This window comes from Macellibacteroides sp., from assembly GCF_050251695.1.
In the GTDB taxonomy this organism is placed as follows: Bacteria; Bacteroidota; Bacteroidia; order Bacteroidales; family Tannerellaceae; genus Macellibacteroides; species Macellibacteroides fermentans.
The window spans coordinates 1-57671 of the sequence record NZ_JBFWMI010000009.1 but is presented as its reverse complement, the minus strand read 5'-3'; the positions used below and the strand labels follow the sequence as shown (position 1 = coordinate 57671).

The 57671-nt window shown below is 43.7% G+C and carries 47 protein-coding genes (1 of these 47 running past the window's edge); 20 read left to right on the top strand and 27 right to left on the bottom strand.

Features of this window, described 5'->3' with window-relative positions; all coding sequences use genetic code 11:
- From AB7E53_RS02785 to AB7E53_RS02770, 4 genes are all read left to right on the top strand, one after another.
- The coding region annotated (locus tag AB7E53_RS02785) for a glycoside hydrolase family 3 C-terminal domain-containing protein (protein ID WP_446774043.1) crosses the window boundary (this coding region is incomplete at its 5' end): on the top strand, positions 1-398 show 398 of its 1574 nt. Its footprint begins 1176 nt before the window's first position.
- Positions 399-560: 162 nt separating this feature from the next.
- Complete coding sequence (gene fsa, locus AB7E53_RS02780) at positions 561-1217, top strand: fructose-6-phosphate aldolase (RefSeq protein ID WP_446774041.1); 657 nt, start codon at positions 561-563, stop codon at positions 1215-1217.
- Between the two features lie 216 nt (positions 1218-1433).
- Complete coding sequence (gene mutS / locus AB7E53_RS02775; RefSeq protein ID WP_446774039.1) at positions 1434-4019, top strand: DNA mismatch repair protein MutS; 2586 nt, start codon at positions 1434-1436, stop codon at positions 4017-4019.
- Positions 4020-4172: 153 nt separating this feature from the next.
- A complete protein-coding gene (locus tag AB7E53_RS02770; RefSeq protein ID WP_446771010.1) occupies positions 4173-5009 on the top strand; it encodes a hypothetical protein in 837 nt (278 codons plus the stop codon).
- A 247-nt stretch (positions 5010-5256) separates the two neighbouring features.
- On the opposite strand, the gene AB7E53_RS02765 is transcribed toward AB7E53_RS02770, so the two are convergent.
- Positions 5257-5715, bottom strand: a complete 459-nt coding sequence (locus AB7E53_RS02765) for a hypothetical protein (protein WP_068181229.1) — start codon at positions 5713-5715, stop codon at positions 5257-5259.
- A gap of 191 nt (positions 5716-5906) precedes the next feature.
- Here AB7E53_RS02765 and AB7E53_RS02760 point away from each other — a divergent pair, with 191 nt between their 5' ends.
- Positions 5907-6296 carry an HU family DNA-binding protein gene (locus AB7E53_RS02760; RefSeq protein ID WP_079682288.1) on the top strand — a complete coding sequence of 130 codons (390 nt, stop codon included), beginning with the start codon at positions 5907-5909 and terminating at the stop codon, positions 6294-6296.
- Between the two features lie 9 nt (positions 6297-6305).
- Here the strand turns inward: AB7E53_RS02760 and AB7E53_RS02755 are convergent, their stop codons facing one another.
- The 5 genes from AB7E53_RS02755 to polA all read right to left on the bottom strand — a co-directional run bounded on the left by AB7E53_RS02755 (position 6306) and on the right by polA (position 13160).
- Positions 6306-7205 (bottom strand): TolB family protein, encoded by a 900-nt coding sequence (locus AB7E53_RS02755; RefSeq protein ID WP_446774045.1) that lies wholly within the window; start codon positions 7203-7205, stop codon positions 6306-6308.
- A 168-nt stretch (positions 7206-7373) separates the two neighbouring features.
- Positions 7374-8378 carry an inorganic phosphate transporter gene (locus AB7E53_RS02750; RefSeq protein WP_079682292.1) on the bottom strand — a complete coding sequence of 335 codons (1005 nt, stop codon included), beginning with the start codon at positions 8376-8378 and terminating at the stop codon, positions 7374-7376.
- 15 nt (positions 8379-8393) lie between these two features.
- Positions 8394-9044, bottom strand: coding sequence for a DUF47 domain-containing protein (locus AB7E53_RS02745; RefSeq protein ID WP_179399909.1), 651 nt, complete (start codon positions 9042-9044; stop codon positions 8394-8396).
- A 161-nt stretch (positions 9045-9205) separates the two neighbouring features.
- Positions 9206-10309: a redox-regulated ATPase YchF gene (ychF, locus tag AB7E53_RS02740; RefSeq protein ID WP_079682294.1), complete on the bottom strand. Its 1104-nt coding sequence runs from the start codon at positions 10307-10309 to the stop codon at positions 9206-9208.
- An 85-nt stretch (positions 10310-10394) separates the two neighbouring features.
- The gene (polA, locus tag AB7E53_RS02735) at positions 10395-13160 is read right to left on the bottom strand and encodes a DNA polymerase I (protein WP_446774036.1); all 2766 of its coding nucleotides are present in this window, start codon (positions 13158-13160) and stop codon (positions 10395-10397) included.
- A gap of 98 nt (positions 13161-13258) precedes the next feature.
- Here polA and AB7E53_RS02730 point away from each other — a divergent pair, with 98 nt between their 5' ends.
- On the top strand, positions 13259-14233 hold the full coding sequence (locus AB7E53_RS02730) for a polyprenyl synthetase family protein (protein ID WP_079682415.1): 975 nt from the start codon (positions 13259-13261) through the stop codon (positions 14231-14233).
- Positions 14234-14411: 178 nt separating this feature from the next.
- Here the strand turns inward: AB7E53_RS02730 and deoC are convergent, their stop codons facing one another.
- The 8 genes from deoC to AB7E53_RS02690 all read right to left on the bottom strand — a co-directional run bounded on the left by deoC (position 14412) and on the right by AB7E53_RS02690 (position 23200).
- Positions 14412-15275, bottom strand: coding sequence for a deoxyribose-phosphate aldolase (gene deoC / locus AB7E53_RS02725; RefSeq protein WP_446774034.1), 864 nt, complete (start codon positions 15273-15275; stop codon positions 14412-14414).
- 2 nt (positions 15276-15277) lie between these two features.
- Positions 15278-15610: a nucleotide pyrophosphohydrolase gene (locus AB7E53_RS02720; RefSeq protein WP_068181251.1), complete on the bottom strand. Its 333-nt coding sequence runs from the start codon at positions 15608-15610 to the stop codon at positions 15278-15280.
- A gap of 2 nt (positions 15611-15612) precedes the next feature.
- Complete coding sequence (gene dtd / locus AB7E53_RS02715; RefSeq protein WP_079682297.1) at positions 15613-16065, bottom strand: D-aminoacyl-tRNA deacylase; 453 nt, start codon at positions 16063-16065, stop codon at positions 15613-15615.
- An 8-nt stretch (positions 16066-16073) separates the two neighbouring features.
- On the bottom strand, positions 16074-17891 hold the full coding sequence (uvrC, locus tag AB7E53_RS02710; protein WP_446774032.1) for an excinuclease ABC subunit UvrC: 1818 nt from the start codon (positions 17889-17891) through the stop codon (positions 16074-16076).
- Positions 17888-19525 carry an adenine deaminase gene (gene ade / locus AB7E53_RS02705; RefSeq protein WP_446774030.1) on the bottom strand — a complete coding sequence of 546 codons (1638 nt, stop codon included), beginning with the start codon at positions 19523-19525 and terminating at the stop codon, positions 17888-17890. Before ade ends, uvrC begins: the two co-directional genes overlap by 4 nt.
- Before the next feature lie 44 nt (positions 19526-19569).
- Positions 19570-21447 carry a tRNA uridine-5-carboxymethylaminomethyl(34) synthesis enzyme MnmG gene (gene mnmG, locus AB7E53_RS02700; protein WP_079682300.1) on the bottom strand — a complete coding sequence of 626 codons (1878 nt, stop codon included), beginning with the start codon at positions 21445-21447 and terminating at the stop codon, positions 19570-19572.
- 74 nt (positions 21448-21521) lie between these two features.
- Positions 21522-21956, bottom strand: a complete 435-nt coding sequence (gene ybeY / locus AB7E53_RS02695) for an rRNA maturation RNase YbeY (protein ID WP_446774028.1) — start codon at positions 21954-21956, stop codon at positions 21522-21524.
- A 5-nt stretch (positions 21957-21961) separates the two neighbouring features.
- Entirely contained in the window at positions 21962-23200 is a 1239-nt protein-coding gene (locus tag AB7E53_RS02690; RefSeq protein ID WP_446772407.1) for a nucleoside recognition domain-containing protein, read from the bottom strand.
- 98 nt (positions 23201-23298) lie between these two features.
- Between AB7E53_RS02690 and AB7E53_RS02685 the strand changes: the two genes are divergently transcribed.
- From AB7E53_RS02685 to AB7E53_RS02665, 5 genes are all read left to right on the top strand, one after another.
- Positions 23299-24261 carry a 2-hydroxyacid dehydrogenase family protein gene (locus AB7E53_RS02685; RefSeq protein ID WP_446771246.1) on the top strand — a complete coding sequence of 321 codons (963 nt, stop codon included), beginning with the start codon at positions 23299-23301 and terminating at the stop codon, positions 24259-24261.
- Positions 24258-24974, top strand: coding sequence for a DNA alkylation repair protein (locus tag AB7E53_RS02680; protein ID WP_446774026.1), 717 nt, complete (start codon positions 24258-24260; stop codon positions 24972-24974). The genes AB7E53_RS02685 and AB7E53_RS02680 overlap by 4 nt, the downstream gene beginning before the upstream one ends.
- Before the next feature lie 591 nt (positions 24975-25565).
- Complete coding sequence (locus AB7E53_RS02675; protein ID WP_446771646.1) at positions 25566-26807, top strand: MFS transporter; 1242 nt, start codon at positions 25566-25568, stop codon at positions 26805-26807.
- 32 nt (positions 26808-26839) lie between these two features.
- Entirely contained in the window at positions 26840-27286 is a 447-nt protein-coding gene (locus AB7E53_RS02670; protein WP_079682306.1) for a YhcH/YjgK/YiaL family protein, read from the top strand.
- A gap of 16 nt (positions 27287-27302) precedes the next feature.
- Complete coding sequence (locus AB7E53_RS02665; protein WP_079682307.1) at positions 27303-28061, top strand: creatininase family protein; 759 nt, start codon at positions 27303-27305, stop codon at positions 28059-28061.
- Between the two features lie 114 nt (positions 28062-28175).
- Here AB7E53_RS02665 and AB7E53_RS02660 read toward each other — a convergent pair whose 3' ends face one another.
- The gene (locus tag AB7E53_RS02660) at positions 28176-30380 is read right to left on the bottom strand and encodes a beta-glucosidase (RefSeq protein ID WP_446774024.1); all 2205 of its coding nucleotides are present in this window, start codon (positions 30378-30380) and stop codon (positions 28176-28178) included.
- A gap of 234 nt (positions 30381-30614) precedes the next feature.
- Here AB7E53_RS02660 and ruvB point away from each other — a divergent pair, with 234 nt between their 5' ends.
- Genes ruvB through AB7E53_RS02640 form a run of 4 tightly spaced genes read left to right on the top strand, consistent with a single transcriptional unit; the run spans position 30615 to position 36698 of the window.
- The gene (gene ruvB / locus AB7E53_RS02655; protein WP_079682417.1) at positions 30615-31643 is read left to right on the top strand and encodes a Holliday junction branch migration DNA helicase RuvB; all 1029 of its coding nucleotides are present in this window, start codon (positions 30615-30617) and stop codon (positions 31641-31643) included.
- Positions 31644-31690: 47 nt separating this feature from the next.
- Positions 31691-33184 (top strand): lipopolysaccharide biosynthesis protein, encoded by a 1494-nt coding sequence (locus tag AB7E53_RS02650; RefSeq protein WP_179399896.1) that lies wholly within the window; start codon positions 31691-31693, stop codon positions 33182-33184.
- A 6-nt stretch (positions 33185-33190) separates the two neighbouring features.
- Positions 33191-34549, top strand: a complete 1359-nt coding sequence (locus AB7E53_RS02645; RefSeq protein WP_446774022.1) for a TIGR00341 family protein — start codon at positions 33191-33193, stop codon at positions 34547-34549.
- Between the two features lie 7 nt (positions 34550-34556).
- Positions 34557-36698, top strand: coding sequence for a S46 family peptidase (locus AB7E53_RS02640; RefSeq protein ID WP_446774020.1), 2142 nt, complete (start codon positions 34557-34559; stop codon positions 36696-36698).
- Between the two features lie 100 nt (positions 36699-36798).
- On the opposite strand, the gene AB7E53_RS02635 is transcribed toward AB7E53_RS02640, so the two are convergent.
- The 4 genes from AB7E53_RS02635 to AB7E53_RS02620 form a co-directional block, all read right to left on the bottom strand.
- On the bottom strand, positions 36799-38577 hold the full coding sequence (locus AB7E53_RS02635; protein ID WP_350456565.1) for a DEAD/DEAH box helicase: 1779 nt from the start codon (positions 38575-38577) through the stop codon (positions 36799-36801).
- A gap of 126 nt (positions 38578-38703) precedes the next feature.
- A complete protein-coding gene (locus AB7E53_RS02630) occupies positions 38704-39759 on the bottom strand; it encodes a tyrosine-protein phosphatase (RefSeq protein WP_446774018.1) in 1056 nt (351 codons plus the stop codon).
- A gap of 65 nt (positions 39760-39824) precedes the next feature.
- The gene (locus AB7E53_RS02625; RefSeq protein WP_179399892.1) at positions 39825-40754 is read right to left on the bottom strand and encodes a carbohydrate kinase family protein; all 930 of its coding nucleotides are present in this window, start codon (positions 40752-40754) and stop codon (positions 39825-39827) included.
- Between the two features lie 24 nt (positions 40755-40778).
- Entirely contained in the window at positions 40779-41390 is a 612-nt protein-coding gene (locus AB7E53_RS02620) for an SIS domain-containing protein (RefSeq protein WP_079682313.1), read from the bottom strand.
- A 96-nt stretch (positions 41391-41486) separates the two neighbouring features.
- Here AB7E53_RS02620 and AB7E53_RS02615 point away from each other — a divergent pair, with 96 nt between their 5' ends.
- The gene (locus AB7E53_RS02615; RefSeq protein ID WP_079682314.1) at positions 41487-42716 is read left to right on the top strand and encodes a M16 family metallopeptidase; all 1230 of its coding nucleotides are present in this window, start codon (positions 41487-41489) and stop codon (positions 42714-42716) included.
- 19 nt (positions 42717-42735) lie between these two features.
- Here AB7E53_RS02615 and AB7E53_RS02610 read toward each other — a convergent pair whose 3' ends face one another.
- The 4 genes from AB7E53_RS02610 to AB7E53_RS02595 all read right to left on the bottom strand — a co-directional run bounded on the left by AB7E53_RS02610 (position 42736) and on the right by AB7E53_RS02595 (position 47526).
- Positions 42736-43452 carry a ComEA family DNA-binding protein gene (locus tag AB7E53_RS02610; protein WP_446774016.1) on the bottom strand — a complete coding sequence of 239 codons (717 nt, stop codon included), beginning with the start codon at positions 43450-43452 and terminating at the stop codon, positions 42736-42738.
- A 44-nt stretch (positions 43453-43496) separates the two neighbouring features.
- Positions 43497-44861, bottom strand: coding sequence for a sodium-dependent transporter (locus AB7E53_RS02605; protein WP_421468487.1), 1365 nt, complete (start codon positions 44859-44861; stop codon positions 43497-43499).
- A gap of 17 nt (positions 44862-44878) precedes the next feature.
- On the bottom strand, positions 44879-45532 hold the full coding sequence (locus AB7E53_RS02600) for an ABC transporter ATP-binding protein (RefSeq protein ID WP_446773947.1): 654 nt from the start codon (positions 45530-45532) through the stop codon (positions 44879-44881).
- Positions 45533-45672: 140 nt separating this feature from the next.
- A complete protein-coding gene (locus AB7E53_RS02595; RefSeq protein ID WP_446774014.1) occupies positions 45673-47526 on the bottom strand; it encodes an endonuclease/exonuclease/phosphatase family protein in 1854 nt (617 codons plus the stop codon).
- 178 nt (positions 47527-47704) lie between these two features.
- Here AB7E53_RS02595 and AB7E53_RS02590 point away from each other — a divergent pair, with 178 nt between their 5' ends.
- Positions 47705-49948, top strand: coding sequence for an anion permease (locus AB7E53_RS02590; RefSeq protein WP_446774012.1), 2244 nt, complete (start codon positions 47705-47707; stop codon positions 49946-49948).
- Between the two features lie 24 nt (positions 49949-49972).
- Here the strand turns inward: AB7E53_RS02590 and AB7E53_RS02585 are convergent, their stop codons facing one another.
- Genes AB7E53_RS02585 through dapB form a run of 4 tightly spaced genes read right to left on the bottom strand, consistent with a single transcriptional unit; the run spans position 49973 to position 53594 of the window.
- Positions 49973-50596, bottom strand: a complete 624-nt coding sequence (locus tag AB7E53_RS02585) for a WbqC family protein (RefSeq protein ID WP_446774010.1) — start codon at positions 50594-50596, stop codon at positions 49973-49975.
- Complete coding sequence (gene lepB, locus AB7E53_RS02580) at positions 50596-51456, bottom strand: signal peptidase I (RefSeq protein WP_446771598.1); 861 nt, start codon at positions 51454-51456, stop codon at positions 50596-50598. The genes AB7E53_RS02585 and lepB (AB7E53_RS02580) overlap by 1 nt, the downstream gene beginning before the upstream one ends.
- Before the next feature lie 5 nt (positions 51457-51461).
- Positions 51462-52862: a signal peptidase I gene (gene lepB, locus AB7E53_RS02575; protein ID WP_371689808.1), complete on the bottom strand. Its 1401-nt coding sequence runs from the start codon at positions 52860-52862 to the stop codon at positions 51462-51464.
- Positions 52863-52877: 15 nt separating this feature from the next.
- Positions 52878-53594, bottom strand: coding sequence for a 4-hydroxy-tetrahydrodipicolinate reductase (dapB, locus tag AB7E53_RS02570; RefSeq protein ID WP_068181333.1), 717 nt, complete (start codon positions 53592-53594; stop codon positions 52878-52880).
- Positions 53595-53701: 107 nt separating this feature from the next.
- On the opposite strand from dapB, the gene AB7E53_RS02565 reads away from it, so the two are divergent.
- The 3 genes from AB7E53_RS02565 to AB7E53_RS02555 all read left to right on the top strand — a co-directional run.
- Positions 53702-54967 (top strand): DUF2851 family protein, encoded by a 1266-nt coding sequence (locus tag AB7E53_RS02565; protein ID WP_446774008.1) that lies wholly within the window; start codon positions 53702-53704, stop codon positions 54965-54967.
- 107 nt (positions 54968-55074) lie between these two features.
- Positions 55075-56982, top strand: a complete 1908-nt coding sequence (locus AB7E53_RS02560; RefSeq protein WP_446771600.1) for an Ig-like domain-containing domain — start codon at positions 55075-55077, stop codon at positions 56980-56982.
- Positions 56927-57671 (top strand): DUF3108 domain-containing protein (locus AB7E53_RS02555; RefSeq protein ID WP_446774006.1); only part of this gene is annotated, 745 nt, incomplete at its 3' end. The genes AB7E53_RS02560 and AB7E53_RS02555, both read left to right, overlap by 56 nt.

The following is a 57671-nucleotide window of genomic DNA, read 5'->3' as shown; positions in this document are numbered from 1 at the left end:
CGGGTAACGATCCGCTGTATCCCTTTGGTTACGGCTTGTCTTACAGCACATTCAAATACGACAACCTGAAGCTATCTTCAGAGAAACTGAAGGAGGGCGACGTACTTACGGTAAGCTTCGATCTGACCAATACGGGTAAATACGATGCAACGGAGGTAGCGCAGCTGTATGTTCAGGACCGTTTTGGTTCAGTAACGCGTCCGGTAAAGGAGCTGAAGCGCTTCGAACGCATCGCTTTGAAGTCGGGCGAAAGCCGCAGTGTAAGCTTCAGTCTGCCGATAGAGGAGCTCGCCTTCTGGAACATCGATATGAAGAAGGTTGTTGAGGCCGGTGATTTCAACCTGTGGGTTGGCGGCGACAGCCGTGCGGCTTTGAAAGGTTCTTTCGTTGTTGAATAAGAAATTTTTATTCTGAATTTAGATTTATCTGATTAACCAGGACTAATGTAAGTGTGTGTGTAGGCCGGTAAGGGATTCAACCTTACCGGCTTTTTTTCATTTTTAACTAACAATCTTTCAAAACTTATCTATCTTTGTTTCAATCACTTTAAATTATATGCTATGAAGTTCTTTCTTGACACAGCTAACTTAGCCCAGATACGCGAGGCTAATGCTTTAGGCGTACTGGATGGCGTAACCACCAACCCCTCGTTAATGGCCAAAGAGGGTGTACAAGGTGCAGAAGGGTGTAAACAACACTACCTGAAGATTTGCGAAATCGTGAACGGCGATGTGAGTGCCGAGGTACTTGCAACTGATTTTGAAGGCATGGTGAAGGAAGGAAAGGAGCTGGCTTCACTGCATCCCAATATTGTGGTAAAGATACCCTGTATTGCCGAAGGCATTAAAGCCATCCGTTACCTTTGTGGCAAGGGCATCCGTACCAACTGCACTCTGGTATTCTCGCCCGGTCAGGCTTTATTGGCCGCCAAAGCCGGAGCAACCTACGTATCTCCCTTTGTAGGCCGGTTGGACGATATTTCCAGTGATGGGATAGACCTGGTACGTAAAATTGTGGAGATGTACTCCATTTACGGCTTCGACACCCAGGTGCTGGCCGCTTCCATCCGCCATACCCAGCACATTATACAGTGCATCGAGGTGGGTGCCCATGTGGCGACCTGTCCGTTGAGTGCCATTGTGGGATTGCTGAAGCATCCGTTGACCGACAGCGGACTGGCTACCTTTCTGGCGGATTCGAAGAAGTACATGGAATAACCTGCCGGACCCTATACCGGACTACGCATATTGAGACGGCAGAACCGGCATGCGGGAAGTACATATCATACAGGATGCACCTTTTTTAGCCAAAGGGTGCATCCTTTTTTAAAAGAGGTTGTATCCATTTTCGGTAAGAAACCCTATCTTTGTCATTTACATAAGAACATTTAAAAGAGATATCCCGTGGCAAAGCAAGTGGTTGAAACCCCTTTGATGAAACAATATTTTGAGATTAAGACAAAGCATCCGGATGCAATTCTGTTGTTCCGGGTGGGCGACTTTTATGAAACCTTTTCGGATGATGCCATTGCTGCGGCAGAGATTCTCGGGATTACCCTGACACGCCGGGCCAACGGAGCCGCTCAGTTTGTAGAACTGGCCGGATTCCCTCACCATGCCCTGGACACCTACCTGCCCAAACTGGTAAGAGCCGGTAAGCGGGTGGCCATCTGCGACCAGCTGGAAGATCCCAAACTAACCAAGAAGCTGGTTAAAAGAGGGATAACCGAACTGGTTACGCCGGGTGTATCCATCAACGACAATATACTGAATCATAAAGAGAATAACTTCCTGGCCTCGGTCCATTTTGCCAAAGAGGCCTGCGGTATCTCTTTCCTGGATATATCCACCGGCGAATTCCTTACGGCGGAAGGGACGGTCGACTATATCGATAAGCTGCTCAACAACTTTTCACCCAAGGAGGTGCTGATCGAACGCACCAACCGCAAACGGTTTGAAGAGTGTTTCGGTCCCCGTTACTTTGTATTCGAGCTCGAAGACTGGATATTCACCTCCGATGCGGCCAACGACCGGCTCACGAAACATTTCGAGACCAACAACCTGAAAGGCTTTGGAGTACAACACCTCAAGCTGGGGGTGATAGCCGCCGGAGCTATTTTGCAATACCTGGATATTACACAGCATACCCAACTATCGCATATCACATCGCTGGCGCGTATTGAAGAAGACCGCTACGTGCGTCTGGATAAGTTTACGGTACGCAGTCTCGAACTGGTGGGAACCATGAACGACGAAGGATGCAGCCTGCTTCAGGTATTGGACAAGACGGTATCGCCCATGGGATCGCGTATGCTAAGACGATGGATTGTGTTTCCGCTGAAGGATGTTAAGCCCATCGAGGAACGCCAGAATGTGGTGGAATACTTTTTCAGGCATCCGGATATCAAGCAGTTATTCGACGAGCAGCTCAACCTGATAGGAGACCTGGAGCGTATTATCTCCAAAGTTGCCGTGGGACGTGTCTCACCCCGTGAAGTGATACAGCTCAAGGTAGCCCTTAAAGCCATCGAACCCATCAAGAAAGCCTGCATGGAAAGCGAGGATGCCAGTCTGCGACGCATCGGCGAACAGCTCAACGCCTGCACCATCATAAGCGAACGGATCGAAAAGGAGATCAACCCCGATGCCCCTTCACAGATCAACCGCGGCGGAGTGATACGCACCGGCGTGAACGAAGAGCTGGATGAGCTTAGAAATCTGGCATTTTCGGGAAAAGATTACCTGCTGCGGGTTCAGCAGCGCGAAATAGAAAATACAGGCATAACAAGCCTTAAAATAGCATTTAACAACGTGTTTGGGTACTACATTGAGGTGCGCAACACGCATAAAGACAAAGTTCCTGCCGGATGGATCCGTAAACAGACCCTTGTCAACGCCGAACGGTACATCACCCAGGAGCTGAAAGAGTACGAAGAAAAGATATTGGGAGCCGAGGAAAAGATCCTTTCCCTGGAAACCCGCCTCTTCAATGAACTGGTACTTTGCCTGATGGAGTACATTCCGCCTATCCAGAGCAATGCCAACCTGATTGGCCGGATAGACTGCCTCCTCTCTTTTGCCAAGGCTGCCGAGAGCAACCGGTACATGCGTCCGGAGGTGAATGATACGGATGTGATAGACATAAAGGCGGGCCGGCACCCTGTAATCGAAAAGCAGCTTCCGCTGGGCGAGACCTACATTGCCAACGATGTGTATCTGGACGACGAGCACCAGCAGGTGATCATGATTACCGGTCCCAATATGTCGGGTAAGTCGGCTTTGCTCCGTCAGACCGCCCTCATCACCCTGATGGCTCAGATCGGATCATTCGTTCCGGCCGAGAGCGCCCGCATCGGACTGGTGGATAAGATCTTCACCCGTGTAGGAGCTTCGGATAATATCTCCGTGGGCGAATCTACCTTCATGGTGGAAATGAACGAGGCGGCCGATATCCTGAACAACCTATCGCCCAAGAGCTTGGTACTGTTCGACGAGCTAGGTAGGGGAACCAGTACCTACGACGGTATCTCCATCGCCTGGGCGATTGTGGAGTACATCCACGAGCACCCCAATGCCAGGGCCAAGACCCTCTTTGCCACCCATTATCACGAGCTGAATGAGATGGAGCGTACCTTCCACCGTATTAAAAACTACAACGTGTCTGTGAAGGAGCTGGGAAACAAGGTTATTTTCCTGCGTAAGCTGGTGCCCGGAGGCAGCGAACACAGCTTCGGTATCCATGTGGCGAAGATGGCCGGTATGCCCAAAAGTATCGTGAAACGTTCCGGAGAGATTCTGAAACAACTGGAGACCGAAAACCGTCAGGGGGGCGTTGTTTCCAAGCCGGTTAAAGGAATTGCAGCCAAGGCCGAAGGTTATCAGCTAAGTTTCTTCCAGCTGGACGATCCCGTACTTTCGCAGGTGCGCGACGAGATACAGAATATCGATGTAAACAACCTCACTCCGCTGGAGGGCCTCAATAAACTGAGCGAGATCAAGCGAATCATTAAAGGGAAATAACCGGAATTGCCTGCGTCAGGGAGTGTTCATGCGATATTAATTAGTATTTAACACTTTTCCTGTAGGTATAATTAAATGAATGTGCTTACTTTGCCCCTTCTTAATTAACAGTGGACATGCACGCATGTGTCCTGTTCTAAAAAACCAGGAAAAATGAAGACAATTACCCGATTCATGGCATCGGCTTTACTTGCCCTTGCAGGCTCAGGAGCTCTTTTGGCTCAAGATGTGATTTACAGAATTAACCCGTCGGACACCATCCCTTGCAAAATTGTCGAGATAGGAGAGGAGCTTGTCAAGTACAAGGCCGATACCTATTCGCAGGATCTCACCTTTACAGTCGACAAAAATAAGATTACCCGTATTGTATTTGGCAATGGCAAGGAGATGACCTTTGCCGATTCCATGTTTGGCAAAGAGAATTACGAGACACAGCGTAAGAATGCCATCAAATTAAGCTTTCTGTCTCCTTTGATGGGAGCCACTCTTCTTTCGTACGAACATAGCGTGAAGCCGGGACAGTCCATGGAGTTCGGTCTGGGAATTATCGGTGCCGGCAGAGATGTTGATGATGTGAATCCTTTTGGAGCCGTTGCCAAGTTCGGATATAAGTTTATAACCTCTCCCGACTGGTACGACCGCCGTCAGCGGTACGCCCATATCCTGAAAGGATCGTATATCAAGCCCGAAGTAACCTTCTTGCATTATACATCCGACTATTATTGGGTGGATTACATCGGAAGCACTGATACTTATAAAATCGTTAAGGATAAGACCGTAACCACCATGTTCTCTGTGATGCTGGTAGGTGGCAAGCAATGGGTCTTCAATGATCTGTTTCTGGTGGATCTGTTTGCCGGAGTAGGCTACGGGTTCGGTCATAATCCACGGAATGAATCCTGGCATTACGGATTTTTGGGAGCTGAAAACGACACACCGCTAACGCTGACTGCCGGAATAAAGATAGGATTCTTATTGGGAAAGAAATGAACCGTAAGGCGCGGATAAGCAGGAACTAAGTTCCAAATAAGGCAGAATACCCCAGCGGGCCCATGGAGACGTTAAATCGCGCCCATGGGCCCGTTTATTTGTCCCCGTGGGCCCGTTGGTGCAATGTGATAACTTTTGTGCTTAAAACAAGCGGAAACGGGGTTAAAACATATCCTTCCTTCGGCTTACTTATAACATAAACCGCAGGAAGGATATACATACTTTCGGGAGGGATGATACGGATAGGTCAGAGGGTGTTCATCTCGTCCATCCGGAAGGTAACCTTTGCCCCTTTGGGGAGTTTCTTTACAATGGAACCGTACATGAAGGTATCCGGACGGATCATACCTCCGGCCACTTCCACGATGTAGGCATAGGTCTTTTTGGCCGTACGTACAAAGCGGTGCTGAATCTCCTTGACCTGACTAAAATAGGTATCGACTCCGATAAGGAGGCTGTATTTGGAAAAGTCGATGTCTTTTAGTTGGGAGAGCGATTCAAGCTCTTCGGCGGTAAACAGCCACTCCAGCTCCTTTCTTGAACGTATCACCTTTTTCTCGCCGGCATTCAGGTCTCCTTTCACATGCATTAGGGGTAGTTCCTGTACGATGCATGCCTCCGGCTCTCTCTGCAGATTGGCCGTTCTCACATATCCCTGTACCGGGAAGAAGGAGGCCAATTTAATCAATAGCTTTATTGTATTCATATGGCATTGGTTTATATGGTTTTCTACGAAATCCGACTTAAATATACAAACTAAGATGCAGTTTCTATCGCAGATGCTGCATGAATTTTCTATTTCAGAATGTTAAATATTTGCCTTATCTTTACAAATAAATGCCTGTTTGAGGTTACCTTAACGGCAGGTAAAGTAATATATAATTAATTATTAAATCTATGGCTATCAACTATCTTATGGAGGAGTGTTCCCGAAACCTTGCAACATCTACACGTAAAGGATTAATACCCAGAGTATACAGGAAAATGAACATCACAATAGGCAAGCTGGTCTCCCGCCTGGCAGGAGGCTCACACATCCGTAAAACAGAGCTTAAGCTGGCAATCGAGCTGGTAAGAGAGCAGATTATATTGGAGCTGCTGGATGGAAACAGCGTAACATTAGACGAGTTCGGTACCTTTTCCGTATCCGCAGCCACCGATAAGGCGGTGACCAATCCCGATGAGATCCGGTCGGCATCCATTTATGTGAAAAACGTAAACTTTATCCCTTCGCCCAGGTTGATGAAGCGGATGGAGACCGCCCGGTTTGAAAGAAAAACGAAGTAGGGGAGTCCCCTACTTCAATCTATAGCTTACAAAGGCAATCTTCTTACTGTCCGGCGACCATGAATTGACATTGATGGTTCCTTGTCCGCCAAAAAGCTTTGCCAGCATACGGGTTTCGCCACCCCCGGCAGGCATGATCCGGAGTTCAACATTCTTATTGGCCAGGTGCTCATTCGGTTTCAGGTCGCCTTTATAGTAGGCTATGTAAACCACCTGCTTGCCATCGGGCGATATATGCGGAAACCAGGCGTTGCGGGTATCATCGAACGTGAGTTGTGTCTGCTCGCTTCCGTCGGCTTTCATACGCCACACCTGCATGAGTCCGCTTCGTACCGAATTAAACCAGATGTAGTTTCCGCAAGGCGAATATTCGGGTCCGTCGTCCAGTCCCTCGGCTGTAGTAAGCCGTACCTCTTCGCCTCCTTCGGCCGGTATTACATACACATCGTAATTACCATTCCGCTCGGCACAATAGGCAAGCTGTTTCCCGTCGGGCGACCAGCCGTGTAGATAACTTGGTCCCATCGGGGTGATAAGACGGGGTGTTCCTCCTTCGATCGGCAAGGTATAGATGCGGGATCTGCCGTCTTCTCTGGTTCCGTGACTGATTGCAATTCCTTTGCCGTCGGCCGACAATACATGGTCGTTATTGCAACGTGTGGCAAATCCTGTGGGGATAACTTCGGGCTCGCTGGGGTTCTGGGGAGACAGGCGGTACAGTTTACCGCCGCTGTTGTAAATAAGCCATGCCCCGTCTACCGTCCAGTTGGGCGCCTCGATCAGATAGGGAAATTCCTTCACTACCGTACGGTTGCCGCTTTGAACATCCAGTATTTCGAGGATGCTGGTAACCTTTTGCTGGGCACTTACAGTCCCTATAACAAGCGAACAAGCCATGGCACAAAGCATTTGTTTCATAAAGCACAAGAATTTAAGAATTTACACAAACATACAAAAAAAGAAATATAAAAAAGGGATAACCTGCCTATTTTCAAGTTATAGAAAAGCGGAGATACGACCATCAGGGTGTATCTCCGCCTATAGATTAGTTGCATGAAGGTTGTCCGGTTACCGGGGTTACTTTATTCCCAGCAGAGTGATCAGTAAATAGATTACTGCCGCCAGAGCCGCACTAACGGGAATGGTAAGAATCCAGGCCCATAGCAGGTTGATGGTAACACCCCAACGTACTGCCGATAGTCTCTTTACAGCTCCAACCCCCATGATTGCTCCGGTAATGGTATGGGTGGTACTTACCGGTATCTTAAGAATCTCAGTGATAAACAGGGTGGTGGCACCGGCTGTTTCGGCACAAACACCTTCCAGCGAGGTTACTTTCGTAATCTTGGTCCCCATTGTCTTAACAATACGCCAGCCCCCAGCCATGGTTCCGATACCGATGGCGGCGAAACAGGTCAATGGAACCCAGTCGGGCATGGTGTTTACCGAGTCGATGTGTCCGGCTGCAATCATAGCCGTGGCAATGATACCCATCACTTTCTGCGAATCGTTCATCCCGTGTCCGAGGCTAAACAGCCCGGAGGATACCAATTGCAGACGCTTAAAGGTAGTTTCCGCCTTGCGGTTGTTCACGTTTTTAAATAACCAAAGAACACCGATGGTTATTATAGAAGAGATAACCATACCAATCAGCGGAGCCAATACGATGAAAGAGGCAATTTTGATGATGGTTGCTCCGTGGATAGCCTGAAATCCGGCACCGGCGATGGCTGCTCCCGCAAATCCTCCGATCAGCGTATGGGAAGAAGAGGAGGGGATACCCAGTCTCCAGGTCAGCAAATTCCAGCTGATAGCAGCTATAAGGCCGGAAAGGATGATGGGAAGCGTGATATATTCCCGTATAACCGTCTTCGCCACAGTATCTGCAATTCCAAATTCGCCAATGATATACTTGGCTACAAAGAAGGCAAGAAAGTTAAACGCTGCCGCCCAGAGCACTGCCTGAAAAGGCGTAAGCACGCGGGTAGTAACAATGGTGGCAATGGAGTTGGCAGCATCGTGAAAACCGTTGATAAAATCAAATATAATTCCCAGAACTATTACAATAATGAGTAGCGTCATATGTATTTTGATTTATCAGGCGTATTTTACTAAGATGGACTTGATTACCTTTCCGGTACTGTTTATTTTGTTCACAGCCTTTTCAAGCTCTTGCGTAATTTCTTTCATTTTAATGAGTTCCACCGAACTTGTCTCTTCTTTGAAAAGACTCATGATGGCTGTTTCGTAGATACCATCGGCCTCTTCCTCCAACCGCTTGATCTCGCGGCAGTGACTGCGTAGCTGTGTATCTGTTTTCTTGAGGTTTTGCAGTTCGGTTACGGCATGTTGAACTTCGATACATCCCTTATAGATGATATCTACCAGCAAAGCCGAATTCTTATTTAACTTTTGCGGCGAATAAAGAAGAACCTTCTGTCCGCATCGGTTAATAACATCAATTACATCGTCCAGAATATCTGCCAGCTCATGGATATCTTCCCTGTCGAATGGCGTAAGGAAAGTATCATTTAACGCCTTGAAAGTCTGTTTCGTGATCTTATCACCCTTCACTTCTTCAGCTTTGATCAGGCGACATAATTCATTTCTGCGTTCCGGGTTTTCTGTAGAGAAGAGTTCTTTCAGCAAAACGGATGATTGTACAAGGATGGATGTTGCTTCGTCGAGCAAAGGAAAAAATTTAACATCTTTCGGAGCGAATACGCTCAACAGAGTATTAATTTTCATCTGTAGTAAATTAATTTTTAATTATGCAAATGTAGAATAATTCTTAAATATTTTGCTATTGAGTCTTTCTTTTTCTAACCATAAAAAAGAAGCTCTGCCAGTAGTTAAACAGGAATAAAAAAAAAGCTGCCGGCACGAGGTTGCCAACAGCTTTTAATTATTTATACGTTGAAACGGAAGTGCATGATGTCGCCATCTGCAACCACATATTCCTTACCTTCCACACTCATCTTGCCGGCCTCTTTCACTGCCGCCTCCGATTTAAGTGCAATAAAGTCGTTGTATTTAATCACTTCGGCCCGGATAAAGCCTTTTTCAAAATCTGTATGAATTACACCGGCACATTGCGGAGCTTTACTGCCCTTTAAGAATGTCCAGGCGCGTACTTCCTGTACACCTACTGTAAAGTAAGTTTCCAGGTTCAGTAATTTGTAGGCCGACTTGATCAGACGTGCTACTCCGGATTCTTCCAGACCGATCTCGGCCAGAAACATGGAGCGTTCGTCGTATGTTTCAAATTCGGCAATCTCCGATTCTATTTTAGCTGCCACCACCAGGATTTCGGCATCCTCATCTTTCACAGCTTCCCGTACCTGTTCTACATACTTATTGCCGCTTACCGCACTTGCTTCGTCTACGTTGCAGACGTACATAACCGGTTTGCTTGTAAGCAGAAACAGTTCTTTAGCCAGCTTTTGTTCGTCTTTTGTATCGAAAGTCACCGTACGTGCACTCTTTCCCTGCTCCAAAGCTTCCTTAAACTTTATAAGCACTTCGTACATCATTTTGGCTTGCTTGTCGCCGCCTGTCTGCGCCTGTTTCTGAACCTTGGCGATGCGCGACTCGATGGTTTCTAGGTCTTTCAACTGTAGTTCGTAGTCGATAATCTCTTTATCGCGTACCGGATTTACAGAACCGTCCACGTGTGTTATATTGTCGTCGTCAAAACAGCGCAGCACATGCAGAATGGCGTCGGTTTCGCGAATGTTTGCAAGAAACTTGTTTCCCAATCCCTCTCCTTTGCTGGCTCCTTTTACCAGACCGGCTATATCTACAATTTCCACCGTGGTAGGAACAATCCGCTGGGGATGTACCAGTTCGGCAAGTATGGTAAGACGTTCGTCCGGAACGGTAATCACACCCACATTGGGCTCGATGGTACAAAAGGGAAAGTTAGCCGATTGCGCTTTTGCATTCGATAAACAGTTGAATAATGTAGACTTGCCAACGTTTGGTAAGCCTACAATGCCACATTGTAATGCCATTTATTAGTCGATTTTTAGTATATACTTCTCTGTTTGAGGGTGCAAAGATACGAAATATTCTTTTTCATGCCACACCGCATACTCCTTAATGTGCTTCAAGCCAGCTGTATCCTTCGCCGCAATCTGCTATTAATGGAACCCGCAGTTTGCAGGCACCCTCCATCTCCTCCAGTACAATCTTTTTTACCTGTTCTTTCTCTTCTTTGTACACATTGAAGTTAAGTTCGTCATGTACCTGCAATATCATTTTACTACGTAGCTTTTCTTCTTCAAACCGTTTGTAGATCCGTATCATGGCAATCTTGATTATGTCGGCCGCACTTCCCTGGATGGGTGCATTGATGGCGTTGCGCTCGGCATAACCACGTACGATGGCATTTCCGGAATTGATATCCGGAAGGTAACGTTTCCGTTTGAAAATGGTCTCTACGTATCCCTTCTCTTTTGCCAGATGGATGCATTCGTCCATGTAAGCCTTGATGCGTGAATAGGTCTTGAAATAACCATCTATCAGTTCTTTGGCCTCCCCGCGTGGAATGTTGAGTCGCTCCGACAATCCAAATACCGAAATTCCGTAAATGATGCCGAAGTTGGCTGTTTTCGCCTTTCGGCGCATGTCGCCGGTAACCATCTCGAGCGGAACATTGTATATCTTGGCTGCCGTTGCCGCATGAATATCAGCACCACTGTTAAAGGCTTCGATCATGTTCGGGTCTTCGCTAAGATGCGCCATGATACGTAACTCGATCTGCGAGTAGTCGGCCGAAAAGAAGACGCATTGGTCGTTATCGGCTGTAAAGGCCCTTCGGATCTCTTTGCCCATTTCGTCTCTGATAGGAATATTCTGCAAGTTGGGGTTACTCGACGATAATCGTCCCGTTGCTGCCACCGTCTGATTGAAGGAGGTATGTATCTTTCCTGTTTGCGGATTAATCAGCTCGGGTAGCGAATCGATGTATGTACTCAACAGCTTTTTTATTCCGCGGTATTCGAGCAGTTTCCCTATTATGGGATGCTTAGACCGGAGTTTTTCCAGCGTTTCCTCGTTGGTGGTATAGTTGCCTGTTTTAGTCTTCTTCGCCTTTTCCATGATTTGCAGGCGATCGAAAAGAATTTCACCTACCTGTTTGGTCGAATTGATATTGAAAGTTGTACCTGCCAATTCGTAGATTTCCTCTTCCAGACGGATCAAGGTTTGGGTAAGTTCCTGCGACGATTGCTTTAATGCTTCGGTATCCAGGGCAATACCCGTAACCTCCATTTCTTCCAACACATGTATAAGAGGCATCTCCATTTCGTAGAATAGCGATTCCAGTCCTGCTTTCTTCAGTTCCGGTGCAAAGAAATTTTTGAGCTGCAGGGTGATGTCCGCATCTTCGGCTGCATATTCCGCAACCTGAGCAACCGGAACCTGACGCATCGTTAATTGATTTTTCCCTTTTGCACCAATCAGCTCCTCTATGGAAACCGGTTTGTACTTTAGGTAGGTCTCCGACAAATAATCCATGTTATGCCTTAATTCCGGATTCAGCAGGTAATGGGCGATCATGGTGTCGAATAGGGGACCCTGTACCTTGATTTGGTATTTGCGTAAGACCACCGTGTCGAATTTAATATTCTGACCGATCTTCTCGATTTTCTCGTTTTCTAACGCCTCTGCAAATTGAGATACAATTTTCTGGGCTTCATCGAAATTTTCGGGAATCGGTACATACCAGGCCTCCTTTTCCTTTACGGCGAAGGACATACCAACCAGTTTTGCTGTAAGGGGATCTATACCGTCTGTCTCGGTGTCAAAAGCAAAAAATTCCTGTGTTGCTAAAAAGGAGCTTAATTCTTTTATTTTATCCTGATTATCAGTAAGATGGTAGGTGTGTTGCGTGTTTTTTATGTCTCTGAGATTTGAATATTTTTCTTCAGCTGCATCCTCGGTCGGAAATATCGCAAAGAGATCGCCTTGAACCGGACCCTGATTTTGGACTTTTACGGGCTCTGCTTCTAATTTGTTAATAAATGCTCTGAATTCTAAATCTGTGTAAATTTCTCTTAATTTATCTATATCCGCTTTTTCACGCAAACAGCTTTCTGCACTGAACTGTATGGGGACATCCGTTTTAATGGTTGCCAGAAAACGGGAGAAGATAATCTGGTCTTTGTTTTCTTCCACCTTTTTTTTCAAGGCTCCCTTTAACTGATCCGTATTTGCCAACAGATTGTCGATACTACCAAATTCGGCCAGTAGTTTCTGTGCCGTTTTTTCACCTACACCCGGGCAACCTGGAATGTTGTCGGATGAATCTCCCATAAGACCCAGCAGATCGATCACTTGTTCGGTCGAAGTGAGTTCGTATTTTTGTAATACCTCCGGAACACCCAATATCTCGTAATCGCCGCCGAATTTAGGACGATACATAAAGATATGCTCGCTAACCAGCTGACCATAGTCTTTATCCGGCGTCATCATGTACACATCGAATCCCTCTTTTTCGGCTTGCTTGGCAATGGTACCTATCACATCGTCGGCTTCGTAACGGGGTACTTCCAATATGGGTATATTGTACGCCTGAATAATCTGCTTGATAACAGGAACGGATGCCCGGATTACTTCGGGAGATTCTTCCCGCTGGGCCTTGTATTGTTCGAATGCTTCGTGACGGAATGTGGGGCCCGACGGATCGAATCCTACGGCGATATGGGTTGGGCTTTCCCGTTTTAATATATCTTCGAGGGTATTTACAAAGCCAAATATGGCGGATGTGTTTACTCCTTTGGAATTTATGCGGGGTGCTTTAATAAAGGCGTAATAGGATCTGTAGATCAGCGCATAGGCATCTATGAGGAAAAGCTTCATTGTTTTACAAGTTTTTGAGACATAAACTTCGGTAAATGTACGAAATTTATCGCTTACTTGTAAGATTTTGCTACTTTTGCATATCTTTGAAGGTAAGTATGAATACACGAAGTAAAATAGAAGAGCCGGTTGCTAAAGAGTTTCAACAGTTCAATGATGAATTTGCCAACTCCCTTAAGAGCGAAACGCGCAGGCTACAGTCGGCTATCATTCAGATACAGCATGCTGTCGGTAAGCATGTGCGTCCTTTATTGGTGCTTTTAACAGCAAAAGCATGCGGTAAGATTACAGAGCATACGATAAATGCGGCCGTGTTACTCGAACTGCTTCATACGGCAACGTTAATTCATGATGATGTAATTGATGAGACCAAAGAGCGCAGGGGGTTGCCTTCCCTGAATGCTATATTTGATAACCGCGTATCGGTGCTGGTTGGAGACTATATTTTGTCTTCTGCTTTGATACGAGCCATTCAAACACGCAATCTTCAGATTATATCCATCGTGTCCAACTTGGGGCGCGACCTGTCCGAAGGCGAGATTAAACAGCTTGAAACGGCAGAAGAGTCCATCGTGGATGAAGAGGCCTATATGCAGGTTATTAAAAAGAAAACAGCTACGTTATTGTCGGCTTGCACCGAAATAGGAGCCATCTGTGCCGATGCACCGGCCGATATCGTGGAGAAAAGCAAGTTGCTGGGAGAGTATCTTGGCTATGCTTTCCAGATAAAAGACGATATATTCGATTACTATAAGAACGAAGACCTGGGTAAACCTACCGGAAACGATATTCGCGAAGGCAAAGTTACCCTTCCTTTGCTTTACGCCCTTCAGCATGCCGGCCCTGCCGAACTCGAAACCTATATGACGTTGTTACGCTCAAAAGTGTTTACTCCTGTTCAGGTAGATCAGTTGATTGATTTTGCAATTCGGAAGGGTGGGATAGAGTATGCAGAAAATCGCATGCGCCATTATCATTCCAAAGCTATTGAACTGGTAGATTCATACCCCGATTCGGATGCAAAAGAGGCATTGATTCTTTTGGCTAACTATATTATCGAACGGAAAAAGTAAGGCTGGAAACGACAAAAGGGGTGTTTTTTGACTTGTGTCCAGTTAAGAATCTGACAAAAAAGTCTACTAATTCGAAAGAATGATTTAAAGGAAGCGCAGTATTAAACAGTACAAAATAGTAGTATTGATAATAAAAGAAAGCGGGAAGTTCTGACTATTGAACTTCCCGCTTTCTTTATTATTTACCTAAACGATTTTCGATATCTTTTACCAGACTGCTGGCTCCGATTCTGAAATAATCTTTTGTCAGCCATTCGTCTCCAAGCTTTTCTTTCACGATAGTGTAGTATTTAACAGCCTCTTCAGCTGTACGCACTCCTCCGGAAATCTTGATGCCGACTTTGTTTCCTGTAAGCAGGTGATAGGCGCGTATCGTTTCGCAGATGGTAAACGCTGCTTCTGGTGTAGCTCCGGGGTATCCTTTTCCTGTAGATGTTTTAACAAAATCTGCTCCGCAATACATGGCAACCAAGGTGGCTCTTTGTATATTATTAGCCGTAGCCAATGCTCCGGTTTCAATGATAACTTTGAGTTTGGCATTTCTGCAGGCTTCTTTAATCTCGGATAGTTCCTCCGTAAGTTCCTCGTAGTTTTCTTCCAACAGATACCCTAGATTCATCACTACATCGATCTCATCGGCTCCATCGGCAACAGCTAATGCCGTCTCAGCAATTTTAATTTCTGTAAATGTCTGTGAGGCCGGAAATCCACCAGCCACCGATGCAATTGATACATCTTGTGCCGTGAGTGCCTGTTTTACAGTATCCACAAATAAAGGAAATGTACAAATGGCTGCTACATTAGGGACATCCGGACGGGTTCCTTCAAAGTCGTTTACCGAATCCACCAGCTTCCAGATACTTTCTTTGCTGTCCAGGCTGGTCAGCGATGTTAAATCGATGCAGCCATGAATGGTCTTCAGCACTTCAGGTGTAAAATTAGCCTGGTATTTCTTTTCCAGCAATGCGTTTACCTGTTCTGCTATTTTAGCATCGGGTAGGGGAGTTGCGTATTTATTGAATACTTCCTGATATTTGTCCATGCTTATAATTTTAAATTGTTTTGATGTCTTTCTTTATCCCTGTTTGTTTTCTTTTCAAGATTTTTGCGGAAGGCATCCGTAAGATCTACGCCGGTTTGGTTTGCCAAACAAAGTAATACCCATAGTACATCTGCCATTTCATCGCCCAAATCTCTGTTTTTATCACTTTCCTTAAACGATTGTTCTCCGTAGGTTCTGGCAATGATTCGTGCCAACTCACCTACCTCTTCCGTAAGAATGGCCATGTTGGTAAGTTCGTTGAAATACCTCACTCCATAGGTTTTTATCCATTGATCTACCTGCTGCTGCGCTTCGCTAATACTTAGTGCATCCATATTTATTCCTTGTTTTGAGAATCAATTAGTATTGTAACCGGACCGTCGTTCAGGATTCCTACCTTCATATCTGCTCCAAACTGACCTGTGCCGATTGTTTTACCCAGTGCAAGGCTCATTTCATCGCAGAACTCGTTGTACAAGGGGATGGCCTTCTCGGGTTTCGATGCTTTTATGTAGGAGGGTCTGTTCCCTTTCTTAGTAGAAGCGTGTAATGTAAACTGACTTACAACTAATGCTTCTCCATTAACCTCGATAATTGAACGATTCATCACTCCGTTTTCATCATCAAATATCCGTAAGTTGACGATCTTCTTTACGAGCCACTCGATGTCTGCTTCACTGTCTTTATCTTCAATTCCCAAAAAGATTAATAACCCTTTTCCAATAGCCGATTTTATTTCGCCGTCTATAGTCACCGAGGCTGATTGTACCCGCTGAATCACAGTTCTCATGTTGTCTTTTAATTTCTTTCTTTGCTACCTAAACCCTCTGTCAGAATTCTTGCTTTAGCGCATCCTATCAGCTTTTCAAGCTCTTCCAGAGAGGCTTCACGTATCCGTTTTACACTTTTATATTGCTTCAAAAGTAATACTTTTGTCTTATCCCCGATTCCTTTTATAGCATCTAATTCGGAGACCGTTTGTTTTTTGCTGCGAAGCGACCGGTGGAATGTTATACCGAAACGGTGTGCCTCGTCTCTTAATTGCTGGATAACCTTCAGCGTTTCCGAATTCTTATCCAGAACCAACGGAATTGAATCGCCGGGAAAGAATATCTCTTCCAATCGCTTGGCTAGTCCCACAATGGTGATCTTTCCGAGAAGGTTCAGACTTCGAAGCACTTCAGTAGCTGCATTTAACTGACCTTTACCCCCATCAATGATGATTAGCTGAGGCAGAGGCTCGTTTTCTTCTACAAGACGCGTGTATCTGCGTGTAACAACTTCAATCATGGATGCAAAGTCATCAGGCCCTTCCACAGTCTTGATATGAAAATGGCGGTAATCCTTCTTAGATGGTTTTGCCTTCTTAAATACTACACAAGCTGCAACAGGATTTGTCCCTTGTATATTGGAGTTATCGAAGCATTCAATATGCATGGGTAATTCATGCATATGAAGATCTTTCTGAATGGTACTCAATATACGTGTGGTACGTTGTTCCGGGTTCAGTTTTTCGGCTTGTTTCAGACGATCTACCTTAAACTGACGAACGTTTTGTAAGGAAAGATCCAACAGCTTTCTCTTATCGCCCTTTTGAGGTATTGTGAACGTATATTGTTCCATCAGCTCAGTGTCCGGGAGGAAAGGTACGATAATCTCCCTGGCAGAACTTTTAAACCGCATACGCATTTCGATGATACCAAGTCCCAGAAGTTCCTCTTTCGATTCATCCAAACGCTTTTTATATTCGAATGTATAGGCCTGCACAATAGCTCCATTACCTATATGAAGATAGTTGATAAACGCAGAACGTTCGTTTTCATCGAAGGAAAAAACATCAATATTATGTAAAGAAGGGGTAACAACAGTCGATTTGGATCGATAATTCTCAATGGCGAGGTAGCGCTCCTTCATCTTTTGTGCCTCTTCAAATTTTAATTCGGAGGCCAGTTGTTGCATTTCATCGTACAGTATTTTACTTACTGTAGCGATATTTCCCTTCAGAATTTCTTTAATTTCTGCAATGTTTCTGTTATAGTTTTCGGTGGATTGGAGTCCTTCGCAAGGTCCCAGACAACGTTTGATATGATACTCCAAACATATTTTGTATCTACCCTGTGCGATGGATTCGGGTGTTAAAGGGTATTTGCAGGTGCGTATGGGATACAATTCCTTAAGAAGTTGAAGCATTACCTTGGCTGTAAAAACAGAAGGGTAAGGTCCAAAGTATATGGATCCGTCGCGCACAATGTTTCTTGTTTGGAACACGCGAGGGAAATACTCGTTCTTTATTACGATGGAAGGGTAGGTTTTGTCGTCTTTAAGCAGAACATTGTATCTAGGTCTGAATTGCTTTATAAGGTTGTTTTCCAATAAAAGTGCATCTTCCTCCGTATCTACTACAACATATTTTATGTCTGCAATGTGCTTAACCAGCACCCGGGTTTTATTATTATCATGTTCTTTATTAAAGTAAGAACCAACCCTCTTTTTTAAATTCTTAGCCTTACCAACGTATATAATTGTTCCCTTTTCATCGAAATATTGGTAACATCCTGGCTTCTCCGGAAGTATAGCCAGCAAGGCAGAGAACCTATTTTCCTTTTCCTTCGTCATACAAACAGGTTTGTAAAACGGAAATTTTTACCATCAAACAGACCTTTATCTCCTAATTTTATTGCTGGAATTACTAGCAAGCTCATAAAAGATAAAGTCATCTGCAGAGACGAAAGGGTGGTTTCCAGCTCCGCCATCTTTGATTCCAGCTTTTTATATTGAATGTCGATTTGATCGAGTGGGAGGGGACTTATCAACCCTGCTACAGGCAACGAAAGAGTTTCTTTCTCTTCTCCGTTCACAACACTTATACCCCCTTTATTTATAATAACTTCATTAATTGCATCGGCTAACTCCCGATCTGTAGTTCCAATTGCAATGATATTATGACTGTCGTGAGTGATGCTTTGAGCCATAGCCCCACGTTTAATCCCAGTCCCTTTTATGAAGCCAATAGCCGGTGCTGCCTTCTGATATCTGTTCAATACAACCATTTTAATAACATCTTTGGTTGTATCAGATACGGCATATCCCTCATTTGTAGTAGGCTCCATAATCTCTTCAAAAGTATCCAGGTTTCCGTCACTGCAAACAATTACCCGCATTTTATCTGATATTGCCTTAATTCCCAAATCGGATACAGTGATTGGATCAATAGCAAAACGGTTGGGGCGACTGGTTTCTTTTGCAGGAAATGATACATTAGAGCCATCATAAATACAAACACCCTTCACGAAAGTCGATTTTACAGTAAAGCTGTAAAGATCTTCTGTGATGATAAAATCGGCATTGTCGCCAACCTGCAAGAATCCGGCCGGAATACTATAATGCTTTGCCTGATTGTAAGACGCTGCGCGCAATACGTCGAAAACATCATACCCAAGTCCGACAGCTCTTTTTACAAGGCCGTTTATGTGTCGTTCCATTAGTGTGTTTGGGTGTATGTCGTCACTGCAAAACATTACCTTCCCCGGAAATTCCTTCAGTAATGGATGAAGTGCATTGAAATTCTTTGCGGCACTACCTTCCCTGATCTGTACAAACATACCATTACGGCATCTGTCCCGACCTTCTTCAATGGTGGCACATTCGTGATCTGTTGTAATTCCATTGGCTATATAGTCTTCCAAAGCCTTCCCGTTTCCGGTAGGAAAATGTCCGTCCACTGGCTTGTTTGCCCTTTTGGCGGCATTTAGTTTCCCAATTACTTCAGGGTCTTTATTTAATACGCCGGGATAGTTCATCATCTCTGCCAGAAAATGAAGGTCCTCGCGTTTCAGTAATTTTTCTGTTGTTGCAGCATCGATAACCGCGCCTGCAGATTCGAAAGGGGTTGCCGGTACACAAGAAGGAACTCCGATCCAATAATAAAACGGAGCCTCTTTTGCATTGTTTACCATAAAATCGATTCCTTCAACTCCTAATACATTCGCAATTTCGTGAGGGTCTGCAACGATCCCTATTGTTCCGTGCTTGCATGCAGCCGCTCCAAAATTAAGAGGTGTGCACATACTGCTTTCAATGTGTACGTGCGCATCAATAAATCCAGGTAAAATATAGTTCGATTCTACGATCCCAGTCCTTTCTATTTTTGATATTTTCCCATCGCTTATGGTAACAACGGCCCCATAGATTTCCCTGCTAATAATATCAACCAGATTTCCTCTTACTAACTTTGTGTCTGTATTATTCATCTTTTTCTTTTTTTGCAATGTGTTTCACGTGGAACAAAACGGCATTATCTACCTAGAAGAACCAGTAATATGTTGATGTCGCTGGGAGAAATGCCAGGAATCCGACTTGCCTGAGCAATGGTGTCCGGATCGATCTTTGTAAGCTTCTGTCTGGCTTCTGTCGAGAGCGATTGAATGTCGTTGTAAACAAACTTCCCTTTAATCTTAATATGTTCCAGTCTGTTTATTTTATCGGCAATCAGTTGTTCTCTTCGAATGTAGCCATCGTATTTAATCCGTATTTCGGCTGCTTCAATAATTTCTTCCTTACGTGATTCCGGAAGCTTATCCAGAACTTGTCTGAAAGAAGGAACCAGCTCGGACAGATTGTTAATGTTTAATTGAGGACGTGTAATAAGGTCGATAAGTTTACATCCTTGTTTCAAGGGAGTAGCCTCTAAAGCTTCTAATCCAGGATTTATGTATTGGGGCTTTATAGAGTAGTTGTTTGCAAAACTTATAATCATATCACACAGGGCCTCTTTATCTTTCAGCAGATCCAGCCGATCCTGTTTGGCAAGTCCGATCTCGGCTGCTTTTTGAGTAAGCCGCACATCGGCATCGTCTTGTCGAAGCAGGATTCTGTATTCGGCCCTGGATGTGAACATGCGATATGGCTCGTCTACCCCCTTGGTTACCAAATCATCTATTAAAACCCCAATGTATGCCTCGTCTCTGCCAAGGATAAACGGATCCCCGCCATGGCATCCGATGTGGGCATTGATCCCCGCAATGATACCCTGTCCCCCTGCTTCTTCGTATCCTGTTGTGCCATTAATCTGACCCGCAAAGAAAAGATTCTTGATGAGTTTGGTCTCCAGCGAATGATGCAGCTGGGTAGGCATAAAGAAGTCATATTCGATGGCATAGCCCGGGCGGTAGATGTGAACATCCCTAAATGCCGGAATTTCTCTGAGTGCACGTAATTGTATGTCGAGAGGCAGCGAAGAAGAGAATCCGTTCAGGTAGTATTCCTGGGTAGTCTCCCCTTCAGGCTCGAGGAAAAGCTGGTGTTGCGTTTTGTCGGCAAACGTTACAATCTTTGTTTCAATACTTGGACAGTAACGCGGACCTATACTCTGGATTTGTCCGTTGTACATCGGAGAATCAGCCAGTCCGCTCCTCAGTACATCATGAACAGATTCGTTTGTATAAAGCGTCCAGCAGCTAAGCTGTTTTAACTTTCGGGGTTTATAGTCGAGGTACGAAAATTTATGGAAATCATTTTCTCCTTTTTGTTCTACTGTTTCTTCAAAATGAACACTGCGTCCGTCAATACGTACAGGTGTTCCGGTTTTCATTCGTCCGGCCTCCATACCTAAGCTAACCAGCTGTTCGGTTAATCCGAATGCAGCAGGTTCCGACATTCGTCCTCCTCCTAATTGTGTGCGACCGATATGGATCAGTCCATTGAGGAAAGTTCCATTGGTAAGCACTACGGCACCTGCCCTGAACTCTACATTCATATATGTTTTTACCCCGCATACCCTGCCATCTTCTACGATTAGCTCACGCACAGTATCCTGCCACATGTAAAGGTTGGGGAGGTTTTCGAGAATACCCCGCCATTCCTGTATAAATTTAGCACGGTCACTTTGGGCACGAGGACTCCACATGGCCGGACCTTTCGATCTGTTAAGCATTCGGAATTGGATAGCTGTATTGTCTGTAACAATACCCATATATCCGCCCAGGGCATCTATTTCGCGAACAATCTGCCCCTTGGCAATACCACCCACAGCCGGATTGCAACTCATCTGTGCGACTTTGTTCATATCCATTGTGATGAGGAGTGTCCTGGATCCCATATTAGCAGCAGCAGCGGCGGCTTCACAGCCGGCATGACCTGCTCCCACAACAATTACGTCATATTTAAAATTCATTGTATAAACTTTTATTGTATCAGTAAACGATTACTGTTTGATGCATATAAGTATCTGTAATACAGAGTTGTAGGTTATGATTCCCTATCTTCCTCAGGGAGAAGTGCCAATGCCTCATTTTCTTTTTGAGTCATTATTTCCCTTTCACCCGGCCCTTTGTCGTTTATGCCGCAAAGATGTAATATGCCGTGAATAATAATACGATGCAACTCTTCAGTGTAATCTGTCCCGAAATTTTCGGAATTGCTTTTTACTGTATCTAAACTAATAAACAAATCACCGGATATTTTAGTTCCCTCAGTATAGTCGAAGGAGATTATATCTGTATAATAATCGTGTTGAAGATACTGTTTGTTAACCTCCAGAATCTTCTCGTCCGAACAGAAGATGTAACTGATATCGCCTGTTCTTTTGCCATAAAGCGAGGCCACTTTTCTGATCCAGTCGCCAACCGCTTTCTTTTTTATAGCGGGAAGCTTTACCTCTTCCGCGTAATAAGCTATTGCCATTTTTGTTAAGTGTGTGAAAAGAATAAATAAGCAAGTACGATGGCTGCAATGGCTCCTGCCAGATCTGCCAATAAAGCACACTGTACGGTGTAACGTGTATGCCGGATACCTACGCTTCCGTAGTATAGGGCAACCACATAAAATGTCGTGTCGCAGGCTCCCTGCGCAGTGCAGGCCAAACGGCCTACAAACGAATCGGCTCCATAGGTATTCATTGCATCCAGCATCATCCCACGGGCCCCGCTTCCGCTTAGCGGTTTCATCAATATGGTAGGCAGTGCTCCAACAAATTCGGTATCGATACCCAAGGATCCTATCCCGAATTTAACACCTTCTATTATGAAGTCCATCGCTCCGGAGGCACGGAATACACCGATACCTACCAGTATCGCTATAAGATACGGAATAATGGTTATCGCTGTTTTAAAACCCTCCTTTGCCCCTTCGATAAACGCATCGTAGACATTTATTTTTTTGCGCACTCCACTTATCAGGAACCCGCAGATAATAGTAAATAAAAGTGTATTGGCGAAGACCGTCGAATAAAGCGATATCTGTTCCTGCTGGAGCGTACTGAAGTACCAGATGATACCTCCGATAAAAAGAGCAAGTCCCCCGAAAAAGAGAACCAGCTCCTTTTGCAACATATTGATCCGTTGTTTCAAACACACCGTAACGATTGCCACAAGGGTGGAGATAAATGTTGCCAACAGGATGGGCAGGAATACATCCGAAGGATTGGCGGCTCCTAATTGCGCCCGGTACATCATGATGGTTATGGGAATGATTGTAAGCCCCGAAGCATTTATGCATAAAAACATGATCATGGCATCGCTGGCCGTATCTTTCGATTTATTGAAAGACTGCATCTCCTGCATCGCTTTTAGTCCCATGGGGGTGGCGGCATTATCCAATCCCAGCAAATTGGCCGAAAAGTTCATGAATATGGCCCCTGTAGCCGGATGTCCGGCAGGAATTCCCGGGAAAAGTTTACTGAACACCGGCGCAGCCATTTTTGCAAAGCGCTGGATAACCCCGCCTTTCTCTCCAACTTTCATAATCCCCAGCCAAAGCGAAAGGATACCGGTTAGTCCTAAAGATATCTCAAACCCGGTTTTGGCTGAATCGAAAGACGCGTTAATTATATCTGTAAATACAGCTACGTCGCCGCCAAATATTAATTTGCCCATTGCCACCACAAAGGCAACAAGAAAAAAGGCGATCCAGATGTAGTTCAATACCATAGTAATCTCTTTTAACCTACAAAAGTAGTAATTCTTCTTTGTATTAAGGATTTGTTTTGTTTAAATTTGGCGCCTGTAAAGAATTTATAACGAACGATATGAAGAAGATACTTGTTACATTCGATATGTTCAGAGAGGGTTTTACCGAATTGGAAAACAAATATGAGGTGACATTCCCCAATGGCCGGGATTTTTCTTACGATGAAATTTCGGAAATGATACCCCAATACGATGTACTTTGTTCCATGTTTGATTTTCCTGTGGACAAGGCTTTGATTGATCGGGGAGTCAACTTGAAATTAATTGCCAATTATGCTGTTGGGTATAACAATATTGATGTTGCCTATGCCCTGTCGAAGGGTCTTACAGTAGCCAACACCCCCGACCCGGTTACAGCTCCTACCGCGAATCTTGCCTTGGGATTGATGCTGGATACGGCCCGCCGGATTACAGAATGTGACAGGAAACTCCGTACGTTGGGAAAGGCTATGAAAGTGGGAGTCCTTGAGAATCTCGGGGTTTCGATAACCGGACAAACTTTAGGAATTATTGGCCTTGGACGTATTGGCAAAGCCCTTTGTAAAAGAGCCCGTGCTTGTGGAATGAATGTGATATATAACAACCGTCGTCCGCTGTATATCGAAGAAGAAACAAAATTGGGAGCTTCTTTTGTGTCAATGGAAGAGTTGCTGGCTCAATCCGATTTCGTATCATTAAATGTTCCGTACAACCAGGATACGTATCACATTATAGGCGAACCGGAATTGAAGCAGATGAAACCTTCGGCCATCCTAATCAATACAGGCAGAGGCCCGCTGGTTGACGAGCATGCTTTGGTGAAGGCTCTGCAAGAAGGAATCATACGTGGAGCCGGACTGGATGTTTTTGAGTTCGGAGATTATCCGCTTCCCGAATTGCTGGAAATGGACAACGTGGTTCTTACACCTCATATAGGAACCCAAACCATGGATGCCCGCATTGCCATGGCCCGTGCAGTGGCCAATAATGTAATAGGCTTTCTTGAAGGCGACCGTGCCGTATCGCGCGTATTACGCCCATGACAGCCACTTTCATACTGCAAGAGCTGCTGTCTGTTGCAAATCCGGAAAAAGCGTCGTTCCTGCAGCGATTCTTCAAGACCGGAGAAGGGCAGTATGCAGAAGGAGATCTCTTTCTGGGCTTGGTGGTTCCGCTTACACGAAGCATCGCGAAGGCAAACAAAAATACACCCCTTTCGGAAATCGAACTGCTGATACAAAGTAAATACCACGAAGCCCGTCTTTGTGCTTTACTTATTCTGGTGGAACAATTTAAAAAAGCCAACGAGCTCCAAAGAGGTGTATTATTCGACTTCTATCTGAATCATATCGATTATATTAACAACTGGGACCTGGTAGATATCAGCTGTCCATACATTGTAGGTAATTACCTTTTGGACAAAGACCGCTCCCGCTTGTATGAGCTGGCAGAGAGTAAGCACTTATGGTCACAACGTATCGCTGTTGTTTCGACCATCGCATTTATACGTAAAGGCGAGTTTCTGGATACGTTCGCTCTTGCCGGGAAGTTACTGAATCACGAACACGATCTTATGCACAAAGCTATTGGATGGATGTTGCGAGAAGTAGGGAAAAAAGACCGGGCTGCGCTTACCGATTTTCTTGAGCGTAATGCAAGTCTGATGCCCCGCACTTCGTTAAGATATGCCATTGAGCACTATCCGGAAACAGAAAGAAAAGCGTTTTTATCTGTTAAGCAGATCAAAAACAAGTGATGTTCTTGTCAGCCGACGCCTCCTGGGTGAAGGATAAAGGGTAAAATGAAACATAAAGTGAAGGAAAATAGCTGAAAAGTGAAGGATATTCATGAAAAAGTGAAGGATAATTAAATCCGTTCGACACCTATGTGCCTTACATATAGCTATTTAGATTGAAAAGTGAAGGAAGTGAAGGATATTATTGCAAATTAATTGTCGGAATTGGGCAGGACAGCAACTGTTTTGTTTCCCTGTTCCGAGATCTGATGCAACCGGGTATCTTAATTTCATTACCCATTATTTGGGCAGTGTAAGCCTTATTCCATGCGAGTCACATGTATCCCTTGTTGTAAAATTTGTTAGTACTTTTTGAATAAAAAGTATATACTTATTCACCAAAAAGTATATACTTTTCTCCGCGAAAGATATAAGGAAAGATGAGACATATAATTGGGTTGCCCAACATTAATCAATAGATGCTCATTTAGCTTGCATTACGATAGTATTGTTATAAACATGGGTTAATATAATAAAAATATTTATTTATTGTTAGTTGTTTATAGAAAAACATTTATAAATTTGTGACTTCTAATTATAAAACACGGTATTATGAAAAACAAAAACATTTATCCATGGCTTGTAGTTGCGATGCTTTGGGGGGTTGCATTACTAAATTACATGGATAGACAAATGTTATCTACAATGAAATCTGCCATGCAGGTTGATATTATAGAATTACAATCGGCTACTAATTTTGGCCGGTTAATGGCTGTATTTCTCTGGATTTACGGATTGATGAGTCCGATTTCAGGAATTATTGCTGACCGTATGAACCGAAAATGGTTAATTGTTGGAAGTTTATTTGTCTGGTCGGTTGTTACATCCCTCATGGGTGAGGCGGAAACGTTTCACCAGATTTATTGGCTCAGGGCACTGATGGGGGTTAGTGAAGCTCTTTATATTCCAGCCGGATTATCGTTGATTGCCGACTATCATACTGGTAAATCACGGTCGCTGGCCGTTGGGATACATATGACCGGTTTGTATACCGGGCAGGCTATCGGAGGATTCGGGGCAACCGTAGCAGCTGCATTCTCATGGAATACCACCTTTCATTGGTTTGGGATTATTGGAATTGTATATGCTCTCCTGTTAATGATTTTTCTGAAGGATAAAAAAAGTTCTTTTGCAGAGACTAAAACAGAATCTTCTGCTTCGCCTAAAGAAAAGAAGTCATTATTTAAAGGACTGGGAATGTTGTTTTCAAACCTTTCTTTCTGGATTATCCTGCTTTACTTTGCAGCTCCAAGTCTGCCGGGATGGGCTACCAAGAACTGGTTGCCTACACTCTTTGCCGACAGTTTGAATATCCCCATGTCGCAGGCTGGACCCATTGCGACTATTACCATCGCCGTATCCTCTTTTATAGGGGTTATTGCCGGAGGAATCTTGTCGGATAAATGGGTACAGAAAAATATACGTGGCAGGGTTTACACCGGAGCCATCGGATTAGGCATGACAATCCCTTCACTGCTTCTGCTGGGATATGGAAGTGGATTGATGAGCGTAGTGGGGGCAGCCCTTTGTTTCGGTATCGGATATGGTTTGTTTGATGCAAATAATATGCCTATTCTCTGCCAGTTTGTATCATCCAAAAATCGTGCTACAGCCTATGGGGTGATGAATATGGTGGGGGTATTTGCCGGAGCATTTATAACCGACCTGCTTGGCCGGTGGGCTGATGGAGGCAATTTAGGTGCCGGATTTGCGATGCTGGCCGGTATCGTTTTTATTGCCCTGGCAGCTCAGCTGTTCTTTTTACGACCCAAAACAGACAATATGCTGGAATAGTATAATACGTAACATTTTATAATAGCAACAAAATGATTGTATCCAATTTATCGAATAGTAGCCGGGTGGAGGCACTTCATCCGCTATTCAAAACGCTTTTTGATTACGTAAAGAACAACGACCTTCTGCATGCCGAACTGGGACGTATTGTGATTGATGGCGACAACTTGTTTATCAACAATGTGAATCCAGAATGTGTGCCGGCAGAGAAACAGGTACTAGAGCTGCACCGCGACTACATCGATGTGCATATCCTGCTTGAAGGAGCCGAAACTATTGGCTGGAAGGTAATTGAAGATTTAAAACAGGAGATAAAACCATACGAAAAAGAGGGCGATTGTGCGCTTTATTCAGATAAACCAAGTACATTTGTACATCTTCAACCTGGTGAATTTATGATTGTGTACCCGGAAGATCCGCATGCTCCCCTAATTGGAGAGGGTAAAATCCGGAAGCTCATCGCCAAGGTGAAGCTATGAAATAAACTTGCTGATTATGAATAAAGAAATTGATTTGTCTGTTTCCTGTTACGGTAGCGTAAAAGATCTTTCTTACGATGTGGCTATTCTTCCCTGGGGAGCTACCGAGCCGCATAATTATCATTTGCCTTATCTTACCGACTGTATCTTGTCTCATCGTACTTCTGTGGATGCAGCCGAAAAGGCATTTAGTGAATCGGGAGTACGGTGTATGGTGCTTCCTCCGGTTACGTATGGTTCCCAGAACCCTGGTCAGAGGGATTATCCGTTTTGTCTGCATGCACGTTACGAAACCCAAAGGGCTATTTTGGGTGATGTTGTTGCCGCATTGCATTTACAAGGTATCCGTAAGCTGATAATTGTAAACGGGCATGGAGGAAACAGTTTCAAAAACATGATCCGCGATTTGTCTGTCGATTTCCCCGATTTTCTGATTGCCATCACCAATTGGTATGGTATAGTGCCCCAGGAGGGTTACTTTGAAAATAAGGATGATCATGCCGGAGAATTGGAAACTTCAGTAATGATGTATTATCATCCCGAGCTTGTAAACCTGGATGAGGCGGGTGAAGGGACTTCTAAGCCTTTTGCTTTGTCTTCGCTGAATGCTCAAATAGCATGGCTGCCTCGTTACTGGAGTAAAGTTTCTGCAGACACTGGTATTGGTGATCCACGTAAATCGACTCCCGAAAAGGGCGAGCGATATGCCAAAGCTGTTATAGAGAAACTGGCTCTTTTATTTACGGAAATAGGATCAAAAGAGGTTTATCTCTGAAAATTTCCGAACAGTTAAAATTGAAAATAGGTGGTAAAGTAATAGAAACGGCTCCCGGAATAATCTCGTAAAGATTGCCGGGAGCCGTTGTTTTATAGTTTCAGACTATATTTTTTACTTAACCTGAATACGTAAAGTTTGCTTGATGTCTTGTGCCGATGTAGCCAGACTAAGGATGAATTCTCCCGGTTCCACAACAAATTTGTTCTCGGCTTCACTCCAGAAGGCAAAACTGCCGACTGGCACTTTCAGGATAACTTCCCTGGTTTCGCCCGGATTGAGGAATACCTTTTCGAATGCCTTCAACTCTTTCGCAGGGCGCATTACCGAGCAAACAGGATCACTTACGTATAGCTGTGCTACTTCAGCCCCTTTACGTATCCCCGTGTTTTTAAGGGTAAAGCTCACCTCAATGGAATCGTTTACAGTATATTCTGTTTTATCCGTATTCATCTGTCCGAATTCGAAGGATGTATAGGATAATCCGTACCCAAATGGATATACTACAGGCAATTTCTTTGTGTCGAACCATCGGTAGCCTACCAGAATATCTTCGTCGTAACGAACTACCAGATTCTGACCCGGAAAGTTGTTATATGCATGGGCGGGGGACTGATCCAACGAAACCGGAACTGAGAAAGGCATTTTGCCGGTCGGAGTTTCCTTTCCTGTCAGAATATCGGTAATGGCATTCCCAGCCTCCATACCGTTAAACCATCCCCAAACTACTGCAGGAGCACAGATGTCTATTGCAGCCATATCAACCGGCGATCCGGCTATAATCACCACGATGGTACGCGGATTCACTTTGCATACCTCCTGGATAAGCTGTACTTGTCCGTAGGGTAGGGCATACCCTTGCTTGTCCGACGATTCTGTATCATAGTCATGGTTCAGTCCGGCATAGATAATAGCAATATCCGATTTCCGAGCAGTCTCAACGGCTTCCTTTAAGACAGCCTTGTCAAGCTCGCCTCCTCCCTTGAAATTTCCGGGATTCTGTCCGTTGTTAGAGCCTTCCACAAAGGTTGAGAGCTTTTCGTATCCCTGCGCATAGTTGATCTTTATTCTATCACCCAGTTTGTTTTGAATTCCCTGTAACGGTGTAATTTCGTATAATGCTTTGATTTCTGAACTTAATCCTCCGTTGGCATGCAATCGGGTCGCATTATCACCCAGAACTGCGATGGAATTGATTTTATTCACATCCAGCGGAAGCAGGTTGTTCTCATTTTTAAGAAGAACAATGGATTCTACGGCCGACTGATAAGCGGCTTGCTGATGTTCGGGGGTATTCATGCTTGCCTTGTTGAAACGCTTCTTCGGATCCAGGACATTGGTCTGTATCATCACACGCAATACATTGGCCACCTTTTCATCTACAATACTTTCCGGAACAGCACCGCTTTTTACAGCCTCAATCAGAGGATCTGCAAAATACCACTGATTGTAATCGTCCACCATGGTACCCATCTCCAGGTCGAGGCCGGCTAAAGCAGCTTTAACTGTGCTGTGTGAGCCACCCCAGTCGGTCATTGTCACCCCCTTGAATCCCATTTCATCACGGAGCAGCGTGCGGTTGATATAGATATTTTCAGAACACCAATCTCCTCTGAACTTATTATATGCATTCATGATGGTGTAACTTCCACCTTCTTCAACTGCTGCTTTAAAAGCCGGAAGATAGATCTCCCGGAGTGCACGTTCACTCATAAGCACATCAACCGTGGTACGGTTGGTTTCCTGGTTGTTTGCCAGGTAATGCTTTACACTGGCTGCCACATCCCGCGACTGCAGTCCCTGAATATAAGGAACAGCAAGACGGGCGTTCAGGTATGGATCCTCGCTCATGTATTCAAAGTTCCTTCCTCCAAGCGGACTCCGGATGATATTTACTCCCGGGCCCAGAAGCACATCTTTTTTACGGAATCGGGCTTCTTCACCCAGAACCTCTCCGCGACGACGGGCCAATTCGGGATTCCAGGCAGCAGCAAAAGCTGTACCCGTAGGAAAATAGGTTGCCGAGTCGGTCGTCCAGTTTGAATACCCCCAGTCGTGACGATTAATTTCGGCACGTACACCGTGGGGGCCGTCCGAAAGACTCCATTCCGGGATACCTAGACGAGATACTCCCGATACAAAAAACTTGGAATTGCCGTGCAACAAGCCGGTTTTTTCCTTCAATGTCATCTTACTGATGAGTTTCTGAATGCGCTTTTCCATTTGTGGATTTTCTTTTTTTGAAACTTGTCCCTGTAAACCTCCATGCATTACAAGGAAAGTGGCTAAAAGAGCCGTCATTAATTTCTTAATTTTCATTCTTCTACTACGTGTTTTTACTCATGTGATTGATATTCGAAATACAAATGTATAGGATAACCTTAAAAAGGAGCTGTTGAATTGCCAAATTCGAACGCCGATGTCTCTCATTGTTTACAAAACATCCCCTTACTCTCCATTATAGTAGATAAAAACACCTCCTTTTTGTTTATTTTTAACGAGTCTTATCGTACATATTTATAACTTTGCAGGTTAATTGGTTAAAAGGAAATGATGGAAGACGATTTTGATATACGCGAACCTCGCATAAACGATAACGAACGGGAGTATGAAAATGCACTTCGTCCGTTAACGTTTGATAGTTTTAGCGGACAAGATAAAGTGGTTGAAAACCTTAAAGTCTTTGTCATGGCTGCACGCATGCGTAAAGAGGCGCTGGATCATGTGTTGTTACACGGTCCTCCCGGCTTAGGAAAAACGACATTAAGTAATATCCTGGCTAATGAATTGGGTGTAGGATTTAAAGTGACCAGTGGTCCTGTGCTTGATAAACCGGGAGATTTAGCGGGCGTGCTTACTTCCCTCGAAAAAAACGACGTTCTTTTTATTGACGAGATACACCGGCTTAGTCCCGTCGTCGAGGAGTATTTGTACTCGGCCATGGAAGATTACCGCATCGATATTATGATAGACAAAGGACCGAGTGCCCGTTCGATTCAGTTGGATTTGTGCCCATTTACATTGGTTGGTGCCACCACCCGAAGCGGATTGCTTACCAGTCCCCTCCGTGCCCGTTTCGGTATTAATATGCATTTGGAATATTATGATATGGATACGCTGACTAAAATTATTTTGCGTAGTGCGGATATTTTGAATGTTAAATGCGAACTGAATGCAGCCCGCGAAATATCATCCAGAAGTAGAGGCACACCCCGTATTGCCAATGCTCTGCTTCGTCGTGTAAGAGATTTCGCCCAGGTTAAAGGTAATGGAAATATTGACAGCGATATTGCTTGTTATTCCCTGGAAGCATTGAATATAGACCGCTATGGGCTCGATCAGATCGACAACAAATTGCTTACTACCATTATCGATAAGTTTGGTGGCGGACCGGTAGGCATAACAACCATCGCAACAGCATTGGGCGAAGATCCGGGAACTTTGGAGGAGGTGTATGAGCCATTTCTTATCAAGGAGGGTTTTATTAAACGGACACCAAGGGGCAGGGAAGTTACAGAACTTGCCTACCGCCATCTTGGACGTAAACCGGGGTCATCGCAGGGATTTCTTTTTGACGAATAACACTAATCTGGTGAAAAAACAATCAGACTGAACGATTTTATAAAATTATGGCAGGAGGAATGAAACGGCTGGCTAAAGACACAGCTGTATATGGATTAAGCAGTATATTAGGCAGGATGCTAAACTGGCTTCTTGTTCCTATGTACAGCCGGGTTCTGGCAGGCACAGGCGAATTTGGTGTTATGACCAATCTTTACGGATGGACAGCCCTTTTACTGGTGCTGCTCACCTATGGAATGGAAACCGGCTTTTTCCGGTTTATCAATAAAAAAGAGATCAAGAATCCGATGCAGGTATACAGTACAACACTTATATCCGTAGGGTTTACATCTGTTTTATTTACAATAGCAGGATTGATCTTTTTACTTCCGATAAGCAATTCCCTTGGGTATGCCGAACATCCCGAATATGTCGCCATGCTTATCCTTATTGTCTCACTGGATGCCTTTACTGCAATTCCGTTTGCCTATTTAAGATATGCAAACCGTCCAATCAAATTCGCCTCTATCCGATTGTTGATTATATTCCTGAACATTGCTTTAAATATCTTTCTTTTAGTGGTATGTCCCTGGATTTATACGAATCATCCATCGTTGATAAGCTGGTTCTATATTCCTGATTATGGCGTTGGCTATGTATTTATTGCAAATTTGATAGGCTCTGTATTGTGTTTACTACTGTTGGTAAAAGAATTGAGAGGTTTTACATATTCTTTTGATGCCAGCTTGTTAAAAAAGATGCTTCGCTATTCGTTACCTATCCTTATTCTGGGATTGGCCGGAGTCTTTAATCAGACAGCCGACAAGATATTGTTTCCATTTCTGTTCGAAGACAAGGTGTACGCTACAGAACAATTGGGAATTTATGGAGCATGTTTTAAAATAGCAGTTATCATGGTTATGTTCACCCAGGCTTTCCGCTTTGCCTATGAACCATTCATTTTTGCAAAAAACAAAAGTGAAGACAACCGAAAGTCCTATGCGGAGGCAATGAAATATTTTATTATTTTTTCGCTGCTTATTTTCCTTGGAGTTATGTTTTATCTGGATATTTTAAAATATTTCGTTGCTCCGGATTATTACCCCGGATTAAAGGTTGTCCCCATTGTTATGCTGGGAGAACTATTCTTCGGAATCTATTTTAATCTGTCTCTTTGGTATAAATTGAGCGATCAGACTCAATGGGGTGCCTATTTTTCAACATTGGGATGTGTGGTTACGGTCTGCATTATCGTGTTTTTTGCCCCTTTGTATGGCTTTATGGCCTGCGCATGGGCCTCTTTCGCCTGCAATTTGTTAATGATGGTTATCTCCTATCTTGTGGGCCAAAAGAAGTTCCCAATTAAGTATGATTTACGGTCTGCTTTTATTTACTTTGTGGCAGCAGGAATTCTATACGCTGTCGGTATGTTGCCGGTGATTAGCTCTGAAGCAATCAGATTACTGTACCGCACGTTACTGTTAGGAGTGTTTATAGCATTTGTTATAAAGCGAGATTTACCCTTGCGTGAACTTCCTTATATTGGTCGTTTTCTAAAATAGAGAGATATGGATAAAAGAGTATTTCGTAGTAAGTTAGCCGATTTTTTTGTTCGGAATTTTGATGTCCGTCAGGATAAGGAAGACGAACTGGAAACAATTGAGACTATTAGCAAAGGAATTGAATTCAAAGGAACAAACCTTTGGGTCCTGATTTTTGCTACGTTTATCGCCTCTTTAGGTCTCAATACGAACTCTACAGCTGTAATAATAGGTGCCATGTTGATTTCTCCTCTTATGGGGCCAATCATGGGTTTTGGAGTTGGATTGGGTATATCTGATTTTGATATGATCAAACGGTCGTTCCGTAATTTTGCCACAGCAACCATTTTCAGTGTAATTACCTCTTCTTTCTATTTTATGATTTCACCCATCAGTGAGGCGCAAAGTGAATTACTGGCACGAACCCAGCCTACGGTATACGATGTTCTGATAGCTTTTTTTGGAGGTTTAGCAGGAATCATTGCCAGCTCTACCAAATCCAAAGGAAATGTTATTCCGGGTGTTGCCATTGCTACTGCGTTGATGCCGCCTCTCTGTACTGCCGGATACGGTATAGCCACCGGGAATTTGTATTACTTTTTTGGCGCTTTTTATCTCTTCTTTATCAATACCGTTTTTATCAGTGTGGCAACCTATCTTGTGGTACGCGTACTGAAATATCCCAAGAAAGTTTTTCTTGACAAGGCCAGAGAGAAAACGGTACACCGCTATGTAGGCATAATCGTATTTTTTACATTGGTCCCCAGTCTGTTTTTAAGCTATAATTTAATTCGTACCAGTTACTTTAACGATCGTGTTACAAGGTATATAAACCAGGAGCTGGTCTTTCCCAACACCCAATTGTTAAGCAAATCGGTTACCCTGACTAGAGATACCCAGGAAATAAAGGTAGTGTTTATTGGTCAGCATGTGCCTCAGGGGCTTATTGATAACGCCCGACTTCGAATGAAAAACTATGGGTTGGATGGAACTTCACTTATTGTTGAACAAGGGTTTGGGGAAAAGGCGACTGATGTAAATGAATTGAAAAGCTTGCTTCTGCAGGATTTATATAAAAATAGTGAAGAGGTGCTTCGTATACAGTCTTTCACTATAGATTCCCTCAAGAAATCGTTAGACCAATATAAAAGTTATGGCTTATTGACATCGCAACTTCTGCCTGAAATGCGGGTATTATTTCCAACCGTTCAGGAGGCTTCCTTCTCTCGTTCCTTTGTAATGAAGACTGATAGTCTTAAACAGGATACCGTGATGCTTGTTTATCTTAAAAGCACAAAACAAATCAGTAAAACCGATCAGGATAAGCTAAGGGAATGGTTGGTCGCCAGAATTAAAATGAAGAATATTAAATTACTAATTGAATAACTAAAGAATGACGTTTATGAGAAGATTGTGGCCTTTATTGCTGCTTCTTATTGCAGTAAGCAGTGTACGGGCCGATGAAGGCATGTGGCTGCTAAATGAGTTGAACAAACAAAACCTGGAACGGATGAAAGAGCTTGGCTTCAATCTTCCGTACGACAGCTTACACAGTGAAGAACAGGCGAGTTTAAGCCAGGCAGTGGTAATTTTTGGTGGTGGCTGTACCGGTATTGCTGTTTCAGAGCAGGGATTGATTTTTACCAACCATCATTGTGGATTTGGTTCTATCCAAAGCCTTAGTAGTGTTGAACATGATTATTTGAAAGATGGATTTGTATCGCAAACCAAGGAGGCAGAACTCCCGGTTCCGGGACTATCCGTTAAATTCCTGAAGAAAACAATCAATGTCACAGACCGCATTATGGCTGTTATTGATACAATTACTGATGAGGTAGCACGTATTCAGGCTGCAGATTCAATCAGCAATGTTTTGTGTGATTCTGTGGGTAATAACGCAACACAGTATGCCGAGGTATATCCCTATTATAATAACAATGTTTATTACATGCAGGTATACGATGTGTTTAATGATGTTCGTCTGGTGTTTACTCCTCCCAGCTCTGTAGGTAAATTTGGAGGAGATACGGATAACTGGATGTGGCCGCGTCATACAGGCGACTTCTCTGTTTTCCGGGTATATGCTTCGGAAAGTAATGAACCGGTCGAATATGCGGCTGGAAATAAGCCATACAAGCCTCGTTACGTACCTGAAGTTTCTTTGCAGGGGTATCAGGATAAGGATTATGCCATGACCATTGGTTTCCCGGGCAGCACCGATCGTTATCTGTGTTCATGGGGCGTACAGCAGCGTGTTGAAAATAGCAATAAACCTCGTATTGAAGTTCGCGAAATCAAGCAGGATATCTGGAAAGAGGCTATGCAGGCAAGTGATGCTGTACGAATCAAGTATGCCTCTAAATATCAGGGAAGTTCCAATTATTGGAAAAATTCAATCGGAATGAACCGTGGATTGGCTAACCTGAATGTTTTCGAGCGTAAACAAGAACAGGAAAAGGAATTTGCTGCCTGGGTTGCGCAGTCTCCTCAACGTCAGGAAAAATATGGAGAAGTGCTGACTCTGCTGGAAAAGGGATATACCGGAAGTAATGAATATCGCCAGATTGCAACCTACTTAAGCGAGGCTTTCGCCGGAGGTGCAGAGATTATTAAGTTAGCCCGGATGGTTCAATCGGTAGATGTACAGAACTCAACACCCGAAGAAATAGACTATATCTTAGAAAATCAGATTAAAGATTTCTTCAAGGATTATGAAGCTTCTTTAGATCAGAAAGTCCTGGGAGCAATGATGGAGGTGGTTAAAAAGCGTGTGCCTGCTCAGTATCTGCCCGATATTTATCCTTCTATCGATAAAAAGTACAAAGGTGACTATGCCCGTTATGCTGCAGATTTATTTAAGAAAACTTCATTTACTTCTATTGATAAGGTAGCCGAAGCTCTTAAAAATCCGGCTAAATATGAAAAGTTAAAGCAAGATCCTGCTTACAAATTAAGCCTTTCGGTACTGATTTCTCTTTTTGAGATGCAGCAGTTCCTGGGTGAGACCCAATTCGATATAGCGAAAGGGGAACGCTTGTATTTTGCCGGACTTAAGGAAATGTATCCCGATAAGGCTCTGTCTTCTGATGCTAATTTTACCATGCGTGTAAGCTATGGTTCAGTGGGAGGCTACCAACCTTACGATGCTGCATGGTATACTTACTATACAACCACCAAAGGTGTTTTTGAAAAAGAAGATCCTAAAAGTGATGAATTCTGGGTACAACCAGAGATTTTAGACTTGCTTAAACGGAAGGATTTTGGCCAGTACGGCAATGGCAATGGGGATATGAATCTCTGCTTTTTGTCCAATAATGATATTACCGGAGGAAACTCAGGTAGTCCGGTTTTTGATAAAAACGCCCGTCTGATAGGACTTGCATTTGATGGAAACTGGGAAGCTATGAGTGGAGATATTGCTTTCGAACCGGAATTACAGCGAACCATTTCGGTAGATATCCGCTATGTGTTGTTTATGATAGATAAGTGGGGTAAGTGTCCTCGACTGATCAACGAACTAAAACTAGTGAAATAGGCTTTATAAAGCTGCCTGTTTAACGTAAAATAGCCACCTGTTCAAATTCTCTGATTGAGAATTAACAGGTGGCTATCTTTATTTTATAGAAAATGTTTTCTTACCGACGGTATCTGCTGTTGCTCGGTTTGCGTGAATTTCTGTCTTCACTGTTCCGTCTCCAGGGTTTGTCGCCACTCTCTTCTCTTCTGTTTCCGTAAGAAGAGCGGCTTCCATACTCTTTGCGGTCGCCAAAATCTTTACGATCCCGTCTGCCTTTGTATTCTCCTCCACCGCGGGGACCTCTGTCACCACCTTCTTTCTTTCCCTGTGCAGGTTCTACAGAGATACGTCTGCCTTCAATTTCAAAACCGCACATGCTTTGAATTACACGGTTTGCTTCGGCCGATTCTACCTCAAAGAAGGAGAAGTTGTCGCGTAAATCTATTTTTCCAATTTGCACTTTACCCGGAACACATTTATTGATTAGTTCGATCAGCTGATTCGGATATAATCCATCTGTTTTTCCGAAATTAAGGAATAATCTTGAATAGCCCTCCTGAGCCAATGATACACGGCGTCCGCCTCGATCTCCTTCGCCAAATTCCTTACGTGAGAAGCGGTCGTCTGTTACATCCTGAATCTCCTGTGCATCCTTATAATAATCGATTAAACGGTTGAATTCGAGTGAAACCATACGCTTGATGATGTCCTCTTTTTCCAACCATTCCAGCTTACGGTAAATGGCAGGCATAAGCGGACTTATCTCCTCTTCATTTACTTTCACTTTTTCAATTTGATCTACCAGGTTAAGCAACTGTTTCTCACAGATAGCCTGACCTGAAGGCATTTCACCCTTGTCAAATTTTTTGTTGATAATCCGTTCGATGTCTCGTATTCTGCCTTTTTCCTTGATATGACAGATTGCAATAGAAATCCCGGTTTTGCCCGCACGACCGGTACGACCGCTACGGTGCGTGTACGATTCCACTTCGTCAGGTAAGCCGTAGTTGATTACGTGAGTAAGATCATCAACATCCAATCCGCGAGCAGCCACGTCTGTCGCAACTAATAACTGGATGTTCTTTACACGAAATTTTTGCATTACGTAGTCACGCTGTGCCTGACTTAATTCTCCATGCAATGAATCGGCATTGTATCCGTCCTGAATGAGCTTATCTGCAATTTCCTGTGTTTCTTTACGGGTACGACAGAAGATTATACCATAGATGTTGGGATAATAATCCGCAATACGTTTCAATGCAAGATATTTGTCACGTGCGTGAACAATGTAAGCTACGTGACGTATATTCTTGTTTCCTTCATTCTTATTCCCAATCACAATCTCTTTTGGGTTATGCATGTATTTTTTAGTAATACTTGCAATTCCCTGAGGCATGGTTGCTGAGAATAAAAGCATGTTTCTTGAGGCCGGAACCTCAGCCAGAATGGCATTGATGCTGTCAGTAAAGCCCATATTGAGCATTTCGTCCGCCTCATCCATGATGACAGAACGGACAGTTCCCAAATCAACCGTTTTACGGTTCATAAGGTCTAATAAACGGCCTGGAGTGGCTACTATGATGTGTACCCCGCGCTTTAAAGCCTTGATCTGACTTTCAATGCTTGATCCTCCGTAAACGGGAAGAACCTTTAAATTGTCAATGTATTTTGAATAGTCATTCAGGTCGCCTGCAATCTGCAGACAAAGCTCACGCGTCGGACATAGAATGAGAGCTTGTGGTTGATATTCGGATACATTAATTTTCTGTAGAATAGGAAGGCCAAATGCTGCCGTTTTACCTGTTCCTGTTTGTGCCAATGCAATTACGTCGTTGTCTTCTCCCAGTAAGAAAGGAATCACTTCCTCCTGTACGGGCATGGGCGATTCGTAGCCCATCTCTTGAATTGCCTTTAAAATCGGTGCGGCAACTCCTAATTCTTCGAATGTTTTCAAAATGTGATAAGTGATTATATATATAATTAATCTGAGCCTGCAAAGGTACGTAAATTATTCGAATTCACGCTAGTATAACATTATTTCTTTGAGTTTTTCCCGTTTCTTTTCATCCATTCCTATTTCCTTTTCAAGGTATTTATCCATCGAACCATAATCTTTTCTGATTTTCTTCAGAGCCAGATCCATGTAGGCTTCATCGGCATTGAGTAATGCTGTAAATGTTTCCTGAGCGTCCGAATTCAGACCGTTGGCCATTTTAGCAATTTTGGTTATATCCATACAGTCGTTACTCGATGTATAGTCTTTAAGAATGGTGCTTTCGGAAGCTCCCAGCGAAGCCAGGATCAATGCAGAAATATAGCCCGATCTGTCTTTGCCAAGTGAGCAGGTAATAAGCACCGGATAATTTTCTTTATTTAGTAATTGCTCCATAACCGAAGCATATTGGCTACTGTTCCCTTCAACAAATTGTAAATACATATCCTGAAGAAAAAGAATGGCATCGCCTTTCCGCATTCTGCCTTCCATTATGAGTCTGCTTATATGATCTTCATCAACTGTAGGAATTGGTATATTAACGACCTTTATCTTCTTGTAGAGTACGGGTGATTTTTGAATTTCATCCGTACCTCTCAGATCGATGATAGTTTTAATTCCCAGGTTGTTAAGCCGGATAGAATCCCATTCGCTTAATCTTGAAAGCTTGCCGCTTCGATATATTTTTCCCCATCGGGTAGTGAGATTCCGGTTATTGGTATAGCCTCCAAGGTCCCGAAGGTTTTGTATGCTGTCCATAACGACACCCCTTGAGCCTACAATCTGATATACTTTATCGTTGAATGAAAGCATAAAGTATTTTCTTGTCATATTGTCGTTGGTAATGTAGGTTGTTACCCCATCGTTGATGTTTACATTTCCAACAGGAGTGTTTATATTGAAATTATCTGGGTTGTCTGATACAAAAAGTTTTACATTCCCTTGCATCGGAGGATTGCTTTCCCATTTGATAACGTAATTACCGATATCATCACGTAAGCAAAGCGCCCGTATTTCGGGTGCATTTGAGGAGCAGGCTGTAAAAGCAGCTGTGCAGATAAATATGGATAAAATTTTTACTAACATCTTTTCCCTAGCTATAAGGCAAAGATAACAAAAAATCAAGCTCATAGTGCTGGGGTTAAAGATATTTAAGACTGTTGGGTATAGCTATGCGCAAATTCCCTCGAAATGTAATTGTTATAACTTTGGCATACCTCGGTCGACAGGTCTATTCCGCAGCCGATTATTTTACTCCAGGTCTCTTTGTCGAGTGTTTTTAAATCCTGATGTCGTATGTCATATTTAAGTAAGCCGTAGATGATTCCAGCATTGAAATTATCCCCGGCACCGATTGTGCTTACCGGCACGACTGGTTTCGAGTCAAAATGATGGCTGAAACGGTCCGTAAACAGATTGACTCCCTGAGGACCATGTGTGGTTATAAAATCATGGCAGTAGAACTTTATATGTTCTTCATAGATATGTGCTGATTCTGTTTTGCTGAATAGGTTGTGAAAGTCTTCGTCAGATCCACGAACAATATCGGCATACTCAAGATTGTCCAGAACGGTTGGTATAAGCCTGATGGCTTCGTGTGCATGTGCTTTGCGAAAGTTAGGATCATAATAGATAATCGCTTTTCTTTCTTTGGCATATTGCAGAAATTCGACCATACGTTCTCTTAGTACCGGATTGAGCGCATAGTAAGATCCGAAAACAAAAATATCATCTTCGTTGATGCGAGGTAGCGGCACGTCCAGACGTTGCTTAGGATAATCTTTGTAAAAGATATAGTTCGCATTGTTGTCATTATCAAGAAAGGCCAGGGAAACCGGACTTTTACCATCGGGAAACCGGTCTACATAATCGGTGGAAATCTTGTTTTCTTTCAGAAAATCAGCAATAATGTCTCCTACATGATCATTCCCAATTTCGCTGATGAATGAAACAGGTATATCCAGACGGCTAAGAGAGATCAACCCATTAAATACAGAACCACCGGGAACGGCTTTGTAGGGTTGATTTTCTTTGAAAATAATATCGAGGATGGTTTCTCCGATTCCAATTACCTTTCTCATAGTGTTACTATATGGATCTGAATACTATTCTTTCAGACTCTGCTCGCGGGATTTAGATCCCAGATACCCTCCATGGTGACGCTTGGCATAGTCCTTGTTGCTGAAATTGATTCTTTTCATTGTATTCACAACCAGAATATCGCCTATAACCGTCATTACCGTAGTTGAAGTTGTGGGTGTAAGTCCCAGAGGACAAACTTCCTTAGGTGCCCCTGTTGGCAGGCAGATGGTGGCTTCTTTCCCAAGAGGACTGTCCGGATCGCTTGTAATAACAATAAATTTCATGTCCGGAGCCAGACCAAGGGTAAGTCTCGTAAGTTCAATCAATTCTCTTGTCTTTCCCGAATTGGATATAAGCAACATAATGTCATTGTCGCGAACAATTCCCAAATCGCCGTGCTGAGCCTCACTTGGATGCAAAAAGAAAGCTGGTGTTCCTGTTGAACTGAAAGTAGTTGCCAAATTGGAGGCGATTTGTCCGGCTTTACCCATTCCGCTGGTTATCAGCTTTCCATTCCGGTTATGTACATACTCCACAATCAGTGTTACAGCTTCATTATATTCGGCTACCACCGGGATGTTAAGCACTGCTTCTGCTTCCTGTCTCAGGATAGACGAAATATCTTCAATTACCATAGTTACTTTCTTATTTTTTACAATATTACCAAAATCAATCGATTTGCAAAAGTATTTATTTTAATTTTGCCTGCTATTATAAAGTGAAGAAAAAATATGAATTACTTGTCTCATGTCCTTTCCAATGGTCTCCGGATCGTCCATCTTCCCGTAGAATCTCCTGTTTCGTATTGTGGCCTTGCCATCAATGCCGGTACAAGGGATGAAAGTGCCGACGAGTTTGGAATGGCCCATTTTGTTGAACATATGCTTTTTAAAGGTACGCTTAAGCGTAAATCCTGGCATATTTTAAACCGGATGGAGAATGTGGGAGGAGAGCTGAATGCTTACACAACGAAGGAGGAGACCTTTGTGTATTCTGTTTTTATGGAAGAGCATTACGGCAGGGCGTTCGAACTTATAACCGATCTTATCCAGCATTCACAATTCCCTAAACAAGAAATAGAGAAGGAGGTAGATGTAATTTTGGATGAAATTAATTCATATAAGGATAATCCGTCTGAATTGATTTTTGATGAGTTTGAGAATCTTTTGTTCGAGAACCATGCCTTGGGGCATAACATACTTGGAGACGAAGCATCACTGACTCGTTTTACCTCTGAAACCGGACGTTCATTTGTGGAACGTTTTTATACGGCAGATTCAATGGTGTTTTTCTCAATGGGCAGGACAAAGTTTTCACGTATCGTTAAAATGGCCGAAGAGGAGCTGGGTAAGCTTACTCATCTATCTTCCGAGAAAAAAAGAATTGCTCCTCAATCGTATCTGCCGGTAAGCAGGCAAATTCATAAAGATACCTATCAGGCACATGTATTAATGGGGGGGAGATCGTACAGTATGTACGACGACCGTCGTACAATCTTGTTTCTGCTAAACAATCTGTTGGGCGGACCGGGAATGAACAGCCGTCTTAATGTGGTGCTGAGGGAAAAGCATGGGTTGGTTTACAATGTTGAATCAAATGTGACCACTTACACCGACACTGGCCTGTATAACATCTATTTTGGGACCGACCCCAAAAATATGGAGAAGAGTATCCGGCTGGTAAACCAGGAAATTCAGCGTTTACGCAATAACAAACTGACTACATCCCAACTTGCTTCGGCTAAGAAGCAGCTGGTGGGACAATTAGGCGTTTCCAGTGATAATAAGGAGGGCACCTTCCTGGGACTTGGGAAAAGTTTTCTTCATTACAACCGATACGACACCTTGCCTGAAGTATTCCAACGGATTGATAAGATTACTGCAGAACAGATGCTGGCAGTAGCCAATGAGGTATTTGATCCGGCCCAGTCGTTCAGCCTTATATATGCTCCCAAAAGTTAAATGTTGGAATAATTGGCATTTAATCGAACGAAAGATAGGGGGTAAGTCTGGACTTGTCGGCTTCTGTAAATTCTTCCAACAACAGTAAATTATCCCAGCCGGATAGCTTCCCGATTTTCTTTCGTAAGCGGACTAATACTTTTGCTTGCCGGTAATCAATATAGGGATGCTTGCGTATCGAGTCTTCCGGGAGTTGATTCACCAACAGTTGTTTAAGTGTATTTTCGTTAACAGTAAACCACTCTTTCAGGGTGTCAAACTTTTCTTCGTTAATGCCATATACTTCTTTAAGCTGTGCTACGGAGTAAAATCCTCCCAGTAAGTTACGAAACTTTACTATACGCGTTGCGTAGGTACTGCCTATGCCTGGAATGCATTTAAGCTCACTTGTGTCTGCCTTGTTTAAATCGACAACTGTGCCCAAGGGATATTTCTGCTGCTTATTTTCATATTTTCCCGGTTTGTCAGCCACATAAGATTTATACTGTTTCGGATAACGGACCTGCGGGGTTGAATTTGGGGAGTCTGCCGCTTTCATTGGGTCAGATAGGTCTGGTTTGTCCTGCTGCTTGCTTGTTTCATAGCTCATCGGCTGCTTCGAATAGGGCGGCTCTTCGATTTCGGTCCCGGGGCTGTCTGTAAAGATCAGCAACCCCAGTGATACGGAGAGCAACCCCACTAAAATAAGCAAGGCTCTCCTTTCTCCTTTAGAAAAATACAAATAGTCTTTCCACATATAAAGTAAATAGATAGGTTTTGATTATTGAATAAAAGGATCCACTATCCCATCAGCCATTGAATGATTCCGAGTTCATTCAGGAAAATCATTCCGATGGCAATCGGGGCAATGTATTTCATAAAAAATGCATACGTATTGAAGAAATAAAAAGGAACTGTGCCTTTGTTGGTTAATTCTTCCTTCAAAATTTTCCTGTCTACCCTGTTCCCTAAATAGATACAAATAAGCATCCCTCCAAAAGGTAGCATTATTTTCGCAGTTAAATAATCCAGTAAATCGAAAAAGGTAAGTCCGAATAAAGTATATTCTTTCCAGATGCCGATCGACAATGAGCTAAGAATCCCTAACACCATTACGCCTCCGGACACAAACCATGCAGCCTTTGTCCGTGTTATCTGGTACTCTTCGTGAACATAGGCAGTGGCCACTTCATGAAGTGATATCGTTGAGGTTAGGGCTGCCAAGGCAAGAAGTAAGAAGAAAACAAGCGACCAGATTGCTCCCATGGGAAGTTGCTGAAATACATTGGGCAAGGTAATAAATACAAGTTCCGGGCCGGCAGTTGGGGCGATCCCAAAGCTAAATACAGCAGGAAAAATCATAATACCAGCCATTACAGCCACTAGTGTATCCAGAATGGTTACCTGTAAAGCTGTAATTTGCATTTTGGTATCTTTCGAGAAATAAGATGAATAGGTAATGAGACACCCCATTCCGATGCTTAATGAAAAGAATGCCTGTCCCATAGCACTTAATACTACAGCCGAAGTTATCTTGCTGAAATCGGGCTTAAACAGGAAATAAAGACCTTCAGAAGCATTGGGTAACGTTACCGAACGGATACATAAAGCTAGTAATATTAAGAAAAGAATGGGCATCATTACTTTGGATGTGCGTTCAATACCCTCCTTAACCCCAGAGACAACAATAAAATGAGTGAGTCCGATAAAAGTTACGGTCCATAAGATTGGTCGGAAAATTTCGGTACTGAACAGCTTGAAGTCCTGTGCAAATGCTTCCGGAGCCTTATCACTTAATGATCCTGTAACAGCCTGCATTATATATTCCAAAGTCCATCCTGCCACGACCGAATAAAAACCGAGAATCAGAAACGAAGCCAGCACACCGTTGTATCCGATTAACGACCATTTGGTCCCGGGAGCAAGCACCTTAAATGCCCCAGCTGCATTTTTTCTTGTGTATCGGCCAATAAAGAACTCCGAGAGCATTACCGGTAATCCAAGCAAAATGATACAAATGATGTAAATGGCAAGAAATGCGGCTCCACCATTTTGTCCTATCATATATGGAAATCGCCATATATTTCCTAAACCTACGGCACAACCAACGGTTGCCATTATAACGCCTAATTTACTGCCAAAAGTAGCTCTGTTTTGTTGGGTCATATCAATGATAGGTCTTATTAATGTTGAATTACTCCGTCAATCAGATGAATCACCCGATCCGTATTAGCTGCCAATTGCTCGTCGTGAGTAACGATCACAAATGTTTGATTAAATTCCTTTCTCAGTTCAAAGAAAAGCTGATGCAGCTCCCCCTTGTTGTGCGAATCCAGGCTTCCCGAAGGTTCATCAGCCAGGATCACTGACGGATGATTGATTAACGCCCTTGCTACGGCAACCCGTTGCTTTTCGCCTCCGGAGAGTTCGGCCGGCTTATGTGTCATCCGATCCGAAAGCTTAAGAAAATCGAGCATCTCTTTGGCCTTTTTCTCTGCATCACCGGCTTTTACCTTTCCAATAAGTGCCGGGATCATTACATTTTCGAGTGCAGTAAACTCGGGTAGCAACTGGTGAAACTGAAAAACAAAACCAATGTTCCGGTTTCGGAAAGCAGCCAACTCCTTTTCTTTCAGTTTGCTGGTCTCTACGCCATTAATGGTCAGTTTCCCCGAGTCGGGAGAATCCAATGTCCCGATAATTTGCAGTAAGGTAGTCTTCCCCGCACCGCTTGGACCTACAATGGAAACGATTTCCCCTGGTTTTATAGAAAGATCGATCCCCTTTAGAACTGTAAGGGGACCGAAGCTCTTAAATATCTGCTCTGTTTGTATCATAGTCTATATAAGCTACCCAATTGAAGCCTCTTATTCCTTTTTAGATTACAAAAGTAAGCATAAATCCAAATAAATCTGTTACATGGATGCTATTATATTCTGTACATTATCATTTGTATATTATGCTTAATACTTTGCAGTTACAGTATCTCTTTTCGTAATACTTTGCCCGCAGCGTCCAGTACTTCAAGCGAAAGCTCACTCCCTTTTTTGCGGAGAATCATAACGGTTCCGGTGGAAGCATTATTACCTCCGCCTACCACTACCGGGAAATTATTGTCGGCCGCACCTTTGGGATACCATGCAAAACGATGCATATGCGCATTGATGGCCACGTTGAATGGAGCTTTGGTCAATGCTTTTCCCCATAATTCAAGACATGGGTTAAAGCGCTCTTCTTTCATTCCATAAATCGGAATATGATGAATCAAGACCCTTTTAGCAGCACTTCGGAATGCCTTACCCGCCAATTCGGTCTGTAGAAACGCCGCCTGGTCTTTTCTAAGTTCGTCAAAATTGTTCAGATTGTAATAAACCGATGTTGAATCTGGCTTATCTTCTCCGCAATCCAGCATTACGAAACGGGTATCCCCCCAGTTGAATGCCCCATAAGTACGGTCACCCACATAGTCAAACAGGTTACGCAGCTGAATGGAGTATGCATTCCGGATTTCGTGATTGCCGCGGAGGAAAAAAACCGGCAACCTGTCGGCTTTAACCTTTCTGTTTATATAGGAGATAAAATCTACAGCCTGTGCTTCATTCTTCGGATCGTCAATGCAGTCGCCGTTAAAGAATACAAAGTCGTAATCAATATCCTTCACCACATTACTCAACTTATCCATTAGATCTTTGTTTTTATGAAGGTCATTAAAGATAAGTGCCGTAAAATCACTTTCTGTATTTCGGGGAAGAGTGAACGATTGAATTTCGGAGTAAGCAGTTTCTCCAAATTCCTTTTTGTAAGCCTCGTATAAAGTAATTTCACGCGAGCAGACACGGTAATAATAGGTAATTCCAGGTTTCAAGTTATTCAGACGAATCTTGTGATGCTTATTATTTGCAATCACCTGTCCGTCAACAACAGTCTGCTGCGTCAACCCCAGCTTGGCGTCTGTTCCGTATTCCACCCAGCTGTGCGTAGGAACATTTGTCATCCACGATACAGTAATTCCATTACCGACCGGATTTTGCAGGAAAGGAGTTGTTTTCAAAATATCCGATGCTTTAGCAGGAAAACGGATGTCAACAAAAAGCGGAAGATGGTCTGATGCCACAGGCTCTGCAATTACCTGTCTATTCAGCACGGTACAACTCTTGCCATTAGTAAGCTGATATATAAAGTCGATACATTCTTTGGGTTTATCCGATGGAAAGGTGAACTGTTTTGGATTATTCAACGTTGTGAAGTTTTTTCGCATGGCAGCCTGAACCTGCGAGTCGTATTCGGAATTCATGTCTCCAGCCAGAAAGACAGGCTTACGTATACCTTCCAGAGCCGTAACAAGTATTTCCACCGAGGCCTGCTGATCCTCTTCCGTAAGAGAAAAATGGGTGCAACAAACCACATAATCGGCGAACTCAACCAACAGCAACGAGCGTTTTTCCTCTCTGCCGGGAAGGGGTACGCGTTTATAGCTTATAGGTTTCTCTTTAGAAAGCATGCCGATGCCATATTTTCCTCCCTGATAGTCTATTGATCCAGCATAAGTTGCATGCATCAAGGTCCGTTGTGCCAATTCACCCAGACTATAAACACCATTATTACGCTGAGTAACACTGTCCAGTTCCTGCACGGCGACTACGTCTGGTGCTATACGGTTAATAACATCCGCTACCCGTTGGTAGTCGGTAGTGTTGTCCATTCCTTTCCCATTTCTAACATTGTACGATAAGATCCGGATAGAATTATCTTCTTTAGGAAGTACGGACTGTGCCACGGATGTAAAACAATAAGAAAGGAGCAGTAAAAGAGAAAGCAAACACGTTTTCATAATTTTAAAACTAAGATTAATACAGTATGTAAATTACTGCAAATATATGATAATCTTGTTAATATAAGGGATGTATTCAAATTGTAATATATATTTCGTATGTAACATCATTGTAATATGGTTGTAACACATGTTAAAATGCCTGTATCTATCTTTGCCGCAGTTTAAAAAATATTTCATGGAAACATTCTATTTATTCATTGTTATTTTCCTTTTTGTATTAGCAATTTTTGATCTGTCTGTCGGCGTTAGTAATGATGCTGTGAACTTTCTTAATTCGGCTCTCGGATCAAAAGCTGCATCTTTCAAAACAATTATGATTATTGCTGCTGTAGGTATTTTTGCAGGAGCAACTCTTTCCAATGGAATGATGGAGGTGGCGAGGCATGGTATTTATCAACCTCAGTATTTCTATTTTTCTGAGATCATGTGTATTCTGTTGGCAGTGATGTTGACCGATGTCGTGCTGCTTGATATTTTTAATTCTCTTGGAATGCCTACTTCCACTACGGTTTCATTGGTGTTTGAACTATTAGGCGGAACTGTAGCTCTTGCAATCATCAAAATTATAAACACTGATGGAGCCCTGCAGTTTGGAGACTTGCTCAATACAGACAAAGCGCTAACCGTTATTTTGGCAATCTTTGTTTCCGTAGCTATTGCTTTTTTCTTTGGGACGGTAGTTCAATTTCTCTCCCGTACTTTATTTACCTTTAATTACAAACCCCGGATGAAATATTTCGTTGCGGTATTTGGAGGTATTGCTGCTACTTCAATCCTTTATTTTATGCTCATAAAAGGTTTGAAAGATACTACTTTTATGAGTGGGGCTCTGAAAGATTGGGTTCATAATAATACTTCATTTATTGTCTGGAGTTGCTTTATTGGTTTTACAATATTGATGCAAGTACTGCATTGGTTAAAAATAAATGTATTTAAGATAATTGTTCTACTCGGAACATTTGCCCTTGCACTTGCTTTTGCCGGGAATGATTTAGTTAATTTTATCGGCGTTCCATTGGCCGGATTCTCCGCTTATCTCGATTTTACTTCCTATGGGGGATCTATTGATCCGGAAGCATTGCTTATGACGTCTTTGCTGGGACCTGCTAAAACTCCCTGGTATTTTTTAATTGCTGCTGGCTTAGTAATGGTAATTGCATTACTTACTTCCAAGAAAGCGCAGAATGTGGTAAAGACGTCTCTTGACCTTTCTCGACAGAGTGATGGAGAGGAAGCATTTGGGACTTCTCCCGTAGCCCGGGTTTTGGTTCGTACTTCAAGTAATATGGCCACAACACTTATGAGTGTGGTTCCCGAAAATATTAAACAATGGATGGATACTCGTTTTAACCAAGATGAGATTATTTTGGAAAATGGTGCTGCATTCGACTTGATAAGGGCATCTGTAAATCTCGTTCTTGCGGGCCTACTTATAGCTTTGGGTACATCACTTAAATTACCATTATCAACTACCTATGTTACCTTTATGGTTGCAATGGGGACCTCTTTAGCTGACCGTGCCTGGGGACGTGAAAGTGCTGTTTACCGAATAACAGGTGTTCTTTCTGTTATTGGTGGTTGGTTTATCACAGCAGGTGCTGCTTTTGTAATATGTTTTTTGGTTGCAACTATTATCTATTTCGGAGGTACTGCTGCTATTGTAGCATTAATTGGTTTAGCGACTTATTCGCTTGTAAGAAGTCACCTTGCTTTCCGTAAAAAGTCAAATAAACAAACAGTCAGTCCTACTGTAAAGCAACTCATGAACACAAATGATAGCTCAGAAGCTTTGGTGTTGTTCCGCGAACATACACGCAATGAACTAGAATCGGTACTTGTCTTTGCCGGCGAAAAGTTTGATAAATCGGTTCATGGTTTTATGAATGAAAACCTGCGCGACCTACGTAAGGTACTGGCTGCTATTGAAGAACAGAAGTTCCACCTCCGTCAGGTAAAGCGAATCGGTACGCTGGGTGTTACACAATTGGATAGAGCCATTGCGGTAGAGAAAGGACTCTATTATTACCAGGGTAACGATTTTGCCAGCGAGATTGTGTTTAGTCTACGTCGTATGACCGAGCCTTGCAAGGATCACATCGACAATAATTTCAAGCCATTAAACGATGCACAGAAAGATGAATTCGGCAAAATGGCCGATGAGGTGATTACATTCATCTCCCGTTGTATGCTTGAAATCAAACGAAACGACTATACAGCATTTGATCAGCTTGTAGAAAAAGCTGTATCCATTTCAAATGCACTTACTCAGCTTAAAAAGAATGAGCTGAAACGTATCCAGGGACAGTCGGGCAGTACCAAGGTTAGTATGGTATACCTCAATATGATTCAGGAAACTCAAAACGTAGTATCCTTCACCTCAAACCTGATTAAGGTGAGCCGGAAGTTCCAGATGGAATAATTCTTCCGGCTTTACATTATAGAATTATTCGGAAACGAAGGAATCTCTCAAAATGAGAATTCCTTCGTTTCCTGTATTAAAGAGGAGGTCTATTATGCTGAGGTTGGGCAGGAAGCCATGCTTATCCTGGAAAACCTGGTAATAGGGTTTTAACAGAAAGGAGGGATCGGCTATATCCTGCTTCGGACTTATCCATCTGAAGTCGTTTTCCACATCCGCTTCAAAAGATGTGGTATACTGTATCTGAGGCTGGATATCCAGCAGTTGACAGATCAGCATCCGAAGTTCTTCATTAAAGTCGAACAAAAACTCATATTTCTTTTCATAAAACGGCGCAAAATCGTCTTCGTAATACTCAAAGAAAGGGGTCGAATTATAGGCCGAGACAATGGCGTTCCAATGTAGGTGACGCCAATTTCCATGATCGGAAATACGGATGTCTTTAGTCAGACATTTAAGCGTATCCGGCTTCACAATGGGGACGGAGAGGGGAAGCAGACCGTTTGCTCCGGCTATGATACACCGGTTCCGGTAGCTTTGCTTCAGGTAATTCTCGGATGTTTCTATTCGTACCTCCGGAAAATGGAACATTTTACTGTATTGTTGTACCGGACCCAGATAGGCCGTCGAAATATAGGCTGGCTTCATTAATCAATTGTTTTAAACATGCGTTCGGGGTCGTTGCTTTTCCAGCAGAACCAAACGTTACCAAGGATAAGATTGTCTGGTATAAAACCCAGATGACGCGAATCCACGGCATACTTTGCATGATCGGAAAGCACCCAGTAATAATCGTGTTTGAAGTAGAAAAAGTTGGTTTCCCTTCCATCCAGGAAGAGTTTATTATCCCGGAATACCGCTTTGCCATTGGTTTCATGAAGCAAAATTTCACGGCATGCCTTGAGTGAGGTTTCATTAATCCGGTATGCTATCCCTTTCTTAGGTACGATGATGCTGTATTCTTCGGCAGGTTCCTGAACAAAATGCTTGTTGGCACCATCGGGCAGCTCCTCCCTTAGTTTATACTCTTCGAGGGTTGTAATTGTGAATGTAAAACCGAAAGTCTCACTTTTCCATTCCCGTAAAGGGATTGCCAGCTTATTGGCCAGACTTCTGATAATACCCTCCAGCTCCTTGCTCACAAAATAGGTAGCCATGGTGGTAGGTGCTTTGGGCAGCTGCTTTCCATTTATCATAAAGAGATTCTCTTCAACCGTTACCGTATCGCCCGGCATACCGATAAGGCGGCTTACAAATAACGGAGCGGCAACCGAATCCCGACGGAGGGGACTTTTAAAAAGAATAACCCGGTTTCTGCCGGGATTGGCTTCTGTAGGGAGTTTGTTTACCAATACATAATCACCCGAAAGAATGGCCTGCTCCATGGCATTGGTCGAAATACGCAGAGACTCGATACAGTACCGGCGTATCCCTAAAACAACAGCGAGGAGAAGCAAAGCTCCTCCTCCTATTTTTGCAATCGTTATTCCAATCCGTTTACCGTTCATATAAATTAATCTGCGTGAACCATACGGAACATCCGGTTCCAGCGGATGCCGCCATCAAACAAACTCCTGTCCTTGTCAAGCGAAAGCCAGATCAGAATAGGTTTTCCAACAATATGATCCTCCGGAACGAAACCCCACGAACGGGAGTCGGCCGAATTGTGGCGGTTATCTCCCATCATAAAGTAATAGTCGTATTTAAACGTATAGGTTGTGGCCGGTTTTCCGTTAATCAGAACCTGATTTCCATTTACTTCCAGCGTATTGTTTTCGTAATTCTTAATGCAACGGCTGTAGATAGCCAGGTTGCGTTCATTAAGTTCGATGGTAGCTCCTTTATTCGGAATCCAGATCGGCCCGTAGTTGTCGCGTGTCCATCCTGTCTTATAGTTCGATGGGTAATACATCGGTCCGCCCAGGGCATCCGGCTCCACCACAACCTTTTCAACAAATCCCAGCTTTTTAGCAATGGCAAGGGCCTTCTTGGTTAATGGCATGCGATAAACCGGGTTGTATTGTCCGTTTTCTTTCGGTGCAAAACCCAGGAAGGGAAGCAATCCTTGCGAAGATCCACTGTCACTTACCAACATACGGTCGGCTTTGCTCACCTCCATCAACCGGAATTGCTCCTCGGTAATAGGAGTACCGTTAGTCTGCACATAATAATTGAGCTGCATATCTTCGGGCTCTACCGCCTTTTTTCCGTCAATGTAAACCACATTGTTCCGTACTTCCAGGCTGTCGCCCGGCATACCGATACAACGTTTTACATAGTTTTCTCTTTTGTCGACCGGACGATAAATCACTTCCCCAAAAAATTCCTTATCCAACATAATCCGTTCGCGGCCGTACATTTCAAGCAACGAGTAGTAATCGGGGTTCTGTTGTTTGATAGCCACTGTATCACCTGCAGGGAAATTGAATACAACGATGTCGTTCCGCTTTACCACTCCGGTACCTTTCACCCGTTTGTAACCCCATTCGGGCCAGTCCAGGTACGACTTGCAGTTCAGTATCGGGAAGGTATTCTGCACCAGAGGGAAGGAGAGGGGTGTATTAGGTACACGAGGTCCGTAGCTCAGTTTGCTTACAAACAGGTAATCACCCACTAATAAAGACTTCTCAAGCGAAGAGGTGGGAATCTGGTAGTTCTGGAAAACAAACAGGTTAATGAAGTATACCGCGATGAGGGCAAACAAAATGTCGTCCACCCATTCCACTACCGAACGCAGTGTCTTGTTCTCGGTTTTTTTCCAGGCACCCCAGGGAATGTATTTGGTCAGAAAAATATCTGCCAGCACCACAAGTCCCACTAAAAGCCAGAGGTTTTCCATCCAGATGGCAAATAAAATGTACAAGGCAGCCCATATGCCGAACTTGATCCATTGTTTTTTTGCAAATGTTTTCATTTGATATGTTTCAGATTAAAATTTAAAGAGATCCTTCATTCCCAGAAAACCCTTTTTTCCTGCGGTGAATTCGGCTGCAACCACTGCACCAAGGGCAAAACCCGCACGGCTTTTGGCATCATGCTTGATACTTATGTAATCTGCTTCAGAGTCGTAAATAATTTCATGAATACCCGGAACCTCACCTTCGCGAATGGCATGGATGGCCAGGTCGGTCGGCTTTTCTTCCGTCTCCAGTACCCAACGCTCTTTGCGGTCCACCTGCTCCAGGATACCTTCCGCCAGCGTGATGGCTGTACCGCTTGGGGCGTCCAGTTTGTGGATATGATGTGTTTCCGTCATTCGTACGTTGTACGAGGGAAAGTTATTCATTATTCTGGCCAGGTAACTGTTTACAGCAAAAAAGATGTTTACGCCAATGCTGTAGTTGGATGCGTAAAAGAAGGTTTTTCCCTCTTTCTCGCATTTTTCTTTTACCTCGTCCATCCGGTCCAACCACCCGGTTGTACCCGAAACCACCGGAACGTTGGCTTCAAAACATTTCATATAATTGCTCAAAGCTGTAGACGGAACAGTGAACTCTATAGCCACATCGGCACTTTTGAATGCAGCTGAGTTGAAATCTTCCGGATTAGAGACATCGATAACCGAAACAATCTCGTGTCCTCTTTCCAATGCAATCTTTTCGATGGTTTTTCCCATCTTTCCGTAACCGATAAGCGCTATCTTCATGACTTATATATTGTAAAATAATACGTTGGTTGAATAAGTTAACCTTTTGACTGCAAATATAAAGAAAATCAATTAGATTTGTGTTGTTAATCTTAACCTTTGAGAAAATGGAACAATTATTACATTATGTATGGATTTTTAAACTTTATCAGCCCCACTTAACCACTACCACCGGAGAGCAGGTGACCGTAATAGACGCCGGTATCCGGAACAGCAACGCAGGTCCCGACTTCTTTAATGCTAAAATCAAGATAGGAGCTACCCTTTGGGCGGGAAGCATCGAAATACATACCCGGTCGTCCGACTGGAAAACCCATAAACATCATACCGACAAAGCCTATGATTCTGTTATCCTGCATGTGGTAACTAATGCCGATACCGAGGTTTATCGTACCAATGGGGTCGTTATTCCTCAGTTGGAGATAACCTACCCGGATAATATTGAAGCAAGACTCGAATACCTCCTTCGAAGAGACATCGCCATCCCTTGTCTTGCCCGTTTGCCGGAAATAGAACCCCTGCACATCACTTCGTGGATGGAGGCCCTGCTGAGTGAACGGCTGGAACGGAAAATGCAGGATATTCTCAAGCTGCTGGAGTTTTATAAACAGGATTGGAACGAGGTTTTTTACATTCTGCTCTCACGCAATTTCGGGTTTGGTGTAAACAGCGATGCCTTCGAACGCCTGGCCCGCAGTCTGCCGTTCCGGATCATCCGTAAACAGCGCATCAGCATTACACAGGTTGAGTCACTGTTGTTCGGACAAGCCGGTATGCTGGAAGAGACCGATATCGATTGCTACCATTACAAACTGCTTCGACGCGAATATCAGTTTCTGAGGCACAAATACCAACTCACCCCACTGGACGAAAGCCTGTTTAAGAACCTGCGTATCCGTCCCAATTACTTCCCCCATCTTAAGCTGGCCCAACTTGCAGCCATTTGGATGCAGCACGATACCCTGTTTTCTGTAATGCTGGAGGCCGGTACTCCCCGCGAACTTAAAAACTGCTTCCGTGTACTGCCGTCCGATTACTGGGAAACCCACTATCATTTCCGGCATGTATCGCCTAAACAGGAGAAACCGTTGGGCGAGAATGCCCTTAACATCGTACTCATCAATACGGTAGTGCCTCTGTTCTTCGCCTACGGAGTGGTGAACAACCGCCCCGAATACAACGAAAGGGCTCTTCGGCTGCTGGAAAGCATTCCGGCGGAGCGAAACCATATTGTATCCGCCTTTGCAACAGCGGGCATACGGGTAAATAGCGCCTGCGACAGTCAGGCACTCATCCAGCTAAAGCGGTGCTATTGCGAAGCAAAAAAGTGTATGTATTGCCGCATCGGATTCCGGTTGTTAAAGCAATTATAGGCTATTCGCAGTTTTTCAGCTAAAGCGATTTGATTAAAAGGTGTTTAAATGCTTTATCTGTCGGCATATCTTTGTACTTTTGTCCCATTGCATAAAAGACTGAGTCAATGAACCCACAATTTATTAGAAATAGCATTCTTGCACTGATTGGCATTTTTTTGCTCGTGGTAATGTATTCGTGTGCGAATATGGCATCACCCAACGGTGGTCCGTACGACGAGAAGCCGCCCCGTTTCATCGCCAGCACTCCTTTGCCTAATCAAACCAATTTCAAAGGCAATAAAGTCGAAATAGAATTCGACGAACTTATCCAGATAGAGAATCCGATGGAGAATGTGATTGTAACACCTCCGCAACGTATGTTGCCGGTTATACAGGCCAGGGGACGGAAAGCTGTGGTAGAACTTAAAGATACGCTCAAGCCTAATACCACCTATACAATCGACTTTACCAATTCCATTGCCGACAATAATGAGAAAAATGTATTCGAAAATTTCTCGTTTGCATTCTCAACGGGTAATGTGATAGATTCGCTTGAGGTTTCGGGAACCCTTCTGAATGCAGAAAATCTGGAGCCGATGCCGGGTATAACCATCGGTTTACATAGCAACCAGGCCGACTCCGCTTTCAGAAAACTCCCCTTCGAACGTATCTCGCGTACCAACGATAAGGGCAAATTCACGATCCGCAACATAGCTACCGGAAGCTATCATATATTCGGGTTGAACGATATAAACCGCGATTACAGATTTGATCAGCCGGGAGAGGAGATGGCCTTTGCCGATTCACTCTATACTCCCACGTTCCAGTTTACCTCGCGCAATGATACCGTTTGGAAAGATTCGGTCACGGTAGATTCCATCAAGGTAGTAAACTACACCCGCTTTATGCCCGACGACGTATTATTGCTTCTGTCTAAGGAAAAATTCGAAAGACAATACCTCACTAAATCGGAACGGACTCAAGACAATCGGTTTACCATACGCTTCAATGCTCAGATCGATTCTATACCCGCGCCAAGGCTGCTGCAAGCCGAGGCAGTGCAGGATAAATGGTATGTAGCCCAAAAGGCAGAAGAAAACAAGGCAGTACATTATTGGCTTACCGATTCGCTTCTGTGGAAGCAGGATACAATCCGTGTAGCCCTGGATTATCTCAAGAGCGACTCCCTCAATGTGCTGAGACCGCAGACCGATACCTTGCAGATGGTGTTGCGTAAACGACCGGAAGTAAAGAAAAAAAGAAAGAAGGGCGAACCAGAACCTATCGTATTTCTGGGTATGAATGTAGACGCTCCTTCCTCCATGGATGTGTTTGATACCGTTTCTGTGGTGTTTGACGAACCGGTGCTGAACATAAAGAAGGAGGCCTTCTATCTGGACCGGAAGGTAGACACCCTGTGGCAGGAGGTGGACTTTAATTTTATCCCCGACAGCACCAATGCGCTCGGATTCTTTATAGACCGCGACTGGAAGTACGGCGAAACCTACCGTCTTGAGGCGGATTCGGCCACTATATACAGCCTGTACGGAAAGTGGAACAACGTGTTATCCACCCAGTTTACCATAAAGAAGCAGGAAGATTACGGAAATCTTTATATTAACCTGCCGGGTGTAGACACCACCGCTTTTGTCCAATTGCTCAATGCAAGCGATCAGCCGGTGCGTAAAGCGCCGGTAAGGGAGGGTGGAGTACTGTTTATGGACCTGAAACCCGATAAATATTATGCCCGAATCATTCTGGATTTGAACAATAACGACGAATGGGACCCGGGTAATTTTGCGGAAAAACGTCAGCCCGAACCGGTGTACTATTATCCCGGATTCTTTACGGTGATGCAAAATTTTGATGTGGAGGAAACCTGGGATGTAACAGCTACACCTCTGATCAGGCAGAAACCGCTTGAAATAACCAAGAACAAGCCCAAGGAGGCTACTAAAAAGAAGAGAGATTACAAAAATGAAGGAAGACAATCGTCATCAGGAAACAATTCAATGCCCGGTATGCCTTTCTAACGCATTCCTTTGGCTTCTCATAACCCTTCTTGCACTTCCCCTGGCAGGTGCAAAGGGACAGTGTGTAATGGAAAACAATGCCTTTCTTCCGGGCGAACGCCTGCAGATGGATGTGTATTTTAAGTGGGGACTTATTATGCCTAAAGCAGGCAACGTGGAGCTGTTGATCGATAACGCCGTCAACGGCCCAAGAAACGGTAACGGCCAGAACGGAGCAGCCTATCGTTACCGGCTGCTTTTTAAAACCACCTCCATGTTCGACCATATCTTCAAAATGCGCGATACCATCGACTGCCACTATTCGAAAGATATGCAACTATTACGTAGTGAGAAACGCGTAAGCGAAGGAGGCAAATACCTGGTGGACGACCTCAAATTCACTTACAACGAAGGACTTACACGGGTGCGTTCCCATCGCTATAATCTGGAGAAGACTAAAATAGATACTGTCCTTGTGAGCGAAGGTTGTATGACCGATATGCTGGGTGCCACACTCTTCCTCCGTACACACGATATTTCGGCTATGCGGGTGGGAGATGTGATTCCATTCCGTATTGCCGTTGGACGCGACCGTGTAAATGTGCGCTTCCGGTATGCGGGTCAGAGTATCGTAGAGCATGGCGACAATGTGAAGTTCAAGACGAAACGCTTCTATATGGATATCTTTGACGAAGCCTTTACGGAGACCA

Bases quoted from the DNA above. Each gene is read 5' to 3' on its own strand.
- AB7E53_RS02610 (WP_446774016.1), bottom strand. From the start codon at position 43,452: ATGTGGAAAGACTATTTGTATTTTTCTAAAGGAGAAAGGAGAGCCTTG.
- AB7E53_RS02660 (WP_446774024.1), bottom strand. From the start codon at position 30,380: ATGAAAATTAAGAAATTAATGACGGCTCTTTTAGCCACTTTCCTTGTA.
- AB7E53_RS02770 (WP_446771010.1), top strand. From the start codon at position 4,173: ATGAAGACAATTACCCGATTCATGGCATCGGCTTTACTTGCCCTTGCA.
- AB7E53_RS02640 (WP_446774020.1), top strand. From the start codon at position 34,557: ATGACGTTTATGAGAAGATTGTGGCCTTTATTGCTGCTTCTTATTGCA.
- AB7E53_RS02670 (WP_079682306.1), top strand. From the start codon at position 26,840: ATGATTGTATCCAATTTATCGAATAGTAGCCGGGTGGAGGCACTTCAT.
- AB7E53_RS02730 (WP_079682415.1), top strand. From the start codon at position 13,259: ATGAATACACGAAGTAAAATAGAAGAGCCGGTTGCTAAAGAGTTTCAA.
- AB7E53_RS02615 (WP_079682314.1), top strand. From the start codon at position 41,487: ATGAATTACTTGTCTCATGTCCTTTCCAATGGTCTCCGGATCGTCCAT.
- lepB (WP_371689808.1), bottom strand. From the start codon at position 52,862: ATGAAAACATTTGCAAAAAAACAATGGATCAAGTTCGGCATATGGGCT.
- AB7E53_RS02600 (WP_446773947.1), bottom strand. From the start codon at position 45,532: ATGATACAAACAGAGCAGATATTTAAGAGCTTCGGTCCCCTTACAGTT.
- AB7E53_RS02750 (WP_079682292.1), bottom strand. From the start codon at position 8,378: ATGACGCTACTCATTATTGTAATAGTTCTGGGAATTATATTTGATTTT.
- deoC (WP_446774034.1), bottom strand. From the start codon at position 15,275: ATGGACAAATATCAGGAAGTATTCAATAAATACGCAACTCCCCTACCC.
- AB7E53_RS02595 (WP_446774014.1), bottom strand. From the start codon at position 47,526: ATGAAAACGTGTTTGCTTTCTCTTTTACTGCTCCTTTCTTATTGTTTT.
- AB7E53_RS02765 (WP_068181229.1), bottom strand. From the start codon at position 5,715: ATGAATACAATAAAGCTATTGATTAAATTGGCCTCCTTCTTCCCGGTA.
- fsa (WP_446774041.1), top strand. From the start codon at position 561: ATGAAGTTCTTTCTTGACACAGCTAACTTAGCCCAGATACGCGAGGCT.
- uvrC (WP_446774032.1), bottom strand. From the start codon at position 17,891: ATGACGAAGGAAAAGGAAAATAGGTTCTCTGCCTTGCTGGCTATACTT.
- AB7E53_RS02620 (WP_079682313.1), bottom strand. From the start codon at position 41,390: ATGGTAATTGAAGATATTTCGTCTATCCTGAGACAGGAAGCAGAAGCA.
- lepB (WP_446771598.1), bottom strand. From the start codon at position 51,456: ATGAACGGTAAACGGATTGGAATAACGATTGCAAAAATAGGAGGAGGA.
- dtd (WP_079682297.1), bottom strand. From the start codon at position 16,065: ATGAGAACTGTGATTCAGCGGGTACAATCAGCCTCGGTGACTATAGAC.
- dapB (WP_068181333.1), bottom strand. From the start codon at position 53,594: ATGAAGATAGCGCTTATCGGTTACGGAAAGATGGGAAAAACCATCGAA.
- ybeY (WP_446774028.1), bottom strand. From the start codon at position 21,956: ATGGCAATAGCTTATTACGCGGAAGAGGTAAAGCTTCCCGCTATAAAA.
- ruvB (WP_079682417.1), top strand. From the start codon at position 30,615: ATGGAAGACGATTTTGATATACGCGAACCTCGCATAAACGATAACGAA.
- AB7E53_RS02560 (WP_446771600.1), top strand. From the start codon at position 55,075: ATGAACCCACAATTTATTAGAAATAGCATTCTTGCACTGATTGGCATT.
- AB7E53_RS02605 (WP_421468487.1), bottom strand. From the start codon at position 44,861: ATGACCCAACAAAACAGAGCTACTTTTGGCAGTAAATTAGGCGTTATA.
- AB7E53_RS02585 (WP_446774010.1), bottom strand. From the start codon at position 50,596: ATGAAGCCAGCCTATATTTCGACGGCCTATCTGGGTCCGGTACAACAA.
- AB7E53_RS02690 (WP_446772407.1), bottom strand. From the start codon at position 23,200: ATGGTATTGAACTACATCTGGATCGCCTTTTTTCTTGTTGCCTTTGTG.
- AB7E53_RS02635 (WP_350456565.1), bottom strand. From the start codon at position 38,577: ATGGGCTACGAATCGCCCATGCCCGTACAGGAGGAAGTGATTCCTTTC.
- ade (WP_446774030.1), bottom strand. From the start codon at position 19,525: ATGAATAATACAGACACAAAGTTAGTAAGAGGAAATCTGGTTGATATT.
- AB7E53_RS02645 (WP_446774022.1), top strand. From the start codon at position 33,191: ATGGATAAAAGAGTATTTCGTAGTAAGTTAGCCGATTTTTTTGTTCGG.
- AB7E53_RS02745 (WP_179399909.1), bottom strand. From the start codon at position 9,044: ATGAAAATTAATACTCTGTTGAGCGTATTCGCTCCGAAAGATGTTAAA.
- AB7E53_RS02590 (WP_446774012.1), top strand. From the start codon at position 47,705: ATGGAAACATTCTATTTATTCATTGTTATTTTCCTTTTTGTATTAGCA.
- AB7E53_RS02675 (WP_446771646.1), top strand. From the start codon at position 25,566: ATGAAAAACAAAAACATTTATCCATGGCTTGTAGTTGCGATGCTTTGG.
- AB7E53_RS02755 (WP_446774045.1), bottom strand. From the start codon at position 7,205: ATGCTTTGTGCCATGGCTTGTTCGCTTGTTATAGGGACTGTAAGTGCC.
- AB7E53_RS02625 (WP_179399892.1), bottom strand. From the start codon at position 40,754: ATGAGAAAGGTAATTGGAATCGGAGAAACCATCCTCGATATTATTTTC.
- mnmG (WP_079682300.1), bottom strand. From the start codon at position 21,447: ATGAATTTTAAATATGACGTAATTGTTGTGGGAGCAGGTCATGCCGGC.
- AB7E53_RS02650 (WP_179399896.1), top strand. From the start codon at position 31,691: ATGGCAGGAGGAATGAAACGGCTGGCTAAAGACACAGCTGTATATGGA.
- AB7E53_RS02565 (WP_446774008.1), top strand. From the start codon at position 53,702: ATGGAACAATTATTACATTATGTATGGATTTTTAAACTTTATCAGCCC.
- AB7E53_RS02665 (WP_079682307.1), top strand. From the start codon at position 27,303: ATGAATAAAGAAATTGATTTGTCTGTTTCCTGTTACGGTAGCGTAAAA.
- AB7E53_RS02685 (WP_446771246.1), top strand. From the start codon at position 23,299: ATGAAGAAGATACTTGTTACATTCGATATGTTCAGAGAGGGTTTTACC.
- AB7E53_RS02680 (WP_446774026.1), top strand. From the start codon at position 24,258: ATGACAGCCACTTTCATACTGCAAGAGCTGCTGTCTGTTGCAAATCCG.
- AB7E53_RS02760 (WP_079682288.1), top strand. From the start codon at position 5,907: ATGGCTATCAACTATCTTATGGAGGAGTGTTCCCGAAACCTTGCAACA.
- polA (WP_446774036.1), bottom strand. From the start codon at position 13,160: ATGAAGCTTTTCCTCATAGATGCCTATGCGCTGATCTACAGATCCTAT.
- mutS (WP_446774039.1), top strand. From the start codon at position 1,434: ATGAAACAATATTTTGAGATTAAGACAAAGCATCCGGATGCAATTCTG.
- AB7E53_RS02720 (WP_068181251.1), bottom strand. From the start codon at position 15,610: ATGGATGCACTAAGTATTAGCGAAGCGCAGCAGCAGGTAGATCAATGG.
- AB7E53_RS02630 (WP_446774018.1), bottom strand. From the start codon at position 39,759: ATGTTAGTAAAAATTTTATCCATATTTATCTGCACAGCTGCTTTTACA.
- ychF (WP_079682294.1), bottom strand. From the start codon at position 10,309: ATGGCATTACAATGTGGCATTGTAGGCTTACCAAACGTTGGCAAGTCT.